The 56871-nt window shown below is 65.1% G+C and carries 52 protein-coding genes (2 of these 52 cut by a window edge); 34 read left to right on the top strand and 18 right to left on the bottom strand.

The features are described 5' to 3' along the window. Window positions 1-1465, top strand: the 3' portion of a protein-coding gene (recN, locus tag ACSQ3S_RS31025; protein ID WP_436144772.1) for a DNA repair protein RecN. 188 nt of this gene lie to the left of the window's left edge; only the last 1465 of its 1653 coding nucleotides appear in the window; its start codon lies beyond the left edge, outside the window; the stop codon is at window positions 1463-1465. Between the two features lie 245 nt (window positions 1466-1710). Here the strand turns inward: recN and ACSQ3S_RS31020 are convergent, their stop codons facing one another. Both ACSQ3S_RS31020 and ACSQ3S_RS31015 read right to left on the bottom strand, forming a co-directional pair. Then, window positions 1711-2067 (bottom strand): DoxX family protein, encoded by a 357-nt coding sequence (locus ACSQ3S_RS31020; protein ID WP_436144771.1) that lies wholly within the window; start codon window positions 2065-2067, stop codon window positions 1711-1713. Window positions 2068-2237: 170 nt separating this feature from the next. Beyond that, window positions 2238-2663: a winged helix-turn-helix transcriptional regulator gene (locus ACSQ3S_RS31015; RefSeq protein WP_176652229.1), complete on the bottom strand. Its 426-nt coding sequence runs from the start codon at window positions 2661-2663 to the stop codon at window positions 2238-2240. Window positions 2664-2751: 88 nt separating this feature from the next. On the opposite strand from ACSQ3S_RS31015, the gene hemH reads away from it, so the two are divergent. The 30 genes from hemH (at window position 2752) to ACSQ3S_RS30865 (ending at window position 36466) form a co-directional block, all read left to right on the top strand. Continuing rightward, on the top strand, window positions 2752-3861 hold the full coding sequence (hemH, locus tag ACSQ3S_RS31010; RefSeq protein ID WP_176652230.1) for a ferrochelatase: 1110 nt from the start codon (window positions 2752-2754) through the stop codon (window positions 3859-3861). 168 nt (window positions 3862-4029) lie between these two features. Then, window positions 4030-4176, top strand: coding sequence for a hypothetical protein (locus ACSQ3S_RS31005; RefSeq protein ID WP_176652231.1), 147 nt, complete (start codon window positions 4030-4032; stop codon window positions 4174-4176). An 86-nt stretch (window positions 4177-4262) separates the two neighbouring features. Next, window positions 4263-4805 (top strand): nucleotide exchange factor GrpE, encoded by a 543-nt coding sequence (grpE, locus tag ACSQ3S_RS31000; RefSeq protein WP_176652232.1) that lies wholly within the window; start codon window positions 4263-4265, stop codon window positions 4803-4805. Between the two features lie 90 nt (window positions 4806-4895). Beyond that, on the top strand, window positions 4896-6842 hold the full coding sequence (gene dnaK / locus ACSQ3S_RS30995) for a molecular chaperone DnaK (RefSeq protein ID WP_176652233.1): 1947 nt from the start codon (window positions 4896-4898) through the stop codon (window positions 6840-6842). Between the two features lie 124 nt (window positions 6843-6966). Beyond that, window positions 6967-8094, top strand: coding sequence for a molecular chaperone DnaJ (gene dnaJ, locus ACSQ3S_RS30990; protein ID WP_176652234.1), 1128 nt, complete (start codon window positions 6967-6969; stop codon window positions 8092-8094). A gap of 96 nt (window positions 8095-8190) precedes the next feature. After that, complete coding sequence (gene can / locus ACSQ3S_RS30985) at window positions 8191-8868, top strand: carbonate dehydratase (protein ID WP_176652235.1); 678 nt, start codon at window positions 8191-8193, stop codon at window positions 8866-8868. 94 nt (window positions 8869-8962) lie between these two features. Then, window positions 8963-9844: a TauD/TfdA dioxygenase family protein gene (locus ACSQ3S_RS30980; RefSeq protein WP_413448203.1), complete on the top strand. Its 882-nt coding sequence runs from the start codon at window positions 8963-8965 to the stop codon at window positions 9842-9844. 14 nt (window positions 9845-9858) lie between these two features. Beyond that, window positions 9859-10872 (top strand): ABC transporter substrate-binding protein, encoded by a 1014-nt coding sequence (locus tag ACSQ3S_RS30975; protein WP_436144770.1) that lies wholly within the window; start codon window positions 9859-9861, stop codon window positions 10870-10872. 4 nt (window positions 10873-10876) lie between these two features. Further along, window positions 10877-11689, top strand: coding sequence for an ABC transporter ATP-binding protein (locus ACSQ3S_RS30970; RefSeq protein ID WP_436144769.1), 813 nt, complete (start codon window positions 10877-10879; stop codon window positions 11687-11689). After that, entirely contained in the window at window positions 11686-12555 is an 870-nt protein-coding gene (locus ACSQ3S_RS30965; protein ID WP_436144768.1) for an ABC transporter permease, read from the top strand. The genes ACSQ3S_RS30970 and ACSQ3S_RS30965 overlap by 4 nt, the downstream gene beginning before the upstream one ends. A 119-nt stretch (window positions 12556-12674) precedes the next feature. After that, a complete protein-coding gene (locus ACSQ3S_RS30960) occupies window positions 12675-13298 on the top strand; it encodes an ANTAR domain-containing response regulator (RefSeq protein WP_176652240.1) in 624 nt (207 codons plus the stop codon). A 367-nt stretch (window positions 13299-13665) separates the two neighbouring features. Further along, on the top strand, window positions 13666-14838 hold the full coding sequence (locus tag ACSQ3S_RS30955) for a CmpA/NrtA family ABC transporter substrate-binding protein (RefSeq protein WP_436144767.1): 1173 nt from the start codon (window positions 13666-13668) through the stop codon (window positions 14836-14838). Between the two features lie 12 nt (window positions 14839-14850). Then, window positions 14851-15759 (top strand): nitrate ABC transporter permease, encoded by a 909-nt coding sequence (ntrB, locus tag ACSQ3S_RS30950; RefSeq protein ID WP_176652242.1) that lies wholly within the window; start codon window positions 14851-14853, stop codon window positions 15757-15759. A gap of 11 nt (window positions 15760-15770) precedes the next feature. Further along, entirely contained in the window at window positions 15771-16577 is an 807-nt protein-coding gene (locus ACSQ3S_RS30945) for an ABC transporter ATP-binding protein (RefSeq protein ID WP_176652243.1), read from the top strand. Next, on the top strand, window positions 16577-17248 hold the full coding sequence (locus tag ACSQ3S_RS30940; protein WP_353401263.1) for a type IV pili methyl-accepting chemotaxis transducer N-terminal domain-containing protein: 672 nt from the start codon (window positions 16577-16579) through the stop codon (window positions 17246-17248). The genes ACSQ3S_RS30945 and ACSQ3S_RS30940 overlap by 1 nt, the downstream gene beginning before the upstream one ends. 10 nt (window positions 17249-17258) lie before the next feature. Then, complete coding sequence (gene cobA, locus ACSQ3S_RS30935; RefSeq protein ID WP_436144766.1) at window positions 17259-18044, top strand: uroporphyrinogen-III C-methyltransferase; 786 nt, start codon at window positions 17259-17261, stop codon at window positions 18042-18044. 254 nt (window positions 18045-18298) lie between these two features. Then, entirely contained in the window at window positions 18299-19603 is a 1305-nt protein-coding gene (locus ACSQ3S_RS30930) for an MFS transporter (RefSeq protein ID WP_176652246.1), read from the top strand. A gap of 13 nt (window positions 19604-19616) precedes the next feature. Further along, the gene (nirB, locus tag ACSQ3S_RS30925; protein WP_436144765.1) at window positions 19617-22148 is read left to right on the top strand and encodes a nitrite reductase large subunit NirB; all 2532 of its coding nucleotides are present in this window, start codon (window positions 19617-19619) and stop codon (window positions 22146-22148) included. A 10-nt stretch (window positions 22149-22158) separates the two neighbouring features. Next, window positions 22159-22506, top strand: coding sequence for a nitrite reductase small subunit NirD (nirD, locus tag ACSQ3S_RS30920; RefSeq protein WP_176652248.1), 348 nt, complete (start codon window positions 22159-22161; stop codon window positions 22504-22506). After that, window positions 22503-23717, top strand: coding sequence for an NAD(P)/FAD-dependent oxidoreductase (locus tag ACSQ3S_RS30915; RefSeq protein WP_176652249.1), 1215 nt, complete (start codon window positions 22503-22505; stop codon window positions 23715-23717). Before nirD ends, ACSQ3S_RS30915 begins: the two co-directional genes overlap by 4 nt. A gap of 15 nt (window positions 23718-23732) precedes the next feature. Further along, window positions 23733-26447 (top strand): molybdopterin-dependent oxidoreductase, encoded by a 2715-nt coding sequence (locus ACSQ3S_RS30910; RefSeq protein ID WP_436144764.1) that lies wholly within the window; start codon window positions 23733-23735, stop codon window positions 26445-26447. A 126-nt stretch (window positions 26448-26573) separates the two neighbouring features. Continuing rightward, window positions 26574-27371 carry a gamma-glutamyl-gamma-aminobutyrate hydrolase family protein gene (locus ACSQ3S_RS30905; RefSeq protein WP_413448208.1) on the top strand — a complete coding sequence of 266 codons (798 nt, stop codon included), beginning with the start codon at window positions 26574-26576 and terminating at the stop codon, window positions 27369-27371. Window positions 27372-27493: 122 nt separating this feature from the next. Beyond that, on the top strand, window positions 27494-28864 hold the full coding sequence (locus ACSQ3S_RS30900) for a glutamine synthetase family protein (protein ID WP_176652252.1): 1371 nt from the start codon (window positions 27494-27496) through the stop codon (window positions 28862-28864). A gap of 10 nt (window positions 28865-28874) precedes the next feature. Then, the gene (locus tag ACSQ3S_RS30895) at window positions 28875-30254 is read left to right on the top strand and encodes an aspartate aminotransferase family protein (protein WP_436144763.1); all 1380 of its coding nucleotides are present in this window, start codon (window positions 28875-28877) and stop codon (window positions 30252-30254) included. Between the two features lie 108 nt (window positions 30255-30362). After that, entirely contained in the window at window positions 30363-31496 is a 1134-nt protein-coding gene (locus ACSQ3S_RS30890; protein ID WP_436144762.1) for an ABC transporter ATP-binding protein, read from the top strand. Between the two features lie 7 nt (window positions 31497-31503). Then, the gene (locus ACSQ3S_RS30885; protein ID WP_436144761.1) at window positions 31504-32400 is read left to right on the top strand and encodes an ABC transporter permease; all 897 of its coding nucleotides are present in this window, start codon (window positions 31504-31506) and stop codon (window positions 32398-32400) included. Beyond that, complete coding sequence (locus ACSQ3S_RS30880; RefSeq protein WP_436144760.1) at window positions 32397-33236, top strand: ABC transporter permease subunit; 840 nt, start codon at window positions 32397-32399, stop codon at window positions 33234-33236. The genes ACSQ3S_RS30885 and ACSQ3S_RS30880 overlap by 4 nt, the downstream gene beginning before the upstream one ends. A gap of 92 nt (window positions 33237-33328) precedes the next feature. After that, window positions 33329-34819: an aldehyde dehydrogenase gene (locus tag ACSQ3S_RS30875; protein WP_436144759.1), complete on the top strand. Its 1491-nt coding sequence runs from the start codon at window positions 33329-33331 to the stop codon at window positions 34817-34819. Window positions 34820-34926: 107 nt separating this feature from the next. Continuing rightward, entirely contained in the window at window positions 34927-35994 is a 1068-nt protein-coding gene (locus ACSQ3S_RS30870) for a helix-turn-helix domain-containing protein (RefSeq protein WP_436144758.1), read from the top strand. Further along, a complete protein-coding gene (locus ACSQ3S_RS30865) occupies window positions 35975-36466 on the top strand; it encodes a PIN domain-containing protein (RefSeq protein ID WP_436144757.1) in 492 nt (163 codons plus the stop codon). The genes ACSQ3S_RS30870 and ACSQ3S_RS30865 overlap by 20 nt, the downstream gene beginning before the upstream one ends. Here ACSQ3S_RS30865 and panB read toward each other — a convergent pair. From panB to ACSQ3S_RS30835, 6 genes are all read right to left on the bottom strand, one after another. Then, the gene (gene panB / locus ACSQ3S_RS30860; protein WP_436144756.1) at window positions 36463-37314 is read right to left on the bottom strand and encodes a 3-methyl-2-oxobutanoate hydroxymethyltransferase; all 852 of its coding nucleotides are present in this window, start codon (window positions 37312-37314) and stop codon (window positions 36463-36465) included. The two genes, ACSQ3S_RS30865 and panB, sit on opposite strands and share 4 nt — an antisense overlap. 95 nt (window positions 37315-37409) lie before the next feature. Continuing rightward, window positions 37410-37925, bottom strand: coding sequence for a 2-amino-4-hydroxy-6-hydroxymethyldihydropteridine diphosphokinase (gene folK / locus ACSQ3S_RS30855; RefSeq protein WP_436144755.1), 516 nt, complete (start codon window positions 37923-37925; stop codon window positions 37410-37412). A 27-nt stretch (window positions 37926-37952) separates the two neighbouring features. Next, window positions 37953-39347, bottom strand: a complete 1395-nt coding sequence (gene pcnB, locus ACSQ3S_RS30850; protein WP_176652261.1) for a polynucleotide adenylyltransferase PcnB — start codon at window positions 39345-39347, stop codon at window positions 37953-37955. Next, window positions 39340-40011: an HAD family hydrolase gene (locus tag ACSQ3S_RS30845; RefSeq protein ID WP_176652262.1), complete on the bottom strand. Its 672-nt coding sequence runs from the start codon at window positions 40009-40011 to the stop codon at window positions 39340-39342. The genes pcnB and ACSQ3S_RS30845 overlap by 8 nt, the downstream gene beginning before the upstream one ends. A 6-nt stretch (window positions 40012-40017) precedes the next feature. Beyond that, window positions 40018-40704 (bottom strand): DnaA regulatory inactivator Hda, encoded by a 687-nt coding sequence (hda, locus tag ACSQ3S_RS30840; RefSeq protein ID WP_176652263.1) that lies wholly within the window; start codon window positions 40702-40704, stop codon window positions 40018-40020. Between the two features lie 48 nt (window positions 40705-40752). Further along, window positions 40753-41847: an AI-2E family transporter gene (locus ACSQ3S_RS30835; RefSeq protein ID WP_436144754.1), complete on the bottom strand. Its 1095-nt coding sequence runs from the start codon at window positions 41845-41847 to the stop codon at window positions 40753-40755. Between the two features lie 172 nt (window positions 41848-42019). Between ACSQ3S_RS30835 and purM the strand changes: the two genes are divergently transcribed. Together purM and ACSQ3S_RS30825 are read left to right on the top strand one after the other, a co-directional pair. Then, window positions 42020-43063: a phosphoribosylformylglycinamidine cyclo-ligase gene (gene purM, locus ACSQ3S_RS30830; RefSeq protein ID WP_436144753.1), complete on the top strand. Its 1044-nt coding sequence runs from the start codon at window positions 42020-42022 to the stop codon at window positions 43061-43063. Window positions 43064-43179: 116 nt separating this feature from the next. Further along, the gene (locus tag ACSQ3S_RS30825; RefSeq protein WP_436144752.1) at window positions 43180-44424 is read left to right on the top strand and encodes an ectonucleotide pyrophosphatase/phosphodiesterase; all 1245 of its coding nucleotides are present in this window, start codon (window positions 43180-43182) and stop codon (window positions 44422-44424) included. A 24-nt stretch (window positions 44425-44448) separates the two neighbouring features. Here the strand turns inward: ACSQ3S_RS30825 and ACSQ3S_RS30820 are convergent, their stop codons facing one another. The 3 genes from ACSQ3S_RS30820 to ACSQ3S_RS30810 form a co-directional block, all read right to left on the bottom strand. After that, window positions 44449-44709 carry a hypothetical protein gene (locus ACSQ3S_RS30820; protein ID WP_436144751.1) on the bottom strand — a complete coding sequence of 87 codons (261 nt, stop codon included), beginning with the start codon at window positions 44707-44709 and terminating at the stop codon, window positions 44449-44451. Between the two features lie 88 nt (window positions 44710-44797). Beyond that, window positions 44798-47119, bottom strand: a complete 2322-nt coding sequence (locus tag ACSQ3S_RS30815) for a cadherin-like beta sandwich domain-containing protein (protein WP_436144750.1) — start codon at window positions 47117-47119, stop codon at window positions 44798-44800. Between the two features lie 135 nt (window positions 47120-47254). Next, window positions 47255-48019: a helix-turn-helix domain-containing protein gene (locus tag ACSQ3S_RS30810; RefSeq protein ID WP_436144749.1), complete on the bottom strand. Its 765-nt coding sequence runs from the start codon at window positions 48017-48019 to the stop codon at window positions 47255-47257. A 121-nt stretch (window positions 48020-48140) separates the two neighbouring features. Here ACSQ3S_RS30810 and ACSQ3S_RS30805 point away from each other — a divergent pair, with 121 nt between their 5' ends. Next, on the top strand, window positions 48141-48860 hold the full coding sequence (locus ACSQ3S_RS30805) for a sterol desaturase family protein (protein WP_436144748.1): 720 nt from the start codon (window positions 48141-48143) through the stop codon (window positions 48858-48860). A 2-nt stretch (window positions 48861-48862) separates the two neighbouring features. Here the strand turns inward: ACSQ3S_RS30805 and ACSQ3S_RS30800 are convergent, their stop codons facing one another. The 7 genes from ACSQ3S_RS30800 to ACSQ3S_RS30770 form a co-directional block, all read right to left on the bottom strand. Beyond that, window positions 48863-49147, bottom strand: a complete 285-nt coding sequence (locus tag ACSQ3S_RS30800) for a hypothetical protein (RefSeq protein ID WP_436144747.1) — start codon at window positions 49145-49147, stop codon at window positions 48863-48865. 12 nt (window positions 49148-49159) lie between these two features. Next, entirely contained in the window at window positions 49160-50374 is a 1215-nt protein-coding gene (locus ACSQ3S_RS30795; RefSeq protein ID WP_436144746.1) for a 6-phosphofructokinase, read from the bottom strand. A 58-nt stretch (window positions 50375-50432) separates the two neighbouring features. Further along, the gene (locus ACSQ3S_RS30790) at window positions 50433-52445 is read right to left on the bottom strand and encodes an alpha/beta hydrolase family protein (RefSeq protein ID WP_436144745.1); all 2013 of its coding nucleotides are present in this window, start codon (window positions 52443-52445) and stop codon (window positions 50433-50435) included. Between the two features lie 76 nt (window positions 52446-52521). Beyond that, window positions 52522-54579: a sodium:solute symporter family protein gene (locus ACSQ3S_RS30785; protein ID WP_436144744.1), complete on the bottom strand. Its 2058-nt coding sequence runs from the start codon at window positions 54577-54579 to the stop codon at window positions 52522-52524. Continuing rightward, on the bottom strand, window positions 54576-54842 hold the full coding sequence (locus tag ACSQ3S_RS30780; protein ID WP_413446712.1) for a DUF4212 domain-containing protein: 267 nt from the start codon (window positions 54840-54842) through the stop codon (window positions 54576-54578). The genes ACSQ3S_RS30785 and ACSQ3S_RS30780 overlap by 4 nt, the downstream gene beginning before the upstream one ends. After that, window positions 54835-56370 (bottom strand): sensor histidine kinase, encoded by a 1536-nt coding sequence (locus ACSQ3S_RS30775; protein ID WP_413446713.1) that lies wholly within the window; start codon window positions 56368-56370, stop codon window positions 54835-54837. The genes ACSQ3S_RS30780 and ACSQ3S_RS30775 overlap by 8 nt, the downstream gene beginning before the upstream one ends. Further along, window positions 56367-56871: the 3' portion of a response regulator gene (locus ACSQ3S_RS30770; RefSeq protein WP_176652281.1), read on the bottom strand. 206 nt of this gene lie beyond the right edge of the window; the window shows 505 of its 711 coding nt (coding positions 207-711); the start codon falls outside the window, past its right edge; its stop codon occupies window positions 56367-56369. The genes ACSQ3S_RS30775 and ACSQ3S_RS30770 overlap by 4 nt, the downstream gene beginning before the upstream one ends.

Below are 56871 nucleotides of genomic sequence, written 5' to 3'. Positions count from 1 at the left end.
CATCACGGCCGATTTCGCGCTCAGCGAGCAGGCGCGCGACTGGCTGGCGGCCAACGAGTTCGCGGTGGAGGAGGGCGGCGCGCTGCTGCGCCGCGTGATCGACAACGCCGGCCGCAGCAAGGCCTACATCAACGGCATTGCGGCGACGGCGGCGCAGCTGCGCGAGATCGGCGACATGCTGGTCGACATCCACGGTCAGCACGCGCACCAGTCGCTGATGAAGACCGAGGCGCAGCGCGTGCTGCTCGACGGCCAGGCCGGCGCGCAGGGCGATGTCAAAGCGGTGACGCTGGCGTACAAGGCGTGGCGCGCGCTGTCTAAGCAGCTGGAGGAATTCGAGACCAACGCGGCCAACGTGCTGTATGAGCGCGAGCGCCTGGAGTGGCAGGTCAACGAGCTGGAAAAACTGGCCGTCAAGCCGGGCGAGTGGGCCGAGGTGACCAATGAGCAGAGCCGCCTGTCGCACGCCGCCAGCCTGCTGGAGGGCGCGCAGGAAGCGCTGACGGTGATTTCGGAAGCGGAGGAGCATCCGGTGCTGTCGCAGCTGTCGTCGCTGAACCAGAAGCTGGGCAAGCTGGCCGGCATCGATACGGGGCTGCAGGCGATCGTCGACCTGATCGAGCCGGCGCGCATCCAGCTGCAGGAAGCCGTGTATGCGCTCAACGATTATCTCGACCGCGTGGACCTGGACCCCGAACGTCTGCGCAAGGTCGAGGCGCGCATGGATGCGATCCACTCGGCCGCGCGCAAGTTCCGCATCACCGAGGAGCAGTTGCCGGAAGAGACGGTGAAGCTGGCGGAGCGGCTGGCGCAGATCGCCGACGCCAGCGACATCGAAGGCCTGCGCAAGCAGGAAGAGAAGCTCAAGGCCGCCTACATGGAGCAGGCCAAACGCCTGTCCGGCACGCGCGCCAAGGCCGCCCGCCTGCTGGGCGAAGCGGTCACCAAGGCGATGCAGGAATTGAATATGACGGGCGGCTGTTTCGAAGTCGCGCTGAATGCGGGCGAGCCCAGCGCGCATGGGCTGGAGCAGGTCGAGTTCCTGGTGGCCGGCCATGCGGGCGTGGCGCCGCGGCCGTTGGCCAAGGTGGCCTCGGGCGGCGAACTGGCGCGCATCTCGCTGGCGATCTCGGTGATCACCTCCAACGCCACCACCACGCCGACCCTGATCTTCGACGAAGTCGACAGCGGCATCGGCGGCGGCGTGGCCGAGGTGGTGGGGCGGCTGCTGCGCCGGCTGGGGCAGGAACGCCAGGTGCTGTGCGTGACCCACCTGCCGCAGGTGGCCAGCCAGGCCGGCCAGCACTTCCAGGTGGCCAAGAGCACGCTGGCCAGCGGCAAGACCGCGTCCCGCATCGACGTGCTGGACGCCAAGGCCCGCGTCGAGGAAGTGGCGCGCATGCTGGGCGGCCTGGAAATCACCGCCACCACCCGCAAGCACGCCCGGGAGCTGCTGGCCTCTTGAATCGGTTTCGAAAGCTCTCATAGTGGCTAATTATTCCGATGGAGGTTACCAGCCATGACAACCAAGAAGAGAGAGCAGCAGTGCCGATCCGCTTCCTGCTGGACGGCCGCGAGCTCAGTTATTTTTCCATGGTGACCACGGTCGGCACGCCGCAAGCGGTGGCCGCCCAGGGAACTGCGCATCGAATATCTGTTTCCGGCCGACGACGCCACCGAACTGCATCGTCCGGGCAACTGAGAGCCGAATCAGGCGGGTTTTCTGGCGTAGGCGATGCAGGTCGCGACACTGGCGGACAACAGCGCGACGTTGACCGGCAGGGCACTGAATTCCGCGCGCATCGCATGGAAGACCATCGCGCATGCCTGCAGCGCCGAGCAACCCAGCGCCGCCGAAGCGGTGAGCTTGCCGGGCCAGCGCAGCAACGCCGGCAGCACGATGCCGACGGCGCCGGCCAGGTCGATGAGGCCCAGCAGCCGCACGCTGAAGACGGGCAGGTCGCCCGCCCAAGGCCAGATTGCGGCCAGTTCCGGAATCGGCATGGCCAGCTTCATCGCCGCACCAGCGCCGAACGAGACGGCGACGAACCACTGCGCAAGCCACAAGGCGATACGGCGTTGGCGCCGGTGCTCAGGTGTGGAAAAAAGCAGATCGATGCGGACATAAATTCCTCCAGGCCGGTTGATGCCGCGACAGCGGCGATGCGTGGCATTGTAGAGATCTGCCGCAGGCCCACAAGAAGGCACATGCGTGATACCGGCGGCGATGGGCGGCGTCAGCGGCCGCGCGCGGCGATGCGGTGCACGCCCGCAGGTTCCGCAGTGTTATCAGCCCGGGCCTGCGCCTGGTCGTAGCGTTCGCGGGACTGTCCTATCTGGTCGCGGTGCTCGTTGCCCCACTGGGCCAGCGCCATCAGCGGCACCAGCAGCGACCGGCCGCGATCGGTGAGCGCGTATTCGACCGTCGGCGGATTGGTGGCAAACTGCGTGCGCGACACCAGGCCGTCGCGTTCCAGCCCCCGCAGCGTCAGCGTCAGCATGCGCTGCGTGATGCCGGTGATGGTGCGGCGAAGCTCGTTGAAGCGCAGCGGTCCCCTGCCCAGCAGTCCAACGACCAGGATCGTCCAGCGGTCGCCGATGCGTTTCAGGACCTCGGTCAGCGCGCGGCAGTCTTCGCGCCCATGTTCGCTATCGTCGAGCAAAATCTTCCCCCTTGCGGATCAAATGGCTGTGCTTTTATTTTAGACCATATAATTGCAGCCTCTCCAGCTCCCGCAAACCCAGGCGTCCATGACCTTTTTAAAAGAACCTCCCTACAAGCACGGCACCGTCGGCCGCAGCGCCATCGTGCTGGTCAACCTGGGCACGCCCGACGCGCCGACCCGCTCGGCCGTGCGCCGCTATTTGAAGGAGTTTCTGTCCGATCCGCGCGTGGTCGAGATTCCGCGCGCCGTGTGGTGGTTCATCCTGAACCTGATCATCCTGCCGTTCCGCTCGGGACAGTCGGCCAAAAAATATGCATCGATCTGGACCCGCGAAGGCTCGCCGCTGAAGGTGCACACCGACGCCCAGGCCCAGCTGCTGCGCGGCGCGCTGGGCGAGCGCGGCCACCAGAACTTGACCGTGGCCATGGCCATGCGCTACGGCTCGCCGTCGCTGCCGGAGGTGCTGGCCCGGCTGAAGGCCGACGGCGCCGACCGCATCGCCGTGCTGCCAGCCTATCCGCAGTATTCCGGTACCACCACCGGCTCGATCTACGACGCCGTGTTCGACCACTACGGCTCGGTGCGCAACATCCCCGAGCTGCGCTTCGTGCGCAACTACCACGACCACGAGGCCTACATCCGCGCGCTGAAGCTGTCGGTGCAGGCGCACTGGGAAGCCCACGGCCGTCCAGACAAGCTGGTGATGAGCTTCCACGGCGTGCCCAAGCGCACACTGATGCTGGGCGACCCCTATCATTGCGAATGCCTGAAAACCGCGCGCCTGCTGGCCGCCGCGCTGAAACTGACGCCGGACCAGTATGTCGTCACCTTCCAGTCCCGCTTCGGCAAGGCCGAGTGGCTGCAGCCGTACACGGCGCCGACCATCGTTCAGCTGGCGCGCGACGGCGTCAAGCGGGTCGACGTGCTCTGCCCCGGCTTCATCAGCGACTGCCTGGAAACGCTGGAAGAAATCGCCATGGAGGTGCGGCACGAGTTCGAGCAGGCCGGCGGTAAAGACTTCCGCTACATCCCCTGCCTGAACGAATCGCCAGCCTGGGTCGCCGCGCTGGCGGAAATTGCCGAACAGCACATCATCGGCTGGCCGACGCAGCTGTCGCCCGCCCAGCATGATGCAATCAAGAAAGATGCGGAATCGGGCCGCGCCAGCGCCCTCGGCCTGGGCGCGGCTGACTGAAAAGAGACAAACTGACCACAACCGCGCCCCCGCACCATAATCAGCACTTGCGGGTGACGAGTGCCAGCCTGTTAAAATAGCCGGCTGACGGGATCGGCGGCATAGCATATCCATGCCGTCGCGAGGACGATGTACACCAGGATGGATGCTGCTATCAGTGGCAACTTCATGATGATGCGCTCCCTGAAAAACCGCCGCGAAGGGTGTCTTAAGCTCATCTTAGACGCTGCGGCGCAAAAAAGTAGAGGTCGCAAGGGCGAAGTTTTGTATCGCTTTGTACCGGACCGTGCCGTACTGAAATGGCTGGCGGAATAACCCTTGAAAATATAGGTTATCGCCCCATTTGCAGCCAGTGCGGTAGAAAAGTAATGTCAAACAAATACGATTGTAGGAGTCTCTAGATGCAAGATCAGGAAAACCAAGCAGCACCTAATCCAGAGGCGGCAGCGGCCGCTGCGTCGGCCCCGCCATCGACCCCGGACCAGCCTTCCCTGGAAGAGCAGCTGTCGGCCACCGAAGCGAAACTGGCCGAGATGCACGACGCCTTCATGCGTGCCAAGGCTGACGGCGAAAACATCCGCCGCCGCGCCCAGGAAGACGTGGCCAAGGCCCATAAGTTCGCGGTGGAAAGCTTCGCCGAAGCCATGGTGCCGGTCAAGGACAGCCTGGAAATGGCCCTCAAAGTCGAAACCCCGTCGATCGAATCGCTGAAGGAAGGCGTGGAAATGACGCTCAAGCAGCTGTCGTCGGCGTTCGAGAAAAACCGCCTGCTGGAGATCCTGCCGGCACAGGGCGAGAAGCTGGACCCGAACAAGCACCAGGCCGTTGCCGTGGTGCCTGCCGACCAGGAAGCCAATACGGTAGTTTCCGTACTGCAAAAAGGCTATATGATCGCGGACCGCCTGCTGCGTCCCGCCATCGTGACCGCTGCGCAGGCAAAGTAATTTGCCGTAGCGCCGAACTAAGCACTTGAAAACATATAGCTTTTCCACATATTAGTACCATCTGAACTCTAGCAAATAAGGAAGAAAATCATGGGTAGAATTATCGGTATCGATCTGGGAACCACAAATTCCTGCGTTTCCATCATGGAAAATGGTCAGCCAAAGGTAATCGAAAACGCCGAAGGTGCACGCACGACGCCATCGATCATTGCTTACCAAGAAGATGGTGAAATTCTCGTCGGCTCCCCGGCAAAACGCCAGGCTGTCACCAATCCGAAGAACACGCTGTTTGCGGTCAAACGCCTGATCGGCCGTAAGTTCGACGAAAAAGAAGTGCAGAAGGACATCGGCCTGATGCCTTACTCGATCATGAAAGCCGACAACGGCGACGCATGGATCGGCGTACGCGACAAGAAACTGGCTCCGCCGCAAATCTCGGCTGAAGTGCTGCGCAAGATGAAGAAAACGGCGGAAGACTACCTCGGTGAAGAAGTCACCGAAGCTGTCATCACCGTGCCTGCGTACTTCAACGACTCGCAGCGCCAGGCCACCAAGGACGCCGGCCGCATCGCCGGCCTGGACGTCAAGCGCATCATCAATGAGCCAACCGCGGCCGCACTGGCCTTCGGCCTGGACAAGACCGACAAGGGCGACCGCAAGATCGCCGTGTATGACCTGGGCGGCGGTACCTTCGACGTGTCGATCATCGAGATCGCCGACGTGGACGGTGAAAAGCAGTTCGAAGTGCTGTCGACCAACGGCGACACCTTCCTCGGCGGCGAAGACTTCGACCAGCGCATCATCGATTACATCATCGACGAGTTCAAGAAGATCAACGGCCTGGATCTGAAAAAAGACCCGATCGCCCTGCAGCGCATCAAGGCTTCGGCCGAGCGCGCGAAGATCGAGCTGTCGTCGTCGCAGCAGACCGAGATCAACGAGCCGTACATCGCCATGGCGAACGGCGCGCCGGTCCACCTGACGCTGAAGATGACCCGCGCCAAGCTGGAATCGCTGGTGGAAGAACTGATCAACGCGACCATGGAACCATGCCGCATCGCGATCAAGGACGCCGGCGTCAAGGTCACCGACATCGACGACATCATCCTGGTCGGCGGTATGACCCGTATGCCGAAGGTGCAGGAAAAAGTTAAGGAGTTCTTCGGCAAGGATCCGCGCAAGGACGTGAATCCGGACGAAGCGGTCGCCGTCGGCGCCGCGATCCAGGGTTCGGTGCTGTCGGGCGAACGCAAGGACCTGCTGCTGCTGGACGTGACGCCTCTGTCGCTGGGTATCGAAACCCTGGGCGGCGTGATGACCAAGATGATCCACAAGAACACCACGATTCCTACCAAGTTCTCGCAAGTGTTCTCGACCGCCGACGACAACCAGCCTGCGGTGACCATCAAGGTCTACCAGGGCGAGCGTGAAATCGCGGCCGGCAACAAGGGCCTGGGCGAATTCAATCTGGAAGGCATCCCGCCAGCGGCACGCGGCACGCCACAGATCGAAGTGACCTTCGACATCGACGCCAACGGCATTCTGCACGTCGGCGCGAAAGACAAGGCCACCGGCAAAGAGAACAAGATCACGATCAAGGCCAACTCCGGCCTGACCGAAGCTGAAATCCAGAAGATGGTGAAGGATGCAGAAGTCAACGCCGAAGAAGACAAGAAAGTGAAAGAGCTGGCCGAATCGCGCAACCAGGCCGACGCGCTGGTGCACTCGACCCGCAAGTCGCTGACCGAATACGGCGACAAGCTGGACGCGGGCGAGAAGGAAAAGATCGAAGCTGCGATCACCGAGGTGGAAGGTTCGATCAAGGCCGGCGACAAGGCGGAAATCGACGCCAAGGTAGCCGCCCTGTCGACCGCTTCGCAGAAGCTGGGCGAGAAGATGTACGCTGACATGCAGGCGCAGCAAGCCGCAGCCGGCGGTGGCGCCGAAGGCGCGCAGGCAGGTGCCGGCGCCGAGCAGGCCAAGCCGCAGGACGACGTCGTCGACGCCGACTTCAAAGAAGTCAAAGACAGCAAGTAAGCACCCGGCGTCTTCCCGCTTGCGCGGGAACGACGAGCCGAGCCGCGTGTCCGCTCAAGCGGTGCCGGCTCGGCTTTTTAGCATAATCAGTACATCGGTATAAATACAGCAAGGTCCCGACAATATGGCAAAGCGTGATTTCTACGAGACACTTGGTGTCGCAAAAAACGCGTCTGAAGACGAGATCAAGAAGTCTTATCGCAAACTGGCGATGAAGTATCATCCGGACCGCAATCCGGATAGCAAAGAGTCGGAAGAAAAATTCAAGGAAGTCAAAGAAGCATACGAGATGCTGACCAATCCGGAAAAGCGCGAGGCATATGACCGTTACGGTCACGCCGGCGTCGATCCGAACATGGGCGGCGGTGGCGGCTTTGGCGGCGGCGCCGGCGGTTTCGGCGATGCCTTCGGCGACATTTTCGGCGACATTTTCGGCGGTGGCCGCGGCCGCAGCCAGGGCCCGCAGGTCTATCGCGGCGCCGACCTGCGCTACAACCTGGAGATCACGCTGGAGCAGGCCGCGCACGGTTTCGACACCACGATCCGCGTTCCGTCGTGGGACAAGTGCGACACCTGCCACGGTTCCGGCGCCAAGCCGGGCACCTCGCCGGTCACCTGTTCCACTTGCGCCGGCCACGGCCAGGTGCGCATGCAGCAGGGCTTCTTCAGCATCCAGCAGACCTGCCCCAAGTGCCACGGCACCGGCAAGATCATTCCCGAGCCATGCGCCGCATGCTCGGGCCAGGGCCGCATCAAGCGCAACAAGACGCTGGAAGTGAAGATCCCGGTCGGCATCGACAACGGCATGCGCATCCGTTCGTCCGGCAACGGCGAACCGGGTACCAACGGCGGACCGTCGGGCGATTTGTATGTGGAGATCCACATCAAGCCGCACAGCGTGTTCCAGCGCGAAGGCGACGACCTGCATTGCGAAATGCCGATCTCGTTCGCCAAGGCGGCCTTGGGCGGCGACATCGAGGTACCGACGTTGTCTGGTAAAGTATCGTTTACGATCCCCGAAGGCACCCAGTCGGGCAAGACCTTCCGCCTCAAGGGCAAGGGCATCAAGGGCGTGCGTTCCGGCTTCGCGGGCGACCTGTTCTGCCACGTGGCCGTCGAGACCCCGGTCAAGCTGACCGAGAAGCAGAAGGACATGCTGCGCGATTTCGAGAAGCTGACCACCGAGGGCGGCTCGAAGCACAGCCCGCAAAGCAAAACATGGCGTGACAAGGTGAAGGACTTCTTTGAGTAACTGCGACGTCACGCAGTCTTGGTAATATCGGACCGCCGCGCCGCCCTTTCCGGGCGGACCGGCGGTCTTCTTATGTACGAGAACGAGAGGAGCATCATGAGTGATCTGGATAACAGCAATTCCCCCCTGCGCGACCTGTTGGAGAATAACCGCCGCTGGGCCGAATCGGAAGTCGAACGTGATCCCGATTTCTTCAACCGCCTGGCGCAGCAAGCCTCGCCTGAGTACCTGTGGATAGGCTGCTCCGACAGCCGGGTGCCGGCAAATGAGCTGCTGGGCCTTGCTCCAGGCGACGTTTTCGTCCACCGCAACATCGCCAACGTGGTGGTGCACTCGGACCTGAACGCGCTGTCGGTGCTGCAGTTCGCGATCGACGTGCTGAAGGTGAAGCACGTCATCATCGTCGGCCACTACGGCTGCAAGGGCGTGCACGCGGCGATGACCGGCACCCGCGTCGGTCTGGCCGACAACTGGCTGCGCCACGTGCAGGACGTGCACCAGAAGCATGAGCGCTACCTTGGCGATACCCTGCCGAGCAAGAAGCGTTCGGAGCGCCTGTGCGAGCTGAACGTGGTGGAGCAGGTGTCCAACGTCTGCCAGACCACCATCGTGCAGGACGCGTGGGACCGCGGCCAGGACGTCACCGTGCACGGCTGGGTGTATGGCCTGAAGGACGGCAAGCTGCACGACCTGGAGATCACCGTCGCCGCCGCCCATGAACTGGCACCGCGCGTGACCAAGCGCCTGGCCGAATACAACGCAGATGAGGGCTGATTAGAAAACCGCATATCGATATCGGATAAGCTTCGTTTTCTAACTAAAGGAAGCGGCATAGACTGGGCGCATACTCACTCATCGGGCGTGTGCCATGTCTGCCGTTCTCCAATCTTCCCTCCAGCCTTCATTCGAGGTTGAAATCTTCGATGCGCCGCTGGGCGCGGAGATACTCGGCCTGGACCTGAACCGTCCGCTGTCCCAGCGCGATTTCCAGCGCATCCATACCGCCCACCTGGAGCACCACCTGCTGGTGTTCCGCGACCAGCGCATCACGCCGCAGCAGCAAGTGGATTTCAGCCGCCGTTTCGGCGCGCTGCAGATCCACGTGCTGCGCAATTTCCAGCTGCCTTCGAACCCGGAGGTGCTGATCATCTCCAACATCATCGAGGACGGCAAGCCGATCGGGCTGGGCGACGCCGGCCACTTCTGGCATTCCGACCTGTCGTACAAGGAAACGCCGAGCCTGGGCTCGATGCTGCACGCGCAGGAGCTGCCGGCCGAAGGCGGCGACACGCTGTTCGCCAACATGCACCTGGCGTGGGACACCTTGCCCGCAGCCTTGCGCAACGCCGTGCAGGGCTTGCGCGCGGAGCACAGCTATCTGGCACAATATGAAGAACTGCGCCGCCGCAATCCTTACCGCCCGCCGTTGACGCAGGCGCAGATCGACGAAGTGCGGCCGGTGCTGCACCCCGTGGTGCGCACGCATCCCGAGACGGGCCGCCGCGCGCTGTTCGTCAGCGAGCATTTCACCACGCGCATCATCGGCATACCCGAAGGCGAGAGCCGCGCGCTGCTGGACGAATTGTTTGCGCACAGCGTGAAGCCGGAGCATATCTACCGCCACCGCTGGGCGCCGCACGACATGGTGTTCTGGGACAACCGCTCGCTGATGCATCTGGCGGGAGGCACGCCGGATCACTTGCGCCGCAAGCTGTACCGCACCACCATCGAAGGCGACACGCCTTTCTAATTTCAAGGAAACCCATGTACAGATTGACTTCCCGCCTGATCGCCGCCGGGTCTGCTCTCACCCTCGCGTTGAGCTTCGCCACCGCGGCCCAGGCCGAGGGACGCATCCGCATCGCCGAACAATTCGGCGTCGTCTACATGTTGCTGAACGTGGCGCAGGACCAGCAGCTGATTGAAAAACAGGGCAGGAAGAACGGCATCGACATCAAGGTGGAATGGCTGCAACTGTCCGGCGGCCCGGCCGTGAACGACGCGCTGCTGTCCGGCGCCATCGATATCGCCGGCGCCGGTGTCGGTCCGCTGCTGACGATCTGGGACCGCACGTCGGGCAAGCAGAACGTCAGGGGTGTGGCGTCGCTGGGCAGTTTTCCCTACTACCTGGTCAGCACCAATCCCAAGGTGAAGTCGATCGCCGACCTGACCGGGAAGGACCGCATCGGCCTGCCGGCGGTGCAGGTGTCGGTGCAGTCGCGCATCCTGCAGTACGCGGCGGCGAAGCAGTGGGGCGACAAGGAATTCGCGCGCCTCGACAAATTTACCCAGACCTTGCCGCACCCGGATGCGACGGCGGCCGTCATTGCCGGCGGCACGGAGATCAACGGCCACTTCGGCAATCCGCCGTTCCAGGAGCAGGAGCTGGCCGGCAATCCGAACGCGCACATCGTGCTCAATTCGTACGACGTGCTGGGCGGCCCGAGCTCGGCCACGGTGCTGTATGCAACCGAGAAGTTCCGCAACGAGAATCCGAAGACCTATCGCGCCTTCACCGCCGCGCTGGCGGAGGCGGCCAGGTACGCAGCCGGCAATCCGGAAGGCGCGGCCGACGCGTACATCCGCGTCAGCAAGAGCAAGGTCGATCGCAACCTGCTGCTGAAGATCATCAAGAACCCGCAAGTACAGTTCAGCGTGGAGCCGCAGAATACCTACGGCCTGTCGCAGTTCCTGTACCGCGTTGGCGCGATCAAGAAGCAGCCCGCCAGCTGGCGCGACTACTTCTTCGACGATCCCGTGATCACGCAGGGTGGCTGAGATCATGAGCTTCCAGGTGGTACGTCCAACCAGCGGCATCGCGCCTTTGCTGAAAGCGGAGAGGGTGAGCCTGGAGTACGGCGCCGTGCGGGCCACGCACGACGTCAGCTTCGATGTGTATCGCGGCGACCGCTTTGTGCTGCTGGGGCCTTCTGGCTGCGGCAAGTCATCGCTGCTGAAGGCCGCAGCGGGCTTCATTAAGCCAAGCGGCGGCGGCATCAGCATCGACGGTGCCGTCGTCACCGGGCCAGGACCGGACCGCATCGTCGTGTTCCAGGAGTTCGACCAGCTGCCGCCGTGGAAGACGGTGAAGGAGAACGTCATGTTCCCCTTGCTGGCGACGAAGCGCCTGCGCCGCCGCGAGGCGGAGGAGCGGGCGCTGCACTGGATCGCCAAGGTGGGCCTGGCCGGCTTCGAGAACGCGCATCCGCACACCTTGTCCGGCGGGATGAAGCAGCGCGTGGCGATTGCGCGCGCGCTGGCGATGCAGCCGGAAATGCTGCTGATGGACGAACCCTTCGCCGCGCTCGACGCGCTCACGCGGCGCAATATGCAGGAGGAGCTGGGGCGCTTGTGGGAAGAGCTGCGCTTCACGCTGCTGTTCGTCACCCACTCGATCGAGGAGGCGCTGGTGGTGGGCAACCGCATCTTGCTGCTGTCGCCGCATCCGGGGCAGGTGAGGGCGGAGTTGAACAGCCACCAGTTTAGCCTCGACAGCGCCGGCAGCGCCGAGTTCCAGGCCGCCACGCGGCGTATCCACAGCCTGCTGTTCGATGCGCCGCCCGCCGCGCCGGCCGAGCGGAGTGTCGCGCTATGAGCCTGCTTCTCGATCCGCCGATCCGCCAGGAATGCGAATACATCACCGCCGCTCCGTCGCAGCGCGAAGCCGACACCACGCCGCGGCTGCAGCGCGCATGGCGCCAGGCCTGGCTGCGCAAGACGTTCATCCTCATGCTGCTGGCCGGCCTGTGGCAGGCGGTCGCCCGCTGGACCGACAACGACCTGCTGCTGCCCGGCTTCCTGCAAACCGCGCAAGCCTTCATCGGCGGCATCGCCAGCGGCGAGCTGACGGGCCGCATCGGCGCCTCGCTGTCCGTGCTGTCGCAGGGCTATGTCGTCGGCGTGCTGGCCGCCTTCGCGCTGACCGCGCTGGCCGCGTCGACCAGGATCGGCCGCGACCTGCTGGAGACGCTGACCTCGATGTTCAACCCGCTGCCGGCCATCGCGCTGCTGCCCCTGGCCCTGCTGTGGTTCGGCCTCGGCCGCGCCAGCCTGATCTTCGTCATCGTGCATGCGGTGCTGTGGCCGCTGGCGCTGGGCGCCTACGCCGGATTCCAGGGCGTGCCCGAAACGCTGCGCATGGCCGGCCGCAATTACGGCCTGCGCGGGCTGCGCTTCGTGCTGCAGATCCTGGTGCCGGCCGCGCTGCCGTCGATATTGTCCGGCCTGAAAATCGGCTGGGCCTTCGCCTGGCGCACGCTGATCGCGGCCGAGCTGGTGTTCGGCACCACCGGCGGCCAGGGCGGCCTCGGCTGGTACATTTTCCAGAACCGCAACGAGCTCTACACCGACAAGGTTTTCGCTGGCCTGGCCGCCGTCATCCTGATCGGGTTGCTGGTGGAGAACGTCGTATTCCGTCCACTGGAAACGTTCACCATCCGCCGCTGGGGCATGCAGCGCTGAAGGATGGGCTGGCAGGATTTCGGCTTTGTGCCGTAGAATCTGCAAATGCACATCAAAATTACTGGTTTGATTCTTGCTTGCTTAAGAGTCATGAACCACACTCCGTCCCTCGTATGACCATGAAACATTTACGTATCGTGGTCGTCAACACCATCATCCACGCCGGCGACGAGGATGATGAGTCGCTGCGCGCCCAGGCCGAGCGGGCCCGCGCGCTGCGCATCGGCCTGCTGGAGGCGGGTTACGACATCGTCGCTTCGCTGCCGCCGGACATGTACCTGCCCGAGCGCATCGCCCAGCTGCAGCCGGACATGATCATCGTCGATGCCGAGTCCGACGCGCGCGACGTGCTGGAGCACATCGTCATCGCCACGCGCGACGAGCGCCGGCCCATCGTCATGTTCACCGAGAGCGAGGATACCGAGAGCATGGAGGCGGCCATGGCGGCCGGCGTGTCGGCCTACATCGTGGCCGGCCTGCAGAGCGAGCGCATCAAGCCGGTGCTGCAGGTGGCGCTGGCCCGCTTCAAGCGCGAGCAGAAGCTGCTGGACGAGCTGTCCGACACCAAGAGCAAGCTGGCCGAGCGCAAGATCATCGAACGCGCCAAGGGCCTGTTAATGGAACGCCAACGTTTCACCGAAGAGCAGGCCTTTCAAAAGCTGCGCAGCATGGCGATGAGCAAGAACCTCAAGCTGTCCGAAGTGGCCCAGCGCATCATCGACGTCGAAGACTTGCTCGGCTAAATCCCCCGTCCAAAATGATGCACTGCGCAATAGCGGTGCATTTTTTTGCGCCACGGCGCGGCGCGCCTCTCCCCGTTTTTTGCCCATGCCCCTCTGTAAACCCTGCTGGCACGGACCTTGCAGTAGCTCAAGTATGCGCAATGTCGCGCACGATGATTCCCGCCAACGGCGGCGGGGACCACCAGACAACGATGTCTACACTCATGAATTCGTTCATGTGGGTAGACTTTTTTTTTGGGGATTTGCGATGGAATATAAAAAGCTACAAGCGGGCAGCGACCTGCCATCCGGCGGCAACGCCGACACTGGCGTCAATATCAAACGCCGGCAAATCATCCAAGGCGCAAGTCTAGTAGCTGGGGGGAGCATGTTGGGATTGTCAACGGGTGGGGTATGGGCGGCTGGTTCGGACAAGCCGGAAAAGGAAGAAATCAAGATCGGCTTCATTCCGCTGACCGACTGCGCCTCCGTGGTGATGGCGTCGGTGCTGGGGCTGGATAAAAAATACGGCGTCAAGTTCGTGCTCAGCAAGGAGGCCTCATGGGCCGGCGTGCGCGACAAGCTGGCCAACGGCGATCTCGACGCGGCCCATGTGCTGTATGGCCTGCTTTACGGCGTACAGATGGGCATCGGCGGCCAGAAGAAGGACATGGCGGTGCTCATGAGCCTGAACAACAACGGCCAGGCCATCACGCTGTCCAAAAAACTGTCGGACAAGGGCGCGGTCGATGGTGCATCGCTGGCCAAGCTGATGCAGACCGACAAGCGCGAATACACCTTCGCCCAGACCTTCCCGACCGGCACCCACGCGATGTGGCTGTACTACTGGCTGGCCGCCAACGGCATCAATCCGATGAAGGACGCCAAGGTCATCACCGTGCCGCCGCCGCAGATGGTGGCCAATATGCGCGTCGGTAACATGGACGGCTTCTGCGTGGGCGAACCATGGGGCCACCGCGCCATCATGGACGGCATCGGCATCACCGCCACCACCACCCAGGACATCTGGAAGGATCACCCGGAGAAGGTGCTGGGCTCGACGCTGGAATTTGCCAAGAAGTATCCCAACACCTGCCGCGCGATGATGGCCGCCATCCTCGAAGCGGGCAAGTGGATCGATTCGTCGCTGGCCAACAAGAACAAGATGGCCGAGGTCATCGCCGACAAGTCCTACGTCAACACCAGCAAGGATGCGATCGACCAGCGCATCATGGGCCGCTACCAGAATGGCCTGGGCAAGACCTGGGACGACCCGAACCACATGAAGTTCTACAACGACGGCGCGGTCAACTTCCCTTACCTGTCGGACGGCATGTGGTTCATGACGCAGCATCGCCGCTGGGGCCTGCTGAAGGACGATCCGGACTACCTGGCGGTCGCCACGGCGGTCAACCAGATCGACCTGTACAAGGATGCCGCGGCGATGACCAAGACGCCGGTACCCAAGAGTCCTCTGCGCAGTTCGAAGTTGATGGACGGTTCCGTTTGGGACGGCAAGAACCCGAAAGCGTTCGCCGCCTCGTTCAAGATCAAAGCCTGATAGGAGAATGCCATGAACGCCATGCTCCAGCCGGAAAGCGCCGCGCCAGTCGCGGCGGCCATCGAAGCTCCTACCGCGGCCGCACCGGCGCGCCGCCCGCGCCGTCCACTGGCGGCCAATTCCGCGACCCGCGTGCGGCAGCAGGTGTCCGCCACGGCGATGAAGATCGTCGCGCCGCTGCTGGGCGCGGCCTTGCTGGTGCTGGTCTGGCAGATCATCACCACCAACAACTCCGCCTTCCCGACGCCGCTGGCCACGCTGCAGGAAGCGGTCAAGTTGTTCTCCGATCCGTTCTACCGCACCAGCCCGAACGACCAGGGCATAGGCTGGAACGTGCTGGCGTCGCTGCAGCGCGTGGCGGTGGGCTTCGGACTGGCCGCCATGGTCGGCATTCCGCTGGGCTTTTTGATCGGTCGCGTGCAGTTCGTCGGCAACATGTTCGGCCCGATCATCAGCTTGCTCAAGCCGGTGTCGCCGCTGGCCTGGCTGCCTATCGGGCTGCTGGTGTTCAAGTCCGCCAACCCGGCGGCCATATGGTCTATCTTCATCTGCTCGATCTGGCCGATGATCATCAACACCGCCGTCGGCGTGCAGCGCGTGCCGCAGGACTACATGAACGTGGCGCGCGTGCTGAACCTGTCGGAGTGGAAGGTGCTGACCAAGATCCTGCTGCCGTCGGCGCTGCCCTACATCCTGACCGGCGTGCGGCTGTCGATCGGCACCGCATGGCTGGTGATCGTCGCGGCGGAAATGCTGACCGGCGGCGTGGGTATCGGCTTCTGGGTGTGGGACGAGTGGAACAACCTGAATGTCCCGCACATCATCATCGCCATCGTCGCCATCGGCGTGGTCGGGCTGATGCTGGAACAGGCGCTGATGGCCTTGGCCCGTGCCTTCACCTACGAACAAGTATCGAACTAAGGAGCACCATCATGGACGAGCCAAAATTCATCGATATCGAAGGCGTGGAAATGGTCTTCCATACCAAAAAAGGCGTGTTCCACGCGCTGCGTGAAATCGACCTGACGGTGCGCAAGGGCGAATTCATCACGCTGATCGGCCATTCGGGCTGCGGCAAGTCGACGCTGCTCAACCTGATCGCCGGCCTGCTGAAACCGACCGACGGCGTGCTGTTGTGCGCCAACCGGGAAATCGCCGGACCGTCGCCGGAGCGCTCGGTGGTGTTCCAGAACCATTCGCTGCTGCCGTGGCTGACCTGCTACGAAAACATCCACCTCGGCGTGGAGCGCGTGTTCGGCAAGACGGAAACCCGCCAGCAGCTGCGCGAGCGCACCATGCAGGCGCTGGCGCTGGTCGGCCTGACGGCGGCCGAGGCCAAGCGTCCGCATGAAATCTCGGGCGGCATGAAGCAGCGCGTCGGCATCGCCCGCGCGCTGGCGATGGAGCCGAAAGTGCTGCTGATGGACGAACCGTTCGGCGCGCTCGACGCGCTGACCCGCGCCCACCTGCAGGATGAGCTGCTGAAGATCGTCGCCGCCACCAAGTCCACCGTGGTGATGGTCACGCACGACGTCGACGAGGCGGTGCTGCTGTCGGACCGCATCGTCATGATGACCAACGGCCCGGCCGCCACCATCGGCGAGATCGTCGACGTGCGGCTGGATCGCCCGCGCGACCGCGTGGCGCTGGCGCAGGACGCGCGCTACACCGAGTACCGCACGGCGGTGCTGGAGTTCCTGTACCGCAAACAGGCACACCCGGCCAAGGAGGCGGCTTGATGGATATGACCATGCCGCCTATGGCGAAGGAGGGCGCCGCCGGGAAGGCGCTGACCGGTGAAGTGTTCGGCGCCTTGATTAATCTTTCCGGCCGCCGCCGTTTCACGTCGCAGCGCATCGTGTTGTACGCGCTGCTGGCGTCGCAGGGGCAGGAAAGCGGAGCCGCCATCGCACAGGAAGCGCTGGCGCTGTTCCGTAACGCCCACAAGGCGCTGCTGGCGGAGAAGGATGGCCTGCCGGGCGTGTTCTGCCCGGAGCTGCACGAGGCTTACTTCGGCAAGCTCGATGGCGACCGGCAGATCGCCGCCTTTGCCGACCTGGGCGAACGCACGCTGAAGGCCATCGCCCAGGGTTCGGCGCAAAGCGCCGAGCTGCTGGCGGAGCTGGTGCATATCACCACGCCGACGCTGGCGATCCTGAACACGATCACCAGCATCTACGAGGAACAGGCCAAGCAGAACGCCCGCACGGTGCGCAAGCAGCTGCGCGGCATCATCACCGATATTGAAACCATCAACCGCCAGGCGCGCATGGTGGCGTTCAACGCGCGCATCGTCGCGGCGCGCGCCGGGCAGGCCGGCAAGGAATTCGCGGTGGTGGCGGGCGTGCTGTCCAACATCACCGGCGAAATCGACGAGATGGTCAACACCGCACTGGCTGCGGCCGGATAAGGAAAACATCATGAGCAGCGTAACCCTGGTAGGCGCCGGTCCCGGCGACCCTGAACTGTTGACGTTGAAGGCCGTGCGCGCCATCGAGCGCGCCGACGTGATACTGATCGACGACCTGGTCAACCCGGAAATCCTGGGCTTCGCACCGTCGGGCGCGCGCGTGATCCAGGTCGGCAAGCGTGGCGGCTGCGCTTCGACGCCACAGGAATTCATCGAGCGGCTGATGATCGCCGAAGCCCGCGCCGGCCACCGCGTGGTGCGGCTCAAGGGCGGCGACCCCTATCTGTTCGGCCGCGGCGGCGAGGAACGCGCCTCGCTGCGCGCCCACGGCATCAAGGTAGACGTCATCCCCGGCATCAGCAGCGGCCTGGCCGCTCCCACCAGCATCGGCGTGCCGCTGACCCACCGCGCCTGGAGCCAGGGCGCGACCTTCGTCACCGGCCACGGCAAGGATGCGGCATCCGAGCCGAATTGGCCGGCATTGGCGCAAAGCGGCCTGACGCTGGTGATCTACATGGGCGTGGCCCGTGTCGACGCGATCCAAGCCGGCCTGATGGCGGGCGGCGCGGCGGCATCGACGCCGGTCGCCGTGGTGCAATCGGCAACACGCGACAACCAGCGGCAATTGCTGACGACCCTGGGCCAGCTGCCGCAGGCGCTGCGTGACAGCGGCTTGGGCAGCCCGAGCATCATTGTGGTGGGCGACGTGGTGCGCTGCGCCGACGCCTGGCAGGAGCTGGCGGATCAGGCGGATCAGGCGGATCAGGCGCCGCGCACCGCGAATGCGCACCGATAGCGTGCAATCGTGCACCGCAACATGGCAGCGCACCGCGCCGGCCGAACCGTATTTCCCGCTTCTCCCTCTGTAGACCCGTTGTAAACCATCTGGCACGCCTCTTGCAATACAGAGGATAAGGGATCAACGGCGATCCCCCCGAATACACACGCTGACCCAAAGACGGGTTGGCAGGACAACGGCGTCCGCCCAACCCGGTCTTAGGTGACCTTGGTTGCGCGGGCGCCTTTTTGTTTTCTGAACGGGATAAAAAAATGGCCAGCAAAGCTACCAGCATCAAGCTCTTCTCAATTTCAACGCCTCAGATGCGGGCGTTCCACTTGACCTGGATGGCGTTCTTCGTCTGCTTCTTCGCATGGTTCGCCTGCGCACCGCTGATGCCGGTGATCAAAGGCGAATTCGGCTTGAGCGTCGCACAGATCGCCAACATCAACATCGCCGCCGTGGCCATCACCATCCTCGTGCGGCTGGTGGTCGGCCCGCTGTGCGACCACTTCGGCCCGCGCAAGACCTATAGCGCCTTGCTGCTGCTGGGGTCCATCCCGGTGATCGGCGTCGCCTTCGCGCAGAGCTACGAGAGCTTCCTGTTCTTCCGCCTCGGTATCGGCGCGGCCGGCGCCAGCTTCGTCATCACGCAGTACCACACCTCGGTGATGTTCGCGCCTAAAGTGGTCGGCACCGCCAACGCGGCCGCCGCAGGCTGGGGCAACGCCGGCGGTGGCGTGGCGCAAGCGGTGATGCCGCTGCTGATGACCGCCATGATCATGCTGGGCGTGAGCGAGGGCTTCGGCTGGCGCGCCGCGCTGATCGTGCCGGGCGTGCTGATGATCGTCATGGCCGGCGTCTACTACCGCTTTACCCAGGATTGCCCGCAAGGGAACTTCAGCGAACTGCGCGCCGCCGGCATCGCCATCGAAGGCGGAAAAAAAGGCGGCTGGGACTCGTTCAAGCTGGCCGCCGCCAACTACCGCGTATGGCTGCTGTTCATCACCTACGGCGCCTGCTTCGGCATCGAGATCTTCATCCACAACATCGCCGCTGTCTATTATGTCGACCACTTCAAGCTGACGCTGGCGCAGGCCGGCATGGCGGCGGGCAGCTTCGGCTTGCTGGCGCTGTTTGCCCGCGCCCTGGGCGGCTGGGTGTCGGACAAGTTCGCCGCGGCCGGCAACCTGAATAACCGCGTCACGCTGCTGTTCGTGCTGATGCTGGGCGAAGGCGCCGGCCTGCTGATGTTCGCCAACGCCGGCAGCGCCGCGCTGGCGATCGGCGCCATGCTGGTCTTCGGCCTGTTCACCCACATGGCTTGCGGCGCGACCTACGCCGTGGTGCCTTTCGTCGACAAGCGCGCCCTGGGCGGCGTGGCCGGCATCATCGGCGCGGGTGGCAACGTCGGCGCAGTCGCTGCGGGCTTCCTGATGAAGGGCCTGGGCGACACCCAGCGGACACTGAGCATCCTTGGCGTGGTCGTCGCGGCATCGGCGCTGTGCGCACTGGCCGCACGGTTCAGCAACAGCGCCGTCGAAGAAACCGAAATCGCCAGCAAGCTGGCAGCCTGAAGGAACTAGGACTATGAAAATTATCGTTATCGGCCACGGCATGGTGGGCCACAAATTCCTGGAAAGCCTGGCCAACAGCGGCGCTTCCCACCTGCAGGTGACGGTGCTGTGCGAAGAGCCGCGCCCCGCCTACGACCGCGTGCACCTGTCCGAATTCTTCTCCGGCAAAGCGGCGGAAGACCTGACGCTGGTCAAACCGGGCTTCTTCGACCGCGACGACATGGTGCTGCGCCTGAACACGCGCGCCACGCAGATCGACACCGCCGGCAAGACGGTCACCACCGCCGACGGCAATGTGCTGGACTACGACAAGCTGGTGATCGCCACCGGTTCGTTCCCGTTCGTGCCGCCGCTGCCGGGCAAGGAGCGCAAGGACTGCTTCGTCTACCGCACCATCGAGGACCTGGAAGCGATGCTCGAATGCGGCAAGCGCTCCAGGACCGGCGTCGTCATCGGCGGCGGCCTGCTGGGCCTCGAATGCGCCAAGGCACTGCGCGACATGAACCTGGAAACCCACGTGGTCGAGTTCTCGCCGCGCCTGATGGCGGTGCAGGTCGACGACGGCGGCGCGCGCGTGCTGCGCCGGAAGATCGAAGACCTGGGCGTGACCGTCCACACGGGCAAGAACACCACCGCCATCGTCGACGGTGTCGACGGCACGCACCGCATGGAGTTCGCCGACGGCGGCCACCTGGATGCGGACATGATCGTGTTCTCGGCCGGCATCCGCCCGCGCGACATGCTGGCGCGCGAGAGCGGCCTGGCGATCGGCCCGCGCGGCGGCATCGAGATCAACAACAACTGCGTCACCTCGGACCCGGACGTCTACGCCATCGGCGAATGCGCGCTGTGGGGCGGCCTGATCTTCGGCCTGGTGGCGCCCGGCTATGAAATGGCGCGCGTCGCGGCCAAGCACATGCTGGGCGAGGCGGCGGAATTCGCCGGCGCCGACATGAGCACCAAGCTGAAACTGATGGGCGTGGACGTGGCCAGCATCGGCGACCCGCACGGCAAGGTCGAAGGCAGCCGCTCCTACCAGTTCACCGACGAGCGCAAGCAGATCTACAAGAAGATCGTGGTGTCCGATTGCGGAAAATACCTGCTGGGCGGCGTGATGGTCGGCGACGCCAGCGAGTACGGCACGCTGCTGCAAATGATGCTGAACAAAATCGAGCTGCCGGAATCGCCCGAGTTCCTGATCCTGCCGCAGTCCGACGGCGCCGCGAAGCCGGCGCTGGGCGTGGACGCGCTGCCGGATTCGGCGCAGATCTGCTCCTGCAACGACGTCTCCAAAGGCACGCTGTGCGCGGCGGTGGCCGGCGGCGTGACCACCATCGGCGAACTGAAAAGCTGCACCGGCGCCGGCACCTCCTGCGGCGGCTGCGTGCCGCTGGTGACGCAGGTGATGAAGGCCGAGATGAAGAAGCAGGGCATGGAAGTCAACAACCATGTCTGCGAACACTTCGCCTACTCGCGCCAGGAGATTTTCCATCTCGTCAAAGTCGGCAAGATCAAGACCTTCGGCGACCTGCTGCACAAGCACGGCAAGGGTCTCGGTTGCGACATCTGCAAGCCTCTCTCGGCCAGCATCCTGGCGTCGGTGTGGAACGACTTCGTGCTGAAGAAGGAACACGCCAGCCTGCAGGACACCAACGACTACTTCCTCGGCAATATCCAGAAGGACGGCACCTACTCGGTGGTGCCGCGCATGCCCGGCGGCGAGGTGACGGCCGACGGCCTGATCGCGGTCGGCACGGTGGCCAAGAAGTACGGCCTGTACACCAAGATCACCGGCGGCGCCCGCGTCGACATGTTCGGCGCCCGCGTCGAGCAGCTGCCGCTGATCTGGGAAGAGCTGATCGCGGCCGGCTTCGAATCCGGCCATGCCTACGGCAAGTCGCTGCGCACGGTGAAGTCCTGCGTCGGCTCGACCTGGTGCCGCTACGGCGTCGACGATTCCATCGGCCTGGCCATCGAGCTGGAAAACCGCTACAAGGGCCTGCGCACGCCGCACAAGATCAAGTTCGGCGTCTCCGGCTGCACCCGCGAGTGCGCGGAAGCGCAGGGCAAGGACGTCGGCGTCATCGCCACCGAGAAGGGCTGGAACCTCTACGTGTGTGGCAACGGCGGCATGAAGCCGCGCCACGCGGAACTGCTGGCGACGGACCTGGACAAGGCCACGCTGGTCAAGTACATCGACCGCTTCCTGATGTTCTACACCCGCACCGGCGACCGCCTGCAGCGCACCAGCACCTGGCGCGAAAACCTGGAAGGCGGCCTCGATTACCTGAAGCAGGTCGTCGTCGGCGACAAGCTGGGCATCGCCGCCGAGCTGGAAGCGGACATGCAGCATGTGGTGAACACCTATGCCTGCGAGTGGAAGGAAGCGGTCGAGAATCCGGAAACGCGCAAGCGCTTCCGCACCTTCGTCAACAGCGACAAGGCCGACGAGAACGTATTGTTCATGGAAGAGCGCGGCCAGATTCGTCCGGCCACCGTGGAAGAGCGCAAGCGCGTGATTCCTATCGCAGTCAAGGCAGCTTGAGGAGAAGATTATGCACCGTGATATTCAAACCGATAACTGGATCGCCGTCTGCAACCTGGACGACATCGTTCCCAACACCGGCGTATGCGCCTTGCTGAACGACGCGCAGGTCGCCGTGTTCCATGTGGACGACGGCAGCGCGCGCGTGTTCGCCATCGATAACTACGATGCGAATTCGGAAGCGGCCGTGCTGTCGCGCGGCCTGGTGGGCAGCCTGGGCGAACGCATCGTGGTCGCTTCGCCGATCTACAAGCAGCACTTCGACCTGCAGACCGGCGAGTGCCTGGAAGCGCCGGAGCACTCGGTGGGCACCTATCCCGCCCGCATCGCGGACGGCAAGGTCTGGGTAGGTCTATGAAACCGTCGCTGGTCGTCATTGGCAACGGCATGGCCGGCATGCGTACGGTTGAAGAACTGTACAAGCTGGCGCCGGATATGTACGACATCACCGTGTTCGGCGCCGAGCCGCACGGTAACTACAACCGCATCCTGCTGTCGCCGGTGCTGGCGGGCGAGAAGAGCATGGAAGACATCATGCTCAACACGCGCGAGTGGTACGTCCAGCATGGCATCACGCTGCACGCCGGCGACCCGGTCGAGCACATCGACCGCCGCAAGCGCATCGTGCGCGCGCGCTCCGGCCTGGAAGTGCGCTACGACCGTTTGCTGATCGCCACCGGCTCCAAGCCTTTCATCATTCCGGTGCCGGGCCATCAGCTGCGCGGCGTGCTGGCCTTCCGCGACATCCAGGATGTCGAGACCATGCTGGCGATGGCGCGCAACCACCGTCACGCGGTGGTCATCGGCGGCGGCCTGCTGGGTCTGGAGGCCGCCAACGGCCTGCAGCGCCAGGGCATGTCCGTCACCGTCGTCCATGTGACCGACGCGCTGATGAACCAGCAGCTCGACAAGCCGGCGGCGCTGCTGCTGCAGAAGGCGCTGGAAGCCAAGGGCCTGACGTTCATGATGAGCGCGCAGACCGAGGAAATCGTCGGACCGGACCGCGTGACCGCCGTGCGCTTCAAGGACGGCACCGTGATCCCTGCTGACCTGGTCGTGATGACCGCGGGCGTGCGCCCCAACATCGACCTGGCCAAGTCGGCCGGCCTGCATTGCGAACGCGCCATCGTCGTCGACGATACGCTGCAAACCTACGATCCGCGCGTGTATGCGGTTGGCGAGTGCGTGCAGCACCGCAGCGCCACTTTCGGCCTGGTCGCGCCGATCTGGGATCAGGCGCGCGTATGCGGCGCCCACCTGGCCGGCGCCGGCGTGCGCCGCTACGTGCAGTCGACCTCGCCGACGCGGCTCAAGGTCACCGGCGTGGATTTGTATTCGGTCGGCGATTTCATCGGCGGCGAAGGCAGCGAGGACCTGGTGTTGCGCGATGCGCGGCGCGGCGTCTACAAGCGCCTGGTATTGAAGGACGGCCGCGTCACCGGCGCCGTGCTGTACGGCGACGTCAAGGACGGGCCGTGGTACTTCAACCTGATCCAGAACCGCACCGACATCACGCCGATCCGGCAAAACCTTTTGTTCGGCGAGGCGCTCAGCGCGCGCGCCGCCTGATTTAGAGAGCATATCGTGAACCTGTCCACCGACCATCTGGCTGTACGCACCACCTGCGCATATTGCGGCGTGGGTTGCGGCGTGCAGGCCACTTCCAAGGCCGATGGCACGATCGCCATCGCCGGCGACAAGCTGCATCCGGCAAACAAGGGACGCCTGTGCGTCAAGGGTTCGGCGCTGGGCGAGACCCTGGGCCTGGACGGTCGCCTGCTGTATCCGCAGGTGCGCGCGGAGGACGGCCTGCGCCGCGTATCGTGGGACGAGGCGCTGGACAAGGTGGCGCAAAGCTGGCGCGCCATCATCGACGAACACGGCCCGGACGCCGTGGCGCTGTACGTCTCCGGCCAGCTGCTGACCGAGGACTACTACGTCGCCAACAAGCTGATGAAGGGCTACATCGGCAGCGCCAACATCGACACCAATTCGCGGCTGTGCATGTCGTCGGCGGTGGCCGGCTACAAGCGCGCCTTCGGCGAAGACCTGGTGCCGCTGTGCTACGACGACCTGGAACTGGCCGACATGGTGGTGCTGGTCGGCTCCAACACGGCGTGGTGCCATCCGATCCTGTTCCAGCGCATCCTGAAGGCCAAGGAGGCGCGCCCCGGGATGAAGCTGGTGGTGATCGATCCGCGCCGCACCGCCACCTGCGAGCTGGCCGACCTGCACCTGCCGGTGAAGGCCGGCACCGACGTGTGGCTGTTCAACGGCTTGCTCAGCTACCTGGAGCGCATCGGCGCGGTCGATCCGGCGTTCATCCGCAACAACACCAACGGCTTCGAGGCGGCGCTGGAAACCGCCAACGTCGATTGCAGCGATCCCGCCGCCGTCGCCAAGATCTGCCGCATCGAGTTGCCGGTGCTGATGGAGTTCTACGAATCGTTCGCCTCCACGCGCAAGACCATCACCGCTTTCTCGATGGGCGTGAACCAGTCCTCGGCCGGTACCGACAAGGTCAACGCCATCATCAATTGCCACCTGATCGGCGGCCGCATCGGCAAGCCCGGCATGGGACCGTTCTCGATCACCGGACAGCCGAACGCGATGGGCGGGCGCGAAGTCGGCGGCCTGGCCAACATGCTGGCCGCGCACATGGACCTGGACCGCGCCGACCATCGCGACGTGGTGCAGACCTTCTGGGAATCGCCCGCCATGGCCGACAAGCCGGGCTTGAAGGCGGTCGACCTGTTCCAGGCGATCGAGGCGGGCAAGGTCAAGGCGGTGTGGGTGATCGCCACCAATCCCATTGTCAGCCTGCCGGACGCCGACCAGGTACGGCGCGCGCTGGAGAAATGCGAACTGGTGATCGCCACCGACATCATCCAGAACACCGACACCAACGCCTACGCCGACGTGCTGCTGCCGGCGCTGGGCTGGGGCGAGAAGGACGGCACCGTCACCAACTCCGAGCGCCGCATCTCGCGCCAGCGCGCCTTCCTGCCGGCGCCGGGCGAGGCGCTGGCGGACTGGAAAATCCTGTCGCTGTTCGCGCAGCGCATGGGCTTCGGCGGCTTCGATTTCGGCGGTGCGCAGGACGTCTTCGACGAGCATGCGCGCCTGAGCGGCTTCCGCAACGCCGTCGGCGACGTGCCGCGCGCGTTCGACATGTCCGGCCTGGGAGGACTCAAGCAGCGCGAATACGACGATCTGGAGCCGACCCAGTGGCCGGTGCGCCGCGCCGCATCCGGCGAGTTGCAGATCGAGGCGCGCCTGTTCAAGGACAACGTCTACGCCCATGCCGACGGCAAGGCGCGTTTCATCGCCACCGCCACGCGCGCGCCGGCCAACGCCGTCTGCGAAGATTTTCCGCTGTCCCTCAACACTGGCCGCGTGCGCGACCAGTGGCACACGATGACGCGCACCGGAAAATCCGCCACGCTGGCCGACCACATCGCCGAATCCTTTGTCGACATCCATCCGCAGGATGCGCTGTTGCATGGCGTGCGCGAAGGCGAACTGGCGCGCGTGACCTCCCAGTGGGGCGCGATGGTGGCGCGGGTGCAGCACGGCGGCGGCATCGCGCGCGGCAGCGTGTTCATTCCGATCCACTGGTCCGGCCAGACCTCGTCCGACGCGCGCGTCGGCGCGCTGGTCAACCCGGTGGTCGATCCGGTTTCCGGCGAGCCTGAGTTCAAGCATACGCCGGTGCGCATCGAGCAGTTCCGCGTGAACTGGAATGGCTTCATCCTGAGCCGCACGGAATTGAACCTCGACAGCGTGGCCCACTGGACCCGCATCCAGGGCCGCGAATTTGCGCGCTATGAGCTGGCCGGCCGCAACACCATCAAGGATTTCAGCGGCTGGGCGCGCGAACTGCTGGGCGTACAGGATCTGGACGCCGACTGGCTCGAATACGAAGACCGCACCGCCGGCGTGTACCGCGCCGTGCACGTGGTGAACGACCGCATCGACCAGTGCATCTTCCTGTCGCCGCGCCAGGACATGCCGTCGCGCGCATGGCTGGCGAGCCTGTTCGTCAAGGATGAGCTGAGCGAGATCGACCGGGTCGGCCTGCTGGTGGGCATGCCGGTGGAGAAGGGCGCCGACGCCGGTCCCACCGTGTGCTCGTGCTTCGGCGTGGGCCGCAACACCATTTGCGACACGATCCGCATCCAGAAGCTGGAGACGGTGCCGCAGATCACCAGCTGCCTGAAAGCGGGCGGCAATTGCGGGTCCTGCGTTCCCGAGCTGAAGAAACTGCTGGCCGAAACCCGCGCGGAAGAGGTGGCATAGCCTTAAAAGCGGGCAAAACGCTACTAAAAGTACGAAACAGCGCTGTGCGCGGTGATGGTAAATGCAAAATGTGATAAATTGATCACATCGATCGCAGGAATTGCTTTCACTGAGATAGAGACCCACATGCGCCGCCCAATCGTCATAGTCCCAGCTTGTACCAGGCAGATAGGCGACCACGCTAATCACGCAGTCCAGGACAAGTACCTCAACGCCGTCGTCGCCGGCGCGCGTTGCATGCCTCTGGTATTGCCCGCGCTGGCCGGGCAGGCCGACCTCGAGGCGCTGCTGGCCGTGGCCGACGGCGTCATGCTGACCGGCTCCGCATCCAACATTCATTCCGCGCACTACGGCCAGGCGCAGCTCGATCCCTCGCTGCCGCTGGATGACGCGCGCGACGCCACCACCTTGCCGCTGATACGCGCGGTGCTCAAGCGCGGCATACCGCTGCTGGCCATCTGCCGGGGATTCCAGGAACTGAACGTGGCGCTGGGCGGCACGCTGCATCAGGCGGTGCAGAACCTGCCGGGCATGATGGACCACCGCGAGAACAAGGGCGATCCGCTGGAAAAACAGTACGGTCCCGCGCACCGCGTGGCCGTCACGCCGGGCGGCAAGCTGGCGCATCTGCTGGACCCAGGCCAGGGCCTGGGTCCAGGCCCCACCCACATCATGGTCAATTCGCTGCACGGCCAGGGCATCCACAAGCTGGCCGATGGCCTGGCGGTGGAAGCCGTCGCCGACGACGGCCTGATCGAAGCCGTTTCCGTGACCGCCGCGCGCGCATTCGCGCTGGGGGTGCAGTGGCATCCGGAATGGAATGTCGCCGCCAATCCGGATGCCATGAAGCTGTTCCGCGCGTTCGGCGACGCATGTCGTGCCTATCAGGCCAGCCAGCATCCACAACACAGGGAGCCGGCATGAAATTCACCCGTACCTACGAGCGCTGGGCGCGCCGCGTTCCTTAGCTGGGCTCTCCGAAAACCCGTCCCCACGCGCGCGGCCCGCAGTCGGCCGCGCTTGATCAAGACTTTTGAGAGTAATTCATGGCTATCCGCGAAAACTTCACTTACACCGATATGGACTTGTGGCTCAACGACAAACGAGTCACCGAAATCGAATGCCTGGTGCCCGACCTGACCGGCGTCGCGCGCGGGAAAATTCTCCCCCGGACAAAATTCACCCAGGAGCGCGGCATGCGCATCCCGGAGGCGGTGCTGGGCATGACCGTGACCGGCAACTACCCGACCGACGACGCGGCCTACTACCGCGCCATTTCCTCGATCGACCGCGACATGATCCTGAAGGCCGATCCGACCACCATCACCATGGTGCCGTGGGCCACCGACCCGACCGCGCAGGTGATCCACGATTGCTATTTCTCCGACGGCGCGATGGTCGACTTCGCGCCGCGCACCGTGCTGCGGCGCGTGCTCAAGCTGTATGCGGACAAGGGCTGGAGCCCGGTGGTGGCGCCGGAGCTGGAGTTCTACCTGACCGACAAGAACATCGACCCCGACCTGCCACTGAAGGCGCCGATCGGCCGCAGCGGCCGCGCCGAGACCAGCCGCCAGGTCTACAGCATCGACGCGGTGAACGAGTTCGATCCGCTGTTCGAGGACATCTACGACTACTGCGAGTTGATGAACCTCGACGTCGACACGCTGATCCACGAGATCGGCGCCGGCCAGATGGAGATCAACTTCCTGCACGGCGATCCGCTGGGCCTGGCCGACAAGGTGTTCTTCTTCAAGCGCACCTTGCGCGAGGCGGCGCTCAAGCATTCGATGTACGCCACCTTCATGGCCAAGCCGATGGCGGGCGAGCCGGGATCGGCGATGCATGTGCACCAGAGCGTGGTGGACGCCAAGACCGGCCTGAATATCTTCAGCAACGCCGACGGTTCGCCGGCGCCGATCTTCAAGCACTACATCGGCGGCCTGCAGCGCTACATGCCGTCGGCGATGGCGATCGTCGCGCCGTACGTCAATTCCTACCGCCGGCTGGTGCGCCACACGGCCGCGCCGATCAACATCCAGTGGGGTGTGGACAATCGCACCGTGGGCTTCCGCATCCCCGAATCGGGCGTGCAGGACCGCCGGGTCGAGAACCGCATCATCGGCGCGGACGCCAATCCCTACCTGGCGCTGGCGGTCACGCTGGCCTGCGGCTACCTGGGCATGACGGAAGCGCTGGAACCGACGCCGATGACCGTCGGCAGCGCCTACGACCTGCCGGTGCAGCTGCCGCAGGGCTTGCCGGAGTCGCTGGCACTGCTGCGCGCCGAGGACAAGCTGCGCACCGTGCTGGGTGAACGTTTCATCGACGTCTACGCCGCGATCAAGGACCTGGAGCACCAGGAGTTCATGACCGTCATCAGCCCGTGGGAGCGCGAGCACCTGCTGCTGCACGTTTAAGGAGGCCGCCATGGACACCGCCAAAGTACGCGAACTCGATGCGGCGCACTACATGCACCCCTTCACCGACACCAAGGCGCTGGGCGAGAAGGGCGCGCGCGTGATGGTGCGCGGCGAAGGCATCTACCTGTGGGATTCGGAGGGCAACAAGATCCTGGACGGCATGTCCGGCCTGTGGTGCGTCAACGTCGGCTATGGCCGCAGCAGCATCGCGGACGCGGTGCACAAGCAGATGACGACGCTGCCGTTCTATAACAGCTTCTTCAACACCACCAACGTGCCGGCGGTGCAGCTGGCCGCCAAGCTGGTGGAGATCGCGCCGCCCGGCTTCAACCACGTGTTCTATACCAACTCCGGTTCGGAAGCCAACGACACCAACGTGCGCATGGTGCGCCGTTATTGGGATCTGAAGGGGCAGCCGCAGCGCCACGTCATCATCAGCCGCCACAACGCCTACCACGGCAGCACCATGGCCGGCGCTTCGCTGGGTGGCATGAGCGGCATGCACGAGCAGGGCGGCCTGCCGATACCGGGCATCGTCCATATCGGCCAGCCCAACTACCTCGACGACGGCGCCGGCATGAGCGAGCATGACTTCGGCCTGAAGGCGGCGTCCTGGCTGGAGGAGCAGATCCACGAAGTGGGCGCCGACAAGGTCGCCGCCTTCATCGGCGAGCCGATACAGGGCGCCGGCGGCGTGGTGATACCGCCGGCCAGCTACTGGCCGGAGATCCAGCGCATCTGCGACAAGTACGGCGTGCTGCTGATCGCCGACGAAGTGATCTGCGGCTTCGGGCGGCTGGGCCGCTGGTTCGCCTCCGAGCTGTTCGGCATGAAGCCGGACCTGATCACCTTCGCCAAGGGCGTCACCTCCGGCTACGTGCCGCTGGGCGGCGTGCTGGTGGGCGACCGCGTGGCCGACGTGCTGATCGGGCAGGGCGGCGAGTTCAATCACGGCTTCACCTACTCCGGCCATCCGGTCGCCTGCGCGGCGGCGCTGGAGAATATCCGCATCATCGAAGAGGAAGGGCTGGTGCGGCGCGTGGCCGAGCAGACCGGCCCCTACCTGAAGCGCCGGTTCGCGACCCTGGGCGACCACCCGCTGGTCGGTGTGGCAGAAAGCTGCGGCTTCGTCGCCGGCCTCAATCTGGTCAGGCGCAAGGGCGCGACCATCCACGACAGCGAGCGCTTTGACGAGAACCTGGCGGTCGGCATGATCTGCCGCGCCCACATGTTCGACAACGGCATGATCATGCGCGCCGTCGGCGACCGCATGATCATCGCGCCGCCGCTGATCATGACCGAGGCGCAAATCGACGAGATGGTGGCGCTGATCCGCTCCTGCCTGGACAAAACCTTGGCCGATTTGCAGCAAAGAGGCTGGATTTAGTAGTCAGCCGAAAAGCGCTGCATTTATAATCACGGTTTTGAAAAAGCGGGTGCAGCCCGCTTTATTTTTTCGCTGTACATTTTTATTAAGCTTGATATTTTCGCCACCATGACGATACCCGCCTCATCGGCCCCCGGCCAGCCCTTCCTGTCGATACGTAATCTGGTCAAGGAGTTTGACGGCCTGCGCGCCGTAAACGATGTGTCGGTCGCGATCGAGAAAGGCGAAATCTTCGCGCTGCTGGGCAGCTCCGGCTGCGGCAAGTCGACGCTGTTGCGCATGCTGGCCGGCTTCGAGACGCCGACCTCGGGCCATATCGAATTGGACGGCAAGGACATCATCGCGGTGCCGCCGTATGAGCGGCCGATCAACATGATGTTCCAGTCGTACGCGCTGTTCCCGCACCTGACGGTGTGGGACAACATCGCCTTCGGCCTGCGCCGCGACGGTTTGCCGAAAGACGAAATCGCCAGCCGCGTCGAGCAGATGCTGGCGCTGGTGCAGCTGACCGCCTACGGCAAGCGCAAGCCGCACCAGCTGTCCGGCGGCCAGCAGCAGCGCGTGGCGCTGGCGCGCAGCCTGGCCAAGCGTCCGCAATTGCTGCTGCTGGACGAGCCGCTGGGCGCGCTGGACAAGAAGCTGCGCGAACAGACGCAGATCGAACTGGTGAACATCATCGAGCAGGTCGGCGTGACCTGCGTGATGGTGACGCACGACCAGGACGAGGCGATGAGCATGGCGACCCGCATCGCCGTCATGAGCCAGGGCCGCATCCTGCAGGTGGGCGCGCCGGGCGAAATCTACGAAACGCCGAACTGCCGCTTCGTCGCCGACTTCATCGGCAGCGTCAACCTGTTCCCGGGCCGCGTCACCATCGACGAGCCGGATCACGTGGTGGTCGAGGGCGCCGAGGGCAAATGCTATGTCCCGCACGGCATCACCGGCGTCGAGGGCATGGAAGTGCAGGTGGCGATCCGGCCGGAGAAGATGGTGCTGCAGGTCGAGGCGCCGACCGTCGAACAGCGCGCCAGCGCCGCCGAGCATGGCCACAACTGCGTGCAGGGCAAGATCTCCTCCGTCGCCTACTTCGGCAACGAGACGCACTATGTGGTGCGCCTGGCCAGCGGCATGGAGCTGAAAGTCTCGCGCACCAACGCCGCCCGCCATGACGCGGGCCTGAGCCGCGAGCAGCAGGTCTACGTCTGGTGGGACGGCGCCGACGTCGTCGTGCTGACCAACTGAGGCGGCCATGAGCAAGTTCTTTAAAAACTCCGGCCGCCGCTTCGTGATCGGCGTGCCGTTCGTCTGGCTGGTGGTCACCTTCCTGCTGCCGTTCCTGCTGGTGGCGCGTATCAGCCTGAGCGACATCGACGCCGACCATCCGCTCGGCACGCTGCTCAGCTACACCAACGGCACCATCAACCTGCAGGCCAAGGTCGCCAACTACCTGTTCATCGTCACCGACGACCTGTATGCGCTGACTTATCTCAGCTCGCTGAAGTATGCGGCCATCACGGCCGTGCTTTGCCTGCTGATCGGCTACCCGTTCGCCTACTTCATGGCGCGCGCCAGGGCCACGGTGCGGCCGGTGCTGCTGATGATGGTGATGCTGCCGTTCTGGACCTCCTTCCTGCTGCGCATCTACGCCTGGAAGGGCATCCTGGCCAACCAGGGCATCGTCAACCACCTGCTGCTGTCGCTGGGCTGGATCAGCGAGCCGCTGCACATGATGAACACCCCGTTCTCGCTGGTGATCGGCATGGTCTACGCCTATCTGCCGTTCATGATATTGCCGCTGTACGCCAACCTGGTGAAGATGGACATGCGCTTCCTGGAGGCGGCGTCCGACCTGGGCGCGACGCCGCTGCAGGCGTTCTGGCGCATCACCGTGCCGCTGTCGAAGTCCGGCATCATCGCCGGGACCATGCTGGTGTTCATTCCCGCCGTCGGCGAATACGTGATTCCGGAGCTGCTGGGCGGCCCGGAAACGCTGATGATCGGCCACGTGTTGTGGGACGAGTTCTTCACCAATAACGACTGGCCGATGGCGTCGTCCGTCACCGTGGTGGTGATCCTGCTGATCCTGGTGCCGATGGCGATCCTGAACAAATACCAGGCCGAGCAACGCGAAGGAGGGCGGGCATGACGTCTTTCGTACAACGCTGGTTCGGGCGCGGCTGGCTGTCGCTCGGTTATTTGTTCCTCTACCTGCCCATCGTGGTGCTGGTGGTGTTCTCGTTTAACAGCTCGCGCCAGGACATGGTGTGGAGCGGCTTCTCGACGCGCTGGTACAGCGAGTTGATGAACGACGGCGAGATCATTTCAGGCTTCGGGCTGTCGCTGAAGATCGCCGTGCTGACGGCCTGCTCGTCGGTGATACTGGGCACCTTCACGGCCTTTGTGCTGAACCGCTACCGCCGCTTCGCCGGCCGCACGCTGTTCGCCGGCATGGCCAGCGCGCCGCTGGTGATGCCGGAGGTGATCATCGGCCTGTCGCTGCTGCTGATGATGGTGTCGGTGCAGAAGATGTTCGGCTTCCCCGAGCGCGGCATGGGCACCATCTGGCTGGGCCATACCCTGCTGGGGATGGCCTACGCCGCGGTGGTGGTGCAATCACGCCTGCAGGAGATGAGCAAGTCGCTGGAAGAGGCGGCGATGGACCTCGGCTGCAGGCCGCTCCAGGTGTTCTTCCTGGTGACGCTGCCCAACATCACGCAGGCGCTGGCCTCGGCCTGGCTGCTGACGTTCACGCTGTCGCTGGACGACGTGGTGCTGTCGGCCTTCCTGTCCGGCCCCGGTTCGTCGACGATGCCTATCGTGATCTTCTCGCGCGCGCGCCTGGGCCTCGATCCGCGCGTGAACGCGGTGGCGGCGCTGACCATCCTGGTGGTGTCGATCGGCGTGATCGCATCGAGCCTGTACCTGGCGCGCGCCGAGCGCCTGCGCCAGCGTCAGGTGTCCGCGGCCTTCAAGTCCGGCTGACGTCGTTCCCGCCTGCGCGGGAATGACGTGCGTCGGAGCACGTCATTCCGGATTAGAATCAGGGTGTTGCGGTTCATTCATCTGGAGTCGACATGGCGGACAATCCTCTTTGGCATCAACGCGCGCTGGTTCAGCAGATCGACGGCCGCGCCTTCATCAACGGCGAGCGGGTCTGGGCCCGCAGCGGCCAGCAGTTCGATAACCATTCCCCGATAGACGGCCGCCTGCTCGGCCCTGTCGCGCGCTGCGACGGCAATGATGTCGACCGCGCGGTTGCCGCCGCCCGCACCGCCTTCGACGACAGCCGCTGGGCGGGCATGGCGCCGGCCAAACGCAAGCGCACCATGCTGCGCTTCGCCGACCTGATACAGAAGAACGCCGCCGAGCTGGCGCTGCTCGAAACGCTGGACATGGGCAAGCCGATCAAGTACAGCCAGAGCGTCGACGTGCCCGCCGCCGCCAACTGCATCCGCTGGTATGGCGAGGCGATCGACAAGGTCTACGACGAAATCGCCCCCACCGCCGCCGACAGCCTGGCGCTGATCACGCGCGAGCCGGTCGGGGTGGTGGCCGCCATCGTGCCGTGGAATTACCCGATGATCATGGCCGCGTGGAAGATCGCACCGGCGCTCGCCGCCGGCAACAGCGTGGTGCTCAAGCCATCCGAGAAGTCGCCGCTGACGGCGCTGCGGCTGGGCGAACTGGCGCTGGAGGCGGGCATCCCGGCCGGCGTGTTCAACGTGGTGCCGGGCTATGGACAGGAAGCCGGCAGCGCGCTGGCGCTGCACATGGACGTGGACTGCATCGGCTTCACCGGCTCCACGCGCGTGGGCAAGCAGATCATGCAGATGGCGGGCCAGTCCAACCTGAAGCGGGCCTGGACTGAGCTGGGCGGCAAGTCGGCCAACATCGTGTGCGCCGATTGCCCTGACCTGGATGCGGCCGTGTCGGCGGCGGTGGGATCGATCTATTTCAACCAGGGCGAGAGCTGCAACGCGCCGTCGCGGCTGTTCGTGGAAGAGTCGATCAAGGAGCGCTTCATCGAAAAAGCGCTGGCGATGATACCGCGCTTCGCGCCCGGCGATCCGCTGGACGAAGCCACCATCATGGGCGCCATCGTCGACGAGACGCAGTTGAAGACGGTGATGGGCTATATCGAAGCGGGCAATGCGGACGGCGCGAAACTGCTGGCCGGCGGCGAGCAGGTGCGCAAGGACAGCGGCGGCTACTACGTCGCGCCGACCCTGTTCGACGGCGTCAACAGCGACATGCGCATCGCGCGCGAAGAGATCTTCGGCCCGGTGCTGTCGGTGCTGAGCTTTACCGACGTGCGCGACGCCGTCAGGCAGGCCAACGCCACGCCGTACGGCCTGCAGGCGGCGGTATGGAGCGCCAACCTGAGCAAAGCCATCCAGACCGCCCGCGCGCTGCGCGCCGGTACCGTGCACGTCAACCAGTACGACGGTGACGACATCACGGTGCCGTTCGGCGGCTACAAGCAATCGGGCAACGGCCGCGACAAATCCCTGCACGCGTTCGACAAATACACGGAGCTGAAGACCACCTGGATCCGGGTAGGCTGAAACGCAACGCTCCCGCACCGTACCTGATGCGGATTAAACGATGGTTTACAAATTGATGTATTATATTATTAAATGTAAACCGCAATCGTACGGTGCTGGAGAAAATCATGATAGGACAACGGCTCTTCCGGGCGCGCAAGGCGGCCGGCCTTTCGCTACGCGATCTGGCGGCCAAGGTCGACCTGTCCCATGCCGCCATCAAAAAGTATGAGGATGAGGCGGCAACGCCGAATTCCGCGACGTTGATCAAGTTGGCGCAGGCACTGCAGGTGCGGACCGAGTATTTTTTCCGGCCCGAGACGGTCGCGCTGGAAGGCATTGAATACCGCAAGCGTGGGACGCTGCCGAAGAAGCGGCTGGAGGCTATAGAGCATGAGGTAATCGACCAGATCGAACGGCGCATTGAACTGGAGAATCTGTTCCCTGCGCCGCCGCTCAAGGCGTTTGCGCCAGTAGCCGGATTGCCGAAAAAAATATCCGACCTGTCACAGATTGAAGATGCGGCGGAGCAGGTACGCAATGCCTGGGCCTTGGGTTATGCGCCGATTCCCGAATTGATCGACGCGCTGGAAACGCACGGCATACGCGTCTTCATGATTGACGCGCATGCCGATCCCAAGTTTGACGGGCTGGCTGCGTCTGTGAACGGCATGCCGGTGATAGTCGTGGGCAGCAATTGGCCGGGCGACCGCCAGCGCTTTACCATGGCGCACGAATTGGGCCATTTGATGCTGGCTGGGCGGCTTGCGGAAGATATGGATGAGGAGCTGGCTTGCAACCGCTTTGCCGGCGCATTCCTGGTGCCGCGCCAGTCGGCCTTGCAGGAATTGGGGGCGCGCCGCAGCTACATCGAACTCAAGGAGCTGGCATTGCTGAAGGAGGAGTTTGGCCTCAGCATGGGAGGCTTGCTGTACCGTGCCCGCGACTTGGGCATAGTCACGCCGGCGTGGCGTGATGAAACGGTGCGTCAGTTCCGCCTCAAGGGTTGGAACCTGACTGAGCCTGGCGATGCCTACCCGGTCGAGCAGCCGCACGTGTTCGAGCAACTGATTTTCCACGCGCTCGCCGAGGACTACATCGGCGAATCCAAAGCCGCGGAGTTGATGCGCATGCCGCTCACCGCCTTCCGTAAGATGCGGACGCTGGAAGGCGGCAATGCTGCTTCTCATCAGTGATGCCAACATACTGATCGATATGGACACCGGCGGCCTGCTGGCACCGATGTTCAACATGAAATACCGCTTTGCAGTCCCCGATGTGCTCTATCACGATGAGCTGATGGAACAGCATGCCGGCTTGCTGGACATGGGGCTGGAGGCTATGACGATGGATGGCGATCTGGTAGCGAGGGTCGGGCAATTGGCGCAACGATATCGGCGGCCGGGGCGCAACGATCTGTTTGCGTTGGCGTTGGCTGCGCATCAGGAATGTCCATTGCTGACCGGCGATAAGGATTTGCGGGCTGCTGCGGAAGCGGAAGCAGTCGAGGTGCGTGGAACGCTGTGGTTGGTCACGGAGATGGTCCGCAGCGCGCAAATCTCCACGCAGGTAGCGCGGGCCGCATATCAACGCATGCGTGATAGCGGCCGCAGGCTACCTTGGGATCAGGCCGGGCAAATGTTGGCCGATCTCGATGGAGGCGCTTAGAAGCAGTGCTCCAGCGCCGGGAAGCCGCCGTCCTTGACTGCGGCGACGTAGGCGCTGACGGCGGCGTCGATGCTGGTCTGGCCTTCCATGAAGTTTTTCACGAAGCGCGCCTTGCGGCCCGGGAAGACGCCCAGCAGGTCGTGCATCACCAGCACCTGGCCGGAGCAGTCCGGGCCGGCGCCGATGCCGATGGTCGGTATCGCCAGCAGGTCGGTCACTTCCTTGCCCAGCGTCGACGGTATCGCTTCGAGCACCAGCAGCGAGGCGCCCGCCGCCTGCAGCTTCAGCGCGTCGGCTTTCAGCAGCTCGGCGCTTTCGGTGGTCTTGCCCTGCACCTTGTAGCCGCCCAGCTGGTGCACCGATTGCGGCGTCAGGCCGAGATGGGCGCAGACCGGGACCGCGCGTTCGGTCAGGAAGCGCACGGTGTCTGCCAGCCAGGCGCCGCCTTCGAGCTTGACCATGTGCGCGCCGGCCTGGATCAGCTTGACGGCGTTGTCGAACGCCGCTTGCGGCGTGGCGTAGCTGCCGAACGGCATATCCGCCAGCACCATCGCCGACTTGCTGCCGCGCGCCACCGCCGCCGTGTGGTAGGCCACCTCCGTCACGGTGACCGGCAGCGTCGACTGGTGGCCGTTGCAGACCATGCCCAGCGAATCGCCGATCAGCAGGATCTCCACGCCGCAGCGGTCCATCAGCGAGGCGAAGCTGGCGTCGTAGCAGGTCAGCATGGTGATCTTTTCGCCGGCGGCGCGCAGCGTGTTCAGCGTCGGAATGGTCACCGCCTTGGTGGCGACCGTTTTGGCCGGTGCAGGCGCGGTGGCGACGGCAGGCTTTTGGCCCGCGGCCATTTCGTTTCCTTGCAAATAACCAGACATGGAGAATCCTTTAAAGATGAGGTCAGACCGCGATAGTGTAGTCCTGAATGCTGTCGCGTGCAGGGGAGTCAAATAATGGGCCCGATGCCCTGGCCGGCTACCGCGGCGGCATACTGCTGCGCCGCGCCCTTGCCGGGAATGTGGATGGCCGGCTCGATCTCCAGCAGCGGCACCAGCACGAAGGCGCGTTCGGTCATGCGCGGGTGCGGCACGGTCAGCGTGGGGCTGGCGATCTGCTGGTCGCCGTACAGCAGCAGGTCCAGGTCCAATGTGCGCGGGGCGTTGCGGTAGGGCCGTTCGCGGCCGTGCGCCTGCTCGATGCCGTGCAGCGCCTGCAGCAGCGCTTCGGCGTCCAGCGTGGTGGCGACGCGGGCGACGGCGTTGATGTAGTCGTCGCCGCTGGAATCGATGGGGGCGGTGCGGTACAGGCTCGATGCGGCCATCAGCGTGCAGCCGGGCAGGCGCTGCAGGCGCTCCAGCGCATCGGCCACGTTGCCGCGCGCGTCGCCGAGATTGGCGCCGATGCCGACGTAGGCGATGGTGAAGGCGAAGCCGTCTTCGCCTGTTTTGCCGATGATGCTCATGATGCGCTGTGAGTGCGTCCGCGCAGCTTAATCCGCGCCGTCGCCGCCGCCGGTGGCGGGGGCGCCGCCTTCAGCGCCGCCGGCGCCGCCCTTGCTGCGGCCTCCGCGGCGCGGAGCGCGCTTGCGTTTGGCGCCGCCACCGCCGGCCGGCTGGTTGGCCGAGGCGATCAGGTCTTCACGGGTGGCTTCGTCGCCTTCATAGAAGGCGGTCCACCATTCACCCAGTTCGGCGTCGATCTCGCCCGAGGCGCAGCGCAGCAGCAGGAAGTCGTAGCCGGCGCGGAAGCGCAGGTGTTCCAGCAGCTTGTGCGGCGACTTGCCGGTGCGGCGCTCGAAGCGCGGCTGCATCGACCAGATGTCGCGCATGTCGGAGCCGATCTTGCGCTGCAAGGCCAGCTTCTCGGTCTGCGAATCGAGCACGTCGTCGGCGGCCAGGTGCAGCGCGGGGATGGTCTGCTCGCCGGCCGCGCGGTAGGCGGTCCATTTCTCCAGCACCTGGTGCCACAGCAGCGACGCGAACAGGAAGCCCGGCGACACGGTCTTGCCGGCGTGGATGCGGGCGTCGGTCGAATCCAGCGCCAGCGTGACGAACTTGGCGCCCAGCGGCTGCTCCAGCACCACGTCCAGCAGCGGCAGCAGGCCGTGATGCAGGCCTTCCTTGCGCAGCTGCTGCAAACAGGCCAGCGCCTGACCGCTCATGAGCAGTTTCAGCATTTCGTCGAACACGCGCGCGGCCGGCACGTTGTCGATCAGCGACGCCATCACCGGGATCGGCGCGCCGGTGTTCGGCTCGATCGAGAATTTGAGCTTGGCGGCGAAGCGCACCACGCGCAGCATGCGTACCGGGTCTTCGCGGTAGCGCGCTTCCGGCTGGCCGATGATGCGCAGCGTCTTGGCGCGGATGTCCTCGATGCCGCCGTGGTAGTCCAGCACCTGCTGGTTGGCCGGGTTGTAGTACATGGCGTTGATGGTGAAGTCGCGGCGCACCGCGTCTTCCGCCTGCGAGCCGAAGGTGTTGTCGCGCAGGACGCGGCCATGTTCATCCTTGGGCGCGTTGTCCAGCGTGGTGCCGCGGAAGGTGGTCACCTCCAGCAGGTCCTGGCCGAACATCACGTGCACGATCTGGAAGCGCTTGCCGATGATGAACGCGCGCCTGAATAATTTGCGCACCTGCTCCGGCGTGGCGTTGGTGGCGATGTCGAAGTCTTTCGGCTTGACGCCCAGCAGCAGGTCGCGCACGGCGCCACCGACGACGAAGGCTTCGTAGCCGGCTTCCTGCAGGGTGCTGGTGACGCGCACCGCGTTTGACGACAGCAGACGGGGATCGATGCCGTGGGCGTCCGGTCCGAGTATCACCGGCGTGCTGGTGTCGCGCGCCTTGCTCTTGGTGCCCAGGATTTTGCGGATCAGTTTCTTAATCATTGAATAGGTCAATTAATGGCCAGCCTTGGGCTGTGGCATGCGTTTTCAGTGCGGCGTTGGGGTTGGTCGCCACCGGGTGGCTGACGATGGACATCAGCGGCAGGTCGTTGTGCGAATCGCTGTAGAAGTGGACGGTGCCGAAATCTTCCAGCTTCTTGTCCATCTTCGCCAGCCAGGCCTTGGTGTGCGTGACCTTGCCGGCGCCCTGGGTCGGGGTGCCGAGCAGCTTGCCGGTCAGGTTGCCTTCGGCGTCGGTTTCCGGCATCGCCGCGATCAGGTGCTCGACGCCGAAGGCCTTGGCGATCGGCGCGGTGACGAAGTGGTTGGTGGCGGTGACGATGGCCACCAGGTCGCCGGCGTCGATGTGCTTTTGCAGCAGCGCGCGGGCGGCCGGGCGGATCGCCGGCAGCACGACTTCCTCCATGTACTGCGCCTGCATCGCCTCGAGCCTGGCGCGCGGGAAGCCGGCCAAGGTGCCGAGCGAGAACTCGAGGTATTCGACCGGGTCCAGCGTGCCGGCCTGGTACTGGGCGAAGAATTCATCGTTGCGGCGGGCGAATTCGGCGGCGTCCACGGCGCCGATGCGCACCAGGAACTGGCCCCACTCGTAGTCGGAGTCGATCGGCAGCAGCGTGTGGTCGAGGTCAAATAGTGCCAGGTTCATGCTTCATCATTCTTTGGCTTCCGCCTGCAACCACTCGCGCAGCAGCGGCAGGGTGATCGGGCGTTGGGTTTCAAGGGAATATTGGTCCAGCGAGTCCAACATCGTCGACAGCGACCGCATGTCGCGCTGGAAGTGGGACAGCAAGTAGGGTATCACGCCCGGCGACAGCGTCAAGCCGCGGGCCGTGGCGGCGGCGGAGAGGGCCGCCACTTTTTCATCGTCGGTCAGGCCGTGGATCTGGTAGATCAGGCCCCAGCCCATGCGCGTGCGCAGGTCCTCGCGCACTGGCAGCACGGCAGGGGCGACGGCGCCGCTGCAGACCATGAAGGCGTTGTTGGCGCGGATTTCGTTGAACAGCGCGAAGGCGTCGATCTGCGCCACCGGCGACAGTTTTTCGCAGTCGTCGAGCAGATACAGGTCGACCTCGGGCGAATACAGGAACTCGGACTCGATTGAAAACGGCGAGATGTAGCGCGCGCGCAGCTGTTCCGCCTCGCCGCCGGCGCTGGCCAGGGCTTTCAGCAGGTGGGTCTTGCCGACGCCGCCGGCGCCCCACAGGTAGGCGAAGTGCTCGCGCGACGTGCGACCGGCGAACTGCTCCATCAGCGCTGCCGCTTCGGCATTCTGTCCGACCTCGAAGGATGCGAGGCTGTGCGCCTGGTCCGCGCCTAAATCGAGCACCAGCTGCTTCATGGCGTTCGCCTTGGTCTTGTATTTTGCATAACGATTCTGTATTCCACGTCACGCATTATAGAAGCTGCTGCTCAGGTAGTGGCGGCGCAAGTGCTTAAATGCCACCATCAGCACCGCCGACGCGGGCAATGCGAGCAGCACGCCGACAAAGCCGAACAGCTGGCCGAACGCCAGCAGGGCGAAGATCACGGCCAGCGGATTGAGGCCGATGCGCTCGCCGACCAGGCGCGGGGTCAGGAAGAATCCTTCCAGGACTTGGCCGGCGCCGTAGATGATGGCCACGGCGATGACGCCGCTCCAGTCGGAGAACTGCAGCACGGCCGAGATCAGCGCCAGCACCAGGCCCAGGCCGAAGCCCAGGTAGGGAATGAACACCAGCAGGCCGGTGATGATACCGACCGGCAGCGCGACGTCGAAACCGGCGATCGCCAGCGCCACCGAGTAGTAGACCGCCAGCACGAACATCACCAGCAGCTGGCCGCGCAGGTACTGGGCCAGCAGGGTGTCGACTTCGCGCGCCATCGCCTCGGTGGCGACTATCCAGCGGCGCGGCACGGCGCCGCCGATACGGGCCAGCATCGGGTGCCAGTCCAGCAGCAGGTAGAACAGCACGACGGGGATCAGCACCAGCGTGGCGATCCAGCCCAGCACCGCGGTGCCGCCGACGCGGGCGGAATTGAGCACGGCGCTCCAGATCTCGTCGCCGCTGGTGGACATCTGCTGCGACACCAGCTTCTTGATGCCGGCGCTGTCGAGGCGCACCTTGACGCCCATGTCCAGCAGCTTGGGCCCCAGCAGGTCGTTGGTCTTGGCCAAAAAGGCCGGGATCTGCGCCTGCAGCATCGGGATTTCCTTCTGCAGCACCGGCACCACGATCAGCACCAGGGTGGCGATGGCGGCAAAAAACAGCACCACGACCACCACCACGGCCAGCGCGCGCGGCACCGGCATCTTCACGCGGCCCAGCGGCAGGTGCAGATGGTCGAGGAAGTCGACCCCCGGATTGAGCGCATAGGCGATGATGGCGGCGGCCAGGAAGGGCGTCAGCACCGGACCCAAAGTGATCAGGAGGAGGAAGAATGCCGCCCAAACCGCTACCCAGAATACCGTTTGCTTTTGCTCTAGCGAGAGGGGAAATGGCATGGAAAGTGATTTAGATGGTTAAAAACGGCTGTTGGACGGGGCATTTTGATAAAATAGCGGATTGACCGGGTTGTCGTACCGATTTTGCGCCGATTTCTACGCATTTTCGTGGTTTTTTGCTACGAAACAGGTCTCCGCCTTCTATTTTACCGCCTCCGCTGCGAAATACACCATGAGCCAAACTTCTAATGTTTCCCTGTCCTACCGTGACGCCGGCGTCGATATCGACGCGGGCGACGCTTTAGTCGAAGCGATCAAGCCCTTTGCCAAGCGCACCATGCGCGAAGGCGTGATGGGCGGCCTGGGCGGTTTCGGCGCCATGTTTGAGATCAGCAAGAAGTACAAGGAGCCGGTCCTGGTCTCCGGCACCGACGGCGTGGGCACCAAGCTGAAACTGGCGTTCGAGCTGAACCGCCACGACACGGTCGGCATCGACCTGGTCGCCATGAGCGTCAACGACATCCTGGTGCAGGGCGCCGAGCCGCTGTTCTTCCTCGACTACTTCGCCTGCGGCAAGCTGGACGTGGCGACCGCCACCGACGTGATCAAGGGCATCGCCCAGGGCTGCGAACAGGCCGGCTGCGCGCTGATCGGCGGCGAAACGGCGGAAATGCCTTCCATGTATCCTGCCGGTGAATACGACCTGGCCGGTTTCGCGGTCGGCGCGGTGGAAAAATCGAAGATCATCGACGGCACCAAGATCGTGCCGGGCGACGTGATCCTGGGCCTGGCTTCGTCGGGCGTGCACTCGAACGGTTACTCGCTGGTGCGCAAGATCATCGAAGTGGCCAAGCCGGACCTGGAAGGCGACTTCCACGGCCGCAAGCTGTCGGACGTGCTGATGCAGCCGACCCGCATCTACGTCAAGCCGCTGCTGGCGCTGATGGACGCTATGGAAGTCAAGGGCATGGTGCACATCACCGGCGGCGGCCTGGTCGAGAATATCCCGCGCGTGCTGCAGCCTGGCCTGGTGGCCGAGCTGGATGGCAAATCGTGGACCATGCCGCCGCTGTTCACCTGGCTGCAGCAGCACGGCGGCGTGGCCGACGCCGAGATGCACCGCGTGTTCAACTGCGGCATCGGCATGACCGTCATCGTGTCGCAGGAAAACGCGGCAGCGGCCATCGCCCAGCTGGAAGCGGCCGGCGAGACCGTCTACACCATCGGCAAGATCCGCGCCCGTGTCGGCGACGAGCACCAGACCATCGTCGTCTAAGCGCATTCTGCATGCTGAAAAAAGCGGACCACGCCCCGGCGTGGTCCGCTTTTTTTCATGGCGGCGTCACATCCCGCGGGCATACTGCCTGGTTTCAGTTATTCGAGGTCGCGCTGATGAAGAGCTATGTTAACAAAATCGCGGGTCTGCTGATGCTGGCCGTGGTTGCCGCAGGTTGCGCCCAGGTGGCGCCGGCGCACATGGCACAGCCTGCGCCGGTGATCCTGGTGTCGCTGGACGGCATGCGTCCGGACTACCTGGAGCGCGGCGTGTCGCCCAACCTGAACCGGCTGGCGGCCGAAGGCGCGCGGGCAGTGGCGATGCGGCCGTCGTATCCGTCGCTGACCTTCCCCAACCACTACACGCTGGTGACCGGCCTGCGTCCGGACCATCACGGCGTGGTCGGCAATACGATGAACGACGCCGCGATTCCGGGCGTGCGTTTCAGCCTCGACAATGCGGAAGCGGTCACCGACCGCCGCTGGTGGGACCAGGCCGAGCCGGTGTGGGTGACGGCGGAGCGGCATGGCATCCGCACCGCGCAGATGTTCTGGCCCGGCTCCGAGGCGGCCATCCATGGCGTGCGGCCGGCCGAAGCGCCGCGCTTCGACGGCAAGCTGCCGGCCGCGAGCCGCGTCGATCAGCTGCTGTCATGGCTGGACCGTCCGGCGGACGGGCGTTTCGGTTTCCTCTCGCTGTACATCGACGACGTCGATCACGCCGGCCACGACTTCGGCCCGGATGCGGCGGAGACCACGGAGGCGGTGACGCGCGTCGACCAGGCGATCGGTCGCTTGATGGATGGTCTCAAGCGCCGTCACGTGGACGCCAACATCGTCATCGTTTCCGATCACGGCATGGCGGCGGTCAGCAAGGAGCGCGTGGTGCGCATGGACCAACTGCTGTGGCAAGCCGGCTACCTGCAGACAGCTTCCGGCGCCTATGCCTCGGTCGATGCCCTGCCGGGGCAGGACGAGCAGGTGGCGGGGGCCTTGCTCAAGCCGCACGCGCATATGCAGTGCTGGCGCAAGTTCGATGTGCCGGCTCGGCTGGCGTACGGCCGCAATGCGCGCGTGCCGGGCTTCCTCTGTATCGCCGAAACCGGCTGGACGCTGGCGTTCGACAACCAGAAGGTTGAAAAGCTGAAGGGCGGCGCGCACGGCTACGACAACCTCGCGCCCGAGATGCGCGCCACCTTCATCGCCTCTGGCCCGGCGTTCAAGGCTGGCGTGGTGCTGCCGGAGTTCGACAACGTCGACGTCTATCCATTGCTGATGCGTTTGCTGGAGCTGGCGCCGCTGCCGTCGGACGGCGTCATCACGCCGCTGCTGCCGGCGCTGCGGATCGGCGCCGCGCCGTAGCATCGTCGCATTGAACCCACTGCCTTATTTGCGCTGGTCCGGCGGCGGACCGTCGGGGAAGGCGGCCAGGACGTCGCCCATTTTTTTGCACACGCCGCTGACCTTTTCACCGCGATGGCCGGTGAACTGGACTTTCGTGCCTTCGGTCTTGCCCTTGCAGGCAGCGACCGCTTCCGGCGGCGGGCCGGGCGGCGAACCGCCAGCCTGCGGGCCGTTCTGGGCCGACGCCCCCAGCGAGGCGCCGGCCAGTAGCGTCCAGAACGTCCAATGTTTGACTGCTTTCATGTAGTGCTCCCGAAATCAATGTGAGGCCACCATTATTCCCCGGGAGACTGTTAGAAAACGTCAAGACCTTGTAAAGCCCGGTAAAGCGCTACACCGCGATGGATATCGTGACGTTGGCGACATAGCCGGCCGACACGCTGCCGCTCAGCGACGTCATCTCCAGCGAATAGCCGTCGCTGAACACATTGTCGGAGGCGAAGCTGATGCTGCTGAAGTTGTTGACGCTGGCGGTATAGCCGCTGGCCGTGTTGTACACGGTGGTGCAGACATCGGTGGGGAAGGCCAGCTGCGTGGTCTTGACCTTGTTGCTGGCCGTGGTGGCCTTGGCCAGGCTGGGGAAGATCTCCATGTGCATATGCGGCATGCGCCCCGAGTAGCAGCCGGGGAAGATCGTCGTGAAGCTGACCACGCCGTTGGCGTCGGTGGCCTGCACGCCGCGCAGGTAGTTGGCCGCCACGCTCGATTCCGTATAGACCGAATACACGCCCTCGCGCGTGCAATGCCAGAGGTAGATCGCGTAGCCGGCCAGCGGCGCGCAGCTGGCGTTGACGTTCTGCAGCGTGATGTTCACCGTCAGTGGCACGCCGCCCACCTGCGTCGAGCTGCCGATGGTGTTGCGGATGTCGGCGCGCACGATGCCGGACAAGGCCAGCACGTTGTAGGCGTGGTTGCTGGCGGTGGAGCCGTCGGCCGGATACGGGCCGGCGGTTTCCTCCGGCGTCACCGAGCAGGAACTGGCCGCAGCGCGCGTGACCACCACCGAGTAAGTCTTGCTGCTTGCGCCATCCTGCGCCGTGACCACGACGCTGAGCGTGTTGCTGCCGACGTTGAGCGCCAGCGAGGCCGAGGCGCCGCCGCTGCTCACGGTCGCGCTGTTGACCTTGATGGTGGCGCCGCTGCTGGTGGTGGTGGGCGTCAGCGTCACCGTCCCCACCGCATTGAGCACGCTGGCCGTGTAGCTGGTGGTGGCGGCGGAGAAGCTCGGCGACAGCGTCCCGGCCGAAATGGTCAGTCCGCTCAGCGTGGCGTCGGCCGACAAGGTGGCAGACGCCCGCGTGACGATGATGGTATAGGTTTTGGTGGTCGAGCCATCCGGCGCCGTCACCACCACCGACAGCGTGTTGCTGCCCACCGTCAGTGCCAGCGATGCCGAAGCGGCGGCGCTGCCGGTGGCCGTGCCGTTGACCTTGATGGCGGCGCCGCTGGCGCTGGCGGTCGGCGTCAGCGTCAGCGCGGAAACGGTGTTGGCCACGGCCGCCGTGTAGCTGGTGGTGGCCGCGGCGAACACCGGCGACAGCGTGCCGGACGAGATGGCCAGCGCGCTCAGGCTGGCGTCGGTCGAGACCGCGGCCGCGCGCGTCACCGCCACCGTATAAGTGATGATGTGCGTGCCGTCCTCGGCGCTGACCACCACCGACAGCGTGTTGCTGCCCACGCTCAGCGTCTGCGCAGCGGAGGCGCTGCCGCTGGCCACCGTCGCGCTGCCGACCTTGATGGTGGCGCCGCTGTTGGTGGCGGTCGGCGTCAACGTCACCGAGCTGACGCCGTTGGCCACCGTGGCCGTATAGGCGACCGTACCCGAGGCGAACGCCGGCGACAGGCTGCCGCTGGAAATCGCCAGCGCGCTCAGGGTGGCGTCGCCGGAGACGGTGGACGTGGCCACGCTGCGCACCACCGTCACGGTGTAGCTGCGGGTGCTCACGCCGTCGGCGGCCAGCACGGCGACGACCAGGCTGTTGTTGCCGACGTTCAGGGCCAGCGCGCCGGAAGCGCTGCCGCTGGCGACGGTCGTGCCGTTGACGGTCAGCGTGGAGGTGGAGCTGGTCGCTGTCGGCGTCAGCGTCACCGATGTGATGGAATTCGCCACCGTGACCGAATAGCTGGTGGTGGCCGCCGCGAACGCCGGCGACAGGATGCCGGTGGACAGCGTCAGAGCGCTGAGGCTGGCGTCCGCCGACACGCTCATCGAAGCCCGCTTGACGGTCAGCGTGTAGCTGGTGGCCGCGCCGCTCTTGGTGGCGACGATGGTGAAGGTGTTGTCGCCCACGCTGAGCGCAAACGCGCCGGAGCTGTTGCCGCTGCTGACGGTCGTGCCGTTGATGGTCAGGGTCGCCGTGCTGTCGGCCAGCGTCGGGCTGAAGGTGATGCTGGTGGTGTCGTAGGACACCGCCGATGTGTAGCTGGTGGTGCCGGAGGCGAAGGCGGGCACCAGCGTGCCGGCCGACAGGCTCAAGCCGCTCAGCACGGCGGCGGTGGACGTGGACGTGGACGTGGACGTGGACGTGCTGTCAGAGCCTCCGCCGCCGCAGGCGATCAGGGACAGCGCGCTGACGGCGCCGAGCGCGCCAAGGGCGGCGCGGCGGCGCGATGGCAATGGTGGCAATTCCTTGGTGACTGGTTTGGACGACATGGCAACCTTTCTGACATCGGCGCCCGCAAAATTGCGCCTGAAGCGGTAGACGCATTTTGTTGCAGAAATATGTCAGATGAGGTTAACAAGCGTAAAAGCGTGTAAAGATGCTGCTCCTTATGCGCCGCGCCCGGTTTAGCCGGCACCGGCAAACGGCCGCGCGTCGGGATGGCGGCGCAGCGCTTCGAACACTTGCGGCTCCCATGGCTTGACCGCCATCAGCAGGCTGGTGCCATAGCGTTGGGCGTCGGGCGCGTTCTTGCTGTCTTCGTGCAGCTCGGCGAACTCGCGCAGCAGCCGCTGCATGCGCTGCTGCAATCGCGCGCTGGCTTCCGCGGTCAGCATCGCGTGATGGAAGCGTAGCTGCTGGCCGGGGCGGTCAAAACTGCCGTTCAAAAAATCGGACTGGATGCGGTCCTGGAAAAAGTGCTGGATAGGACCGTCCGGCAGCCAGGCGAAGTCGCGCGCGATGCGCAGCTTGACGCGGTTTTCCGGCATCAGATGGATCAGCCCCAGACGATCCAGCTGCACCAGGTAGGCGACGCACTGGGCCTGGCTGATCTTGTAGGTCTCGACGATGCGAGCCGCGCTCCAGTGATTCAGCACGCACACGGCCGTCAGCAGGCGGCCGGGATCGGCCACCAGTTCCTTCTCCTGCGCGGGACTCAGCTTGTGCAGTTCGGGCTGGTTCCTGGCCGCCGCCTGCGCCAGCTCGGCCAGCTCGATGCGAAGCAGGTCGCAGATCGCTTCCAGCGTCTGCAGCGAAAAGCTCTGCAGCGAGAACTGGCGCTTGACGGTGGCCTCGCTCAACGCCAGGTGCGCGGCGACGCGCGCGTAGGTGATGCCCTCCGCCTTGAGCAGGCGTTTCAGCGTGGCGATCAGGTTTTGGGTCTGGGACATGTGTGTAGTATCGAAATTTGATACGTTATAGATTAAATGATGTAATTATCAACGGCAAGGTATTTAAATAAGCTGCCCGGTGGCAGACTGCAGTCTTTCCAACCGCTTCGAGGAGAGAGACATGCTGACTGTGATACTGGCGGTGTTCGCCGGCTGTTTTGTGCTGGAGCGGCTGCGCCCGGGCTGGCGCTTGCCGCACGTCCGGACCTGGCCGCTGCGGGTGGTGCTGGTGAATGCGGCGCAACTGGGCATCGTGGTGCTGGCTGGATTCAGCTGGGAGCGCTGGTTGTCGGCGGCGTCGGTGTTCCACCTGTCGCACCACCTGCATCCGGCGGCGGGAGGTGTGCTGGCCTACTTCATCGCCACCTTCGTGTTTTACTGGTGGCACCGCTGGCGCCATGAGTCGGACTGGCTGTGGCGCATCTTCCACCAGATCCATCACAGCCCGCAGCGCATCGAGGTGATCACGTCGTTCTACAAGCACCCGGGCGAAATGCTGGTCAATTCTGTGCTGGGCAGCTTGCTGGTGTACACGCTGCTGGGCCTGTCGCCGGAAGCGGGCGCGGTCTACACGCTGTGCACGGCGCTGGGCGAGTTTTTCTATCACACCAGCGTGCGCACGCCGCGCTGGATGGGCTACTTCTTCCAGCGGCCGGAGATGCACCGCATCCATCACCAGTACGGCCGCCACCGCAACAACTACGGCGACATCGTCTGGTGGGACATGCTGTTCGGCACCTACGAAAACCCGGCCCGCTTCGAGGCGACCTGCGGCTTCGACGCGGACAAGGAGGAACGCCTGTTGGCCATGCTCGCCTACCGCGACGTGCATGCCGAGTAGCTTTATTTGCGCTGGTCCGGCGGCGGTGGAGGCATGCCGCCCTCCGGGACGGCGGCGACGATGTCGCGCATTTTCTTGCAGACGCCCTTGATGTCTTCGCCGCGCCGGCCCTTGAAGGTGACTTTCGCGCCGTCGGCCTTGCCCTTGCAGGCGTCGATGGCTTCCTGTGGCGGGCCGCGCTTGCCGCCGGGCGGCGGCGGGGGCTGGTCTTTGTTTTGCGCCGAGACGGCTAGCGCGGCGCCGGCCAGCATGGCCAGCAGCACGCCGTGGTGGTGGAAGAATCTCATGGTCGCCATCTCCTATTTCTTCAGGATTTTTTCCACCGGCGCCGGCCGCAGGCGGAACGCGTCCGGCATGCCGGAACCCAGCAGCGGCCGCAGGTACATGCGGAAGGCGTCGGTCACGCCGGTGCCGCTGGCGCTGATGAACTCATCCTCCATGACCCGCGTCTTGCCGGCCACGTCGGACAGCGCCATCAGTTCGTAGTCGACCGAATAAAAGCCGGTGCGCTTGATCGCCACCGAGCCGTCGCGTCCGCCCCACATGGCGAACTGCACCGCCTTCTCGCCCACTTCGCGCGCCTCGCGCTGGTCGACGTCGGACACGCAGCCGATGAAGGAGCGCTGCAGATAGCCGAAGGTGTCGCCGCGCACCCGCTTGATGCCCAGCTTGGCCTTGATCTCGTCGCACAGCAGGTCGGCCAGCGCGCCGGTGCCGGACAGCTGCACGTTGCCGTGGGCGTCGCGCTCGACTTCCTTGGCCAGCAGGCTGGCGATGGCTTCGCCGGACGCATCGTGGATGCCCTCCGACACCGCGATCACGCAGCGGCCGTATTTCACATAGGTGGCTTTGACGTCGGCCAGGAACTGCTCCAGCGCGAACACCCGCTCGGGCAGGTAGATCAGGTGCGGTCCGTCGTCCGGGAACTTCTTGCCCAGCGCTGCGGCGGCGGTCAGGAAGCCGGCATGGCGGCCCATCACCACGCCGACGTAGACGCCGGGCAGCGAGGCGTTGTCCAGGTTGGCGCCGGCAAAGGCCTGCGCCACGAAGCGCGCCGCCGACGGGAAGCCCGGCGTGTGGTCATTGCCGACCAGGTCGTTGTCGATGGTCTTGGGGATGTGGATGCAGCGCAGCGGATAGCCGGCCTTCTGCGCTTCCAGGCTGACGATGCGCACCGTGTCGGACGAGTCGTTGCCGCCGATGTAGTAGAACTGCTCGATCTCGTGCGCCTGCAGCACCTTGAAGATTTCGGCGCAGTAGGCGGCATCGGGTTTGTCGCGGGTCGAGCCCAGCGCGGAGGACGGCGTGGCGGCCACCAGTTCGAGATTGTGGCTGGTTTCCTGGGTCAGGTCGACCAGGTCTTCGTTGACGATGCCGCGCACGCCGTGCATGGCGCCGTAGATGCGGGTGACGTCGCGGAAGCGGCGCGCCTCCAGCACCACGCCCGCCAGCGACTGGTTGATGACGGCGGTCGGACCGCCTCCCTGTGCGACCAGAATTTTTCCCGACGACATGCGCGCTCCTCCGTAATCCGTTGATCAGGTTTGCTGCAACGAGACTATAGCGCGTCTTTCACTGCGCGCCGATATTCTTGTCCAGGAATTTCTCCACGCGGCCCCAGAAGTCGATGCGGTTCTTCGGCAGCGCCCAGCCGTGGCCTTCCTCCGGGTATTCGATCCACTCGACGTTCGGGTTGGTCTCCTTGATCGCCTTGTAGAACCTGGTGCCGTGCGGCAGCGGCACGCGCATGTCGGAGCCGCCGTAGGCCAGGAGCAGCGGCTGCTTGATGCGGGCGGCCTGCAGCAGCGGCGACGTGGCCTTGAGCTGCTCGGCGTCCTGGACTGGGTCGCCGACCAGCTGCGGCATGCCGTACTGCTTCCATGCGTCGGACAGGTCGGACACATAGAACCACGAACCGTCGCGCAGCAGGTTGATGTCGGTCACGCCCGCCCATTCGACGCCGCATTTGTACAGGTCGGGATCGTTGATCAGGCCCATCAGCGTGGCGTAGCCGCCGTAGCTGGCGCCGGCGATGCAGACCCGCTTGGCGTCGGCCACGCCCTGGGCGATGGCCCAGCGCGTGCCGTCGGCGATATCGTCCTGCATCTTCAGGCCCCATTGCTTCCAGCCGGCGCGGAAATGCGCGTAGCCGTAGCCGGTGCTGCCGCGGAATTCCGGCTCCAGCACCGCGTAGCCGCGCGAGGCCAGGAACTGCGCGTCCGCATCCCAGTCCCAGCGGCCGCCGCGCACGTAAGGGCCGCCGTGCACCAGCACCACCATCGGCAGGTTCTTGCCGGGGCCGCGCGGCAAGGTCAGCCAGGCCGGGATGTCGAGGCCGTCGCGCGCCTTGTAGCGCACCAGCGACTTGGGCGCCATCTGGTTGGGATTGATGGCCGGGTGGGTGGCCCCGATCGCCGTCAGGGCCCTGGTGTCGCGGTTGTAGAGCAGGGTGCGCGAAGGCCAGATGTCGGCAAACGCGGTCACCAGCACCCACGGCGCTTCCGGCCGCGACGGCGGTGTCAGCAGGTTGACGGTGTTGGGCAGCTTGGCGTCGATGTCGGCCTGCATGGCCTTCATCGCCGGGTCGAACCACTCGGTGCCCTGGGCATCGGTCAGGTAGCGCACGCCGAGCAGCTTGTTCTGGTCCATGATCAGGCGGCCGCTGAAGTCGAAGCCCTGCAGGCTGACCAGGGGCTTGTCGGATATGGTGTTGCTGACCAGGTCGTAGGTGTGGATGGCCGAGGTGTCGCTTTGCCTGCGGGTGACCACATATAGCGTGCCGTCCGGCCCGAACGCCAGCGGGGAGAACGAGCCCTTGCCGCCGGCAAAGGTGTCGAAGCCGATCAGTTTGCGCCATTCGTTGTTGGCTGGGTCGCGGTAATAGATGCTGGTGACGCTGTCCTTGCGGGTCTCCGTCAGGCGCGGTTCACCCTTGTTGTCGAGCATCCAGCTCATGCTGTCGCCGGGACGCGGCACGCTGGAGGCGATGCGGCCGGTGACGGTGTTCAGCCGCTCCAGGTTGACGTAGTTGAGCTGGCCCGGCCCGCTGATGCTCTTGTCGAGCACGTACATGTAGTCGGAATCCTGCGGGCCGCGCTGGTTCAGCATATAGGTATGCCACGGCAGCAGCTCGCGCGGCGGCAGGCCGCCCTGGCTGCTGGTGATGAACGGCGTGCCGTTGCGCATGGCCAGCTGGCGGAAGCCGCTGCCGTCGCGGTTGATCGCGTACAGGCCGGGCGCGTAGCGCAGGTCGCCCTGGGCCAGGTCGCGGTCGGCGGCGGTGAAGGCCAGGCGGTTGTCGTTGACCCACTGGAAATCGCCGATGTCGGCGTCGCTGAAGTTGCCGACCACCTTGACGGTGTTGGCGCCCAGTTCCACCACGGCCAGGCGGTCGCGCTTTTCCTTGCCGCCCACGCGCACGGCGAGGTATTTGCCGCTCGGCGACAGGATGGCGCCGGTGAATTCGGGGTTGCCGAAGAAATCGGCGATCGGCGGCGGGGCCTTGCCGGCGCCAGGCGCGACATCGGCAGCCAGCGCGCCGTGGCAAACGGCGCAGGCCAGTAACAGCAGGGTACGGATATGCATGGCGGTATGTTTGTGAAATAGATAACTCGGGCACCATACCATCAAGTTATCAAATCTGCCACAAGGCAAATGTATCTCAGAGTTCCGGCGCGCGGATGTAGTCGACCAGCGCATTGGTCTGGCGGTCCGGCGCCGGCGTCAGCAGGCTGACCACGGCCATCGTCAGCAGCCCGGCCGGCACGCCGAAGATGCCGGCCGAGATGGGGGCGATGTGGAACCATTGGCCGGCCGCGCCGCCGCCCAGGATGGGATTGGTATGCAGCATGTAGTAGACGCAGACCGTGAAGCCGGCCACCATGCCGGCGATCGCGCCCTGGTGGTTGGCGCGCTTCCAGAACACGCCCAGCGCCAGCGCCGGGAACAGCGTGGCGGCCGCCAGCGAGAACGCGGCGCCGACCAGCGACAGGATGTCGCCCGGCTTGGTCGAGGCGGCGTAGGCGGCGATGAAGGCCACCGCCAGCAACAGCAGCTTGGAGATGGTGACGCGCTTCTGCGTCGAGGCGCCGCGGTCGACGATCTTGTAGTAGATGTCGTGCGACAGCGCGTTCGAGATCGCCAGCAGCAGCCCGTCCGCCGTCGACAGCGCGGCGGCCAGCCCGCCGGCCGCCACCAGGCCGGAGATCACATAGGGCAGGCCGGCGATTTCCGGCGTGGCTAGCACCAGCACGTCGGCGTCGATGGTGATCTCGGCCAGCTGCACGATGCCGTCGCCGTTGACGTCGGTGATGCTGAACAGCGGATTGACCTTGTCGACGTTGGTCCAGTACGACACCCAGTTCGGCAGGTGGGCGAAATCGCTGCCGACCAGCGAGTTGTAGATGTCGTACTTGACCAGCACCGCCAGCGCCGGAATGGTCAGGTAGATCAGCAGGATGAAGAACAGCGTCCACAGCACCGACACCCGCGTCTCGTGCACCGACGGCGTGGTGTAGGAGCGCATCAGGATGTGCGGCAGCGCGGCGGTGCCCAGCATCAGGCAGAACACCAGCGCGAGGAAGTTGTTGCGCTTGATGTCCGAGGTTTCGGCGTCGCCCGGATAGGGCGTGGCGTGCGGCGTGATCGGCTCGGCGCGGGCCAGGTTCTGCGCGCGGGCGTCGGCCCACTCGCGCGCGGCGGCGTCGGCATCCTTTGGATAGGCGATCAGGCCCCGCTCGGCGGCGCGGATTTCCAGCAGCGAGGCGTTGCGCAGCTTGACGCTGTCGAGCTTGCGCTGGACCTCGACGCGCCCCGCTTCCCACGAGGCGGGCAGGGCGCGGATGCGGGCGTCGTAGTCGTCGGCGCGGCGGCGGAAGATGGCGCGCACCTCGGCCTCCTTGGCGTCGTCGATCAGCACCGCCTCGCGCGCGCTCAGCTTGGGCAGTAGCTTGCCGTAGGCCACCTGCGGTATCGGGTTGTCGGTGTGTTTGCCGGAGAGCCAGATGGCGGGAATCAGGAAGGCCACCAGGATGATGATGTATTGTGCCACCTGGGTCCAGGTGATGGCGCGCATGCCGCCGAGGAAGGAGCACACCAGGATGCTGGCCAGGCCGAGGAAGATGCCGACCGAGAAATCGACGCCGGTGAAGCGCGAGGCGATCAGGCCAACCGCGTAGATCTGCGCTACCACGTAGGTGAACGAGACGATGATGGTGGCCGCCACCGCGAGGATGCGCACGGCGCGGCCGCCTTTGTTGCTGCTGTCGCTGGCGCCGCCGTAGCGGGCGGCGAGGAAGTCGGGGATGGTGTACTGGCTGAACTTGCGCAGGTAGGGCGCGATCAGGATCGCCACCAGGCAGTAGCCGCCGGTCCAGCCCATGATGTAGGCCAGGCCGTCGAAGCCGTGCAGGTACAACCCGCCGGCCAGGCTGATGAAGCTGGCGGCGGAGATCCAGTCGGCGGCGGTGGCCATGCCGTTGAACATGGCCGGCACGCGGCGCCCGGCGACGTAGTATTCCAGCACGTTGGAGGTGCGGCTCAACACGCCCAGCGTGGCGTACAGCACGATGGTGGCGAACATGAACAGGTGACCGATCCACACGCGCGGCATGCCTTCCTGCTCCAGCACCGCGAGCGCGATCAGGAAGCCGGCGAAGCCGATGGTGAACAGCGCGTAGTAGCTGCGCAGGCGCTGAAGGAAGGTGCGTGGGGTTTTCAAGCGCGGCGCTCCGCGGCGGCGGCCTGGTCCAGCCGGCGCATGCGCCAGGCGTAGACGGCCAGGATGGCCAGGTAGACCAGCGACGCGCCCTGCGCCGCCAGGTAGAACGACAGCGGCCAGCCGAACACGCTCAGGCCGGCCAGCTCGCGCGCGAAGAAGGCGGCGCAGAAGCCGGTCGTCAGCCACAGCAGCAGAAGGATGGCCGACAGGCGGCGCGTCTTGCGCCAGTGTTCGGCGCGGGTGATCGGTGGTGCTTTATCCATAGTGCGGCGGTTCGCTTTCTTCATCTTGCGGGCGCGGCGGCAGCGGGAAGCTCAGGCGGAACAGCGCGCCCGGCAGCTTGGACTGCGTGGCGCGCGGATTGCTGAAGATGTCGACCTCGGCGCCATGCTGCTGTGCGATCTCGCGCACGATCGCCAGGCCCAGGCCGCTGCCCTCGGCGGTATTGCCCAGGATGCGGTAGAAGCGCTCGAACACGCGCTCGCGTTCGGCCGGCGCGATGCCCGGTCCGGTGTCCTCGACTTCCAGATAGCCGCGCTCGCTCTCGTCGCTGCGCACCCGCACCGTCACGCTGCCGCCGGCCGGCGTGTAGCGCAGCGCGTTGTCGATCAGGTTGGACAGCAGCTCGCGCAGCATGGTCGGATTGCCGACGATCTGCACCGGCTCGGCCGGCGCCTCGAAGCCCAGGTCGATGCGCTGCGCAAACGAAGCCGGCACCCAGTCCTGCACCGCGCTGCGCGCCAGTTCGGACAATTCCAGCGGCAGCATGGCGGTGCCGGCCTGCGGCTGGTTTTCCGCGCGGGCCAGGGCCAGCAGCTGGTTCACCAGGCGCGTGGCCGCTTCCGAACTCTTGGCCAGCTGCTCCAGCGAGCGGTGGATTTCGCCGCTGTCGGTCTGCCGCAGCGCCAGCTCGGACTGCATGCGCATGCCGGCCAGCGGCGTGCGCATCTGGTGCGCGGCGTCGGCGATGAAGCGCTTCTGCATGTCGATCGACAGCGACAGCCGCGCCAGCATCTCGTTGAGCGAACGCACCAGCGGCGATATCTCTTCCGGCACCTGGTTGGAGGCGATCGGGCTCAGGTCGTCCGAGCTGCGCGCCCGTATCCGTTCCTGCAGCTGCGCCAGCGGCGACAGGCCGCGCGCCAGCGCAAACCACACCAGCGCCAGGACGATGGGCAGGATGATGAACTGCGGCAGGATCACGCCCTTGATGATGGCGTTGGCCAGCTGCGCGCGCTTTTCCAGCGTCTCGGCCACCTGCACCAGCGCCAGCTGCGCATCGTCGGCCTGGCTGCGCTCCAGCCGCACATAGGTATAGGCCACGCGCACCGGCGTGCCGTGCATGGTGTCGTTGCGGAAGCGCACGCTGCCGCCGCTGAACTTGTCCTCCTCGTCGAGCGGCGGCGGCAGGTCGCGGTCGCCGTCGATGTGCTCGCCGCGCGGCCCCTGGATCTGGAAGTACACATTGTCGATGTCGTCGGCGCGCAGGATGTCGCGGGCCGAGCCGGGCAGGCTCTTGATGATCTTGCCGTCCACCGCGTGCACCTGCTGCGCCAGCACGGTCACGCTGTCTTCCAGCGCGTGGTCGAACGGCTGGTTGGCGATGGACTTGGCCACCAGGTAGGTGATCGCGATGCTCATCGGCCACAGCAGCAGCAGCGGCGCCAGCATCCAGTCCAGGATCTCGCCGAACAGCGAGTGCTGGATGCCTTCGTCGGCCTCGGCCGCCGGCGGCTGGTATTCCTCGCCGTCGGCCTGGCCGGGTTCCTGCTGCTGTGTCGCCGGGATCACTTGGCGGCGTCGCCGAGTTCGCTGTTGGCGCGGGCGGCGTCCGAGTATTTTTCCAGGCAGTAGCCCAGGCCGCGCACGGTGGCGATGCGGATGCCGCCCACCTCGATCTTCTTGCGCAGGCGGTGCACATAGACCTCGATGGCGTTGTTGCTGACTTCCTCGCCCCACTCGCACAGATGGTCGACCAGCTGTTCCTTGGACACCAGCCGGCCGGTGCGCGCCAGCAGGATCTCCAGCAGGCCCAGCTCGCGCGCCGACAGGTCCAGCATCTGCTCGTTGATGTAGGCGCTGCGGCCGACCTGGTCGTAGGACAGCGGACCGTGCTTGATGACGGTGGCGCCGCCGCCGGCGCCGCGCCGGGTCAGCGCCCGCACCCGCGCCTCCAGCTCGGACAGCGCGAACGGCTTGGCCATGTAGTCGTCGGCGCCCAGGTCGAGGCCGTTGACGCGCTGCTCGATCGAGTCGGCGGCGGTCAGGATCAACACCGGCAGCAGCGAGGAG

The organism is Duganella sp. LjRoot269 (assembly GCF_964254095.1).
Taxonomy (GTDB): Bacteria; Pseudomonadota; Gammaproteobacteria; order Burkholderiales; family Burkholderiaceae_D; genus Rugamonas; species Rugamonas hordei.
This window is presented reverse-complemented; position numbering and strand designations above follow the sequence as displayed.

What these genes read in the sequence shown, in the direction of transcription:
- ACSQ3S_RS30780 (WP_413446712.1), bottom strand. Translation starts at nt 54,842, where the DNA reads ATGGATAAAGCACCACCGATCACCCGCGCCGAACACTGGCGCAAGACG.
- ACSQ3S_RS30890 (WP_436144762.1), top strand. Translation starts at nt 30,363, where the DNA reads ATGACGATACCCGCCTCATCGGCCCCCGGCCAGCCCTTCCTGTCGATA.
- ACSQ3S_RS30900 (WP_176652252.1), top strand. Translation starts at nt 27,494, where the DNA reads ATGGCTATCCGCGAAAACTTCACTTACACCGATATGGACTTGTGGCTC.
- panB (WP_436144756.1), bottom strand. Translation starts at nt 37,314, where the DNA reads ATGGCCGCGGGCCAAAAGCCTGCCGTCGCCACCGCGCCTGCACCGGCC.
- ACSQ3S_RS30980 (WP_413448203.1), top strand. Translation starts at nt 8,963, where the DNA reads ATGTCTGCCGTTCTCCAATCTTCCCTCCAGCCTTCATTCGAGGTTGAA.
- purM (WP_436144753.1), top strand. Translation starts at nt 42,020, where the DNA reads ATGAGCCAAACTTCTAATGTTTCCCTGTCCTACCGTGACGCCGGCGTC.
- ACSQ3S_RS30945 (WP_176652243.1), top strand. Translation starts at nt 15,771, where the DNA reads ATGGACGAGCCAAAATTCATCGATATCGAAGGCGTGGAAATGGTCTTC.
- cobA (WP_436144766.1), top strand. Translation starts at nt 17,259, where the DNA reads ATGAGCAGCGTAACCCTGGTAGGCGCCGGTCCCGGCGACCCTGAACTG.
- ACSQ3S_RS30895 (WP_436144763.1), top strand. Translation starts at nt 28,875, where the DNA reads ATGGACACCGCCAAAGTACGCGAACTCGATGCGGCGCACTACATGCAC.
- hemH (WP_176652230.1), top strand. Translation starts at nt 2,752, where the DNA reads ATGACCTTTTTAAAAGAACCTCCCTACAAGCACGGCACCGTCGGCCGC.
- ACSQ3S_RS30885 (WP_436144761.1), top strand. Translation starts at nt 31,504, where the DNA reads ATGAGCAAGTTCTTTAAAAACTCCGGCCGCCGCTTCGTGATCGGCGTG.
- dnaJ (WP_176652234.1), top strand. Translation starts at nt 6,967, where the DNA reads ATGGCAAAGCGTGATTTCTACGAGACACTTGGTGTCGCAAAAAACGCG.
- grpE (WP_176652232.1), top strand. Translation starts at nt 4,263, where the DNA reads ATGCAAGATCAGGAAAACCAAGCAGCACCTAATCCAGAGGCGGCAGCG.
- ACSQ3S_RS30880 (WP_436144760.1), top strand. Translation starts at nt 32,397, where the DNA reads ATGACGTCTTTCGTACAACGCTGGTTCGGGCGCGGCTGGCTGTCGCTC.
- ACSQ3S_RS31005 (WP_176652231.1), top strand. Translation starts at nt 4,030, where the DNA reads ATGATGATGCGCTCCCTGAAAAACCGCCGCGAAGGGTGTCTTAAGCTC.
- ACSQ3S_RS30930 (WP_176652246.1), top strand. Translation starts at nt 18,299, where the DNA reads ATGGCCAGCAAAGCTACCAGCATCAAGCTCTTCTCAATTTCAACGCCT.
- ACSQ3S_RS30970 (WP_436144769.1), top strand. Translation starts at nt 10,877, where the DNA reads ATGAGCTTCCAGGTGGTACGTCCAACCAGCGGCATCGCGCCTTTGCTG.
- ACSQ3S_RS30815 (WP_436144750.1), bottom strand. Translation starts at nt 47,119, where the DNA reads ATGTCGTCCAAACCAGTCACCAAGGAATTGCCACCATTGCCATCGCGC.
- ACSQ3S_RS30805 (WP_436144748.1), top strand. Translation starts at nt 48,141, where the DNA reads ATGCTGACTGTGATACTGGCGGTGTTCGCCGGCTGTTTTGTGCTGGAG.
- ACSQ3S_RS30975 (WP_436144770.1), top strand. Translation starts at nt 9,859, where the DNA reads ATGTACAGATTGACTTCCCGCCTGATCGCCGCCGGGTCTGCTCTCACC.
- ACSQ3S_RS30960 (WP_176652240.1), top strand. Translation starts at nt 12,675, where the DNA reads ATGAAACATTTACGTATCGTGGTCGTCAACACCATCATCCACGCCGGC.
- ACSQ3S_RS30965 (WP_436144768.1), top strand. Translation starts at nt 11,686, where the DNA reads ATGAGCCTGCTTCTCGATCCGCCGATCCGCCAGGAATGCGAATACATC.
- folK (WP_436144755.1), bottom strand. Translation starts at nt 37,925, where the DNA reads ATGAGCATCATCGGCAAAACAGGCGAAGACGGCTTCGCCTTCACCATC.
- nirD (WP_176652248.1), top strand. Translation starts at nt 22,159, where the DNA reads ATGCACCGTGATATTCAAACCGATAACTGGATCGCCGTCTGCAACCTG.
- ACSQ3S_RS30810 (WP_436144749.1), bottom strand. Translation starts at nt 48,019, where the DNA reads ATGTCCCAGACCCAAAACCTGATCGCCACGCTGAAACGCCTGCTCAAG.
- ACSQ3S_RS30915 (WP_176652249.1), top strand. Translation starts at nt 22,503, where the DNA reads ATGAAACCGTCGCTGGTCGTCATTGGCAACGGCATGGCCGGCATGCGT.
- ACSQ3S_RS30845 (WP_176652262.1), bottom strand. Translation starts at nt 40,011, where the DNA reads ATGAACCTGGCACTATTTGACCTCGACCACACGCTGCTGCCGATCGAC.
- hda (WP_176652263.1), bottom strand. Translation starts at nt 40,704, where the DNA reads ATGAAGCAGCTGGTGCTCGATTTAGGCGCGGACCAGGCGCACAGCCTC.
- pcnB (WP_176652261.1), bottom strand. Translation starts at nt 39,347, where the DNA reads ATGATTAAGAAACTGATCCGCAAAATCCTGGGCACCAAGAGCAAGGCG.
- ACSQ3S_RS30795 (WP_436144746.1), bottom strand. Translation starts at nt 50,374, where the DNA reads ATGTCGTCGGGAAAAATTCTGGTCGCACAGGGAGGCGGTCCGACCGCC.
- ACSQ3S_RS30875 (WP_436144759.1), top strand. Translation starts at nt 33,329, where the DNA reads ATGGCGGACAATCCTCTTTGGCATCAACGCGCGCTGGTTCAGCAGATC.
- ACSQ3S_RS30870 (WP_436144758.1), top strand. Translation starts at nt 34,927, where the DNA reads ATGATAGGACAACGGCTCTTCCGGGCGCGCAAGGCGGCCGGCCTTTCG.
- ACSQ3S_RS30940 (WP_353401263.1), top strand. Translation starts at nt 16,577, where the DNA reads ATGGATATGACCATGCCGCCTATGGCGAAGGAGGGCGCCGCCGGGAAG.
- ACSQ3S_RS30955 (WP_436144767.1), top strand. Translation starts at nt 13,666, where the DNA reads ATGTTGGGATTGTCAACGGGTGGGGTATGGGCGGCTGGTTCGGACAAG.
- ACSQ3S_RS30835 (WP_436144754.1), bottom strand. Translation starts at nt 41,847, where the DNA reads ATGCCATTTCCCCTCTCGCTAGAGCAAAAGCAAACGGTATTCTGGGTA.
- ntrB (WP_176652242.1), top strand. Translation starts at nt 14,851, where the DNA reads ATGAACGCCATGCTCCAGCCGGAAAGCGCCGCGCCAGTCGCGGCGGCC.
- ACSQ3S_RS30820 (WP_436144751.1), bottom strand. Translation starts at nt 44,709, where the DNA reads ATGAAAGCAGTCAAACATTGGACGTTCTGGACGCTACTGGCCGGCGCC.
- can (WP_176652235.1), top strand. Translation starts at nt 8,191, where the DNA reads ATGAGTGATCTGGATAACAGCAATTCCCCCCTGCGCGACCTGTTGGAG.
- ACSQ3S_RS30800 (WP_436144747.1), bottom strand. Translation starts at nt 49,147, where the DNA reads ATGAGATTCTTCCACCACCACGGCGTGCTGCTGGCCATGCTGGCCGGC.
- ACSQ3S_RS30825 (WP_436144752.1), top strand. Translation starts at nt 43,180, where the DNA reads ATGAAGAGCTATGTTAACAAAATCGCGGGTCTGCTGATGCTGGCCGTG.
- dnaK (WP_176652233.1), top strand. Translation starts at nt 4,896, where the DNA reads ATGGGTAGAATTATCGGTATCGATCTGGGAACCACAAATTCCTGCGTT.
- nirB (WP_436144765.1), top strand. Translation starts at nt 19,617, where the DNA reads ATGAAAATTATCGTTATCGGCCACGGCATGGTGGGCCACAAATTCCTG.
- ACSQ3S_RS30790 (WP_436144745.1), bottom strand. Translation starts at nt 52,445, where the DNA reads ATGCATATCCGTACCCTGCTGTTACTGGCCTGCGCCGTTTGCCACGGC.
- ACSQ3S_RS30865 (WP_436144757.1), top strand. Translation starts at nt 35,975, where the DNA reads ATGCTGCTTCTCATCAGTGATGCCAACATACTGATCGATATGGACACC.
- ACSQ3S_RS30905 (WP_413448208.1), top strand. Translation starts at nt 26,574, where the DNA reads ATGCGCCGCCCAATCGTCATAGTCCCAGCTTGTACCAGGCAGATAGGC.